Source organism: Alteromonas sp. CyTr2, from assembly GCF_947311905.1.
Lineage (GTDB): Bacteria > Pseudomonadota > Gammaproteobacteria > Enterobacterales > Alteromonadaceae > Alteromonas > Alteromonas macleodii.
Genome location: NZ_CAMZMZ010000007.1, coordinates 1 through 57671, shown reverse-complemented (window position 1 = coordinate 57671; position 57671 = coordinate 1). Strand labels below are relative to the sequence as shown.

Below are 57671 nucleotides of genomic sequence, written 5' to 3'. Positions count from 1 at the left end.
CTCAGTCTGAAAAATTCAATTATGATACCGTCATCGCAACGTGGCAGCCTAGGCAGCTATCCATAGCAAGTATCGACGAAGCGGAAAAAATTTTAACTTCAAGTAGATACCTTCAAGCAAAAGGTGATGAGAGAGAGCGTATTGTTAGGTTCACGAACATAATGCGACAAAAATTCGATTCGTTGAACGCAGGTCAAAAAGAGCGTTTAGTTGTTTTAGAAGCTCGACTACTTCAAGGCATTCATAAGTTCGAACAAGCCAAGCAACATCTCAATCAAATAGCCCGCTTTCGCTCTCCAGCTGCACAGTTATTGTTGGCAGATATAAACGTTCAGCAAGGTAACGCTAAAAAGGCGAAAGAAAACTGTGAAAAGCTGGTAGGGCAAACAAGTTTTTTAATCGCTTTCACGTGTATGGTTAACGCTGATTTTTCACAAAATAAAGACGTAAAATTTTTGAAAAAGCTTAGCGCTTTTGAGACCTACACGAGTACAGTGAGACCTGCGGAGCGCCAGTGGTTTTATGAAGTACTCGCAGACATGTCGCTTCAACTTGGTAACGCTGAAGCCGCGCTTGAGCATTTGTCACAAACAGAATTCAAAAAGCTACCTATAAGCGCAATGTTAGTTTGGGCCGACGCACATTTTGCGTTGAATAACTATAAGGCAGTGAGTTCTGGGTTTAGCAACTCCGTACCCGATATATTGACAGCCGACGATGGCTTGCTACTTAAATGGGCCATTGCGGAACGAGCGCAAGGTATTGTGCGCTCTGAAGTACAAACTCAACTTGCTAAGAACATGGAAATTCGAGTGTGGCGAGAAGACAGTTCTCACGCCGCACAGGTCGCCACTTACTTTTTAGAGATTGAGCCCAATTACCCACTGGCGCTTAAATTTGCCGAAATAAACTGGCAATACGCACAGTCATTAGATGACAAAAACCTCCTAGAGCGCGCTCGCCGTGCTAATGAAGTATCGACCAATGCTTAAAGTTCTCCCGCCCTTCAGTAAACGAGTCATGATTAGATTTATCACACTTTTCATCTTCGCCGCCTTCAGCGTTTTCACGCAATCCCACGAACTGAGCAACGGCTATTTAACGCTTACAAATGATTCAAATAACACTTTGTCTGGCGAGCTATTGCTAAAGCCTGAAGATATAGGGCAAACAGCAGGGCTAGATAGCAATAATGACGGTAACTTGACCTGGGGTGAAGTCAACAGAAACCACACTATGGCGAACGACTATATCCAAAACCACCTAGTGATTCGAGGTAGCGAAACGCGATGTACGGTTAGTATTGCTCCCCCTTCTATACGAGATATATCTGCAGAGTCATTACTGGTATACCCGCTGTCGGTAAATTGCGTATATGTAAACGAAGTATCGATACAATACACTGGCATAGTTAGCGATTTTCCCACCCACAAGCTACTCACAACGGTAACGTTAAACGATCACACAAGTGTTTATGTGCTAAGTGATGAACGCTCTCATGTTACTATTTCTGCTACAGGAAACAGCTGGACTTCGCAGTTTGGGGAGATGGTTTATCAGGGAATTTGGCACATTTTCATTGGGCTAGACCATATACTGTTTTTGGTTGCTACGTTGCTCACCGTTAATCTTTACAGGGAGAATAAGAGCTGGGTGAAAGAGCAAAGCAAAAGGCACATTATAAAAAGTACGGTGATATTAGTAAGCACGTTTACGTTAGCGCACTCGATTACATTAACTGCCACAGCACTGGATTTTATTACGCTAGATAGCCGTATTGTTGAGCTAGGCATTGCTATATCAGTGGCTATAACTGCGCTTAACAATGTGTACCCTATCATCATGCGTTTAGGATTTATTACCTTTGGGTTCGGCCTACTCCATGGAATGGGATTTGCGAGCGTGTTTGGCGACCTTAATGCCCAGTCGGGCAGCTTGGTAATGAATGTATTCGCTTTTAATATAGGGGTAGAGCTGGGTCAACTTGCCATAGTCACGCTGCTATTGCCCTTACTTATCTTACTTAGAAACGTAAGGTTATATTCAAAAGCCATAATGCCAATTGCATCGTCAGTAATCGCGGTAGTAGCGATTAATTGGACGCTTCAGCGTTGGTAGAAATGCTCGTTCTGTTGATTAATAAGAAATAGATAAAGCAAAATACGCTTTTGAACAATCTTTCGGCACTTAATCACAAAAAGCTTAAAAAGTTGTTGTATAGGCGCGCCGCATCGCTATAATGCCATGCATCAACACCACGTTGATAATCATACACAATGCCAGTGTGATGGAATTGGTAGACATGACGGATTCAAAACTGATAGTGTCTAACAATCAAACTAAGGCAAGTCATTGAAAGGTAAGCGCCTTTTGACTAAAACAAGCTAATATATGCTTGCAAAGATTTGCAAAGTTTTTACACTTCGCAAATAGTAAAATTTGATGCCAGAGTGATGAAATTGGTAGACATGACGGATTCAAAATCCGTTGCTAGAAATAGCGTGCCGGTTCAAGTCCGGCCTCTGGTACCATCCTTCAAATTCTTTGCAAGGCGATTAGCCTGAACACACCGACCTTTGAGTCGGTTTTTTGTGTCCCTACATAGCCCTCTTTCAGCAGTTAATTCAATAATCAACGCATGGCACTTCTCTTACTATTGTAGCGAGATAAACTGTTTAAGGAATATCCGAACCAGTTCAACATAAACCTAATACTCCTAAACCACCGTAGAGATTAATGCTCGAAGATTCCGACGCACACGAACGCTTTATTCGCTTAGACATAATTGCGAAAAATACTAGCTACATGCGGGAACGAGCTTGAACGTAATAGCACTTCAGTGCAGGAATATTCGATCAGCTTTTCATCCATGTTAAGCCTGGGATGTTTGTAGATGCTTAACCTGGTTTTAGTTTTGATAAAGAAAATCTCCAGCCTAAATTCAGGAGAAGACAAGCTATAGCTAACAACGTTGAACTCGCTTAGGAATGATTCAGGGAGTAGGCTTCCGGGTATGAGAAACGGGGATGTAGATAATAAAAAGCCTTTTTCAATTTTTTGATAAACAACAAACGTATTGATTTGAACATACGTTGATTAAGTATCTCTTCATCGTTATTGTAAACGGATAGGCCAGCTCGCTGGCACTATGAAAAAATCGGTAAATCTGAAACAATCAAGCAAGAAATTGAAAGGGAGTTTCATCGTGGTTGAGAAAGCAAGTATTAGGTTTCATAAAGTAAAACATTGTGGAATATATAGAGAGCGAGCAAGAACTCCTGAAATGGGCTCCTTTACGGAAGTAATAAACAATATTTTCAATTGGTCCAACTCAGATCAGCGGCTTATTCAGAATACATGCACGTATGAAGTAAGTCCCAATTTTGATATGGAGTTCTTAGAAACGTACCTAGTTAGCATCAAGCATGACAACGTAACTGGTGATTATTTTGGAGCGATGTGGAATAAAACTCATGAATCAGGCGATTCAGTCTATGCACTAGACCCATCCACTGCCGTCGACAATCTAAGTGCAAGAGCTCTACACAAAGGGAATTTACCAGCACAATCAATACCAGGGTATGCAACGTATTTTTGGTTTATTCCAAGCCAAAATTCATTAGCCACAATTACTTTTGGAACTCCACGCACAGGGATGAAACCCTTTTCATACTGGCTCGAGTCATTCCTTAAAACCGAAAGTCGCTACGTGAGGTTTGACCAAAATGATACGTTTCTGGGCTATGCACAGGGTACAAATAGTCCAAGCCCCAACCTTGTTCCCCGCTTTACTAGAACTCTTCATAAAAACCCAGCAAAGCGGGACTTAATTATACAAAATAGAGAACAAATAAGAGGCATTATAAGACGAATAAGTCTAGATAGATCGCAAGCTAGCCACGATGGCACTATCGATAAGCTACTAAATCTGGTGGGAATCACTAGTAAGGATAACACCATGCCACACGAGATTCCCTTATCATATGAGTTAAACTACAGACCTTCAGAATCTGAACTAGCGCGAATAATTTCGGATTACGAAAATGGTGTAGATAACGGCAGTTGGCAAGATGTCGGATTTAAATTTCCTCAGAACAATACTTTCGGTGCTGATGAAAAGGAATGGCTAAGTAAGTCATATGCGAAAAGTAAAATAAATATCGACGTTGAATGGGTAGTTCCGGGTCAGCTGTTAGATATGGAGAACCTTAAAGCTTCAATAAACTCTAGAAGAAGTGAGCTGATTTCTTTATTACCTGTTTTGAGAGAAGTAACCTCTTCATCACAGGTCGCTTAAAAGTGAATGCAATGACTAAGAAAATTGGGGTTATTGCAGGAGTACTAATTTCGATTGTATTCGCAGTGCTCTTATTTTTAGCTGGAAAGAGTATCGACTATTCAGTTCAAGAAAAATATTTTGAGAACATAAGAACTGTCGCATCTATAATTTTCGGCGTGACTGGAGCATGGTTAGCAATAACTTACCCAAGAGCATTAAGTTCAGCAATAGTTGCTAAGAATTCGGACTCATCAGGGCGAGAAGCTGCACTAAAAAAGGCTGTTGAAGACTCCAAAACCCTTACAGGGTTTATAAGTACTATGATTATTTCCATAATAATCATTGCCCTATCCTTGTGCATTCCATTCATAAAAGAAATTCTGGGACTATTTCAATGGTCATTGACCGCTATAAGTTATTTCAGAGGAACTCTATATGTTTTACTGGGTGCAATCACAGTGATCCAGTTAGGGCTTCTTGGTCTTACACTCAAGCACACGTATGGAGCCCTGACCGACTTATATGCTAATACAGCAAAAGCAAAAATTAAGAATCAAAGAGATAGAAATAAGGAATTTTGATGCCTTTAAGCGGCATTAAAACTGGTCTATTTCTACTTTTTGTGTTTGAGAAGCTAATAGTTGTTACGGTTATTAACAGTAGCTAATATTTAGTTTTTTACACTTTAAATGACGTTATGACGATATAGAAAAAGTCTTAAATCGCGAGGTTTCGCTTATTTTTAGGGTCAAAAAGGAGCACGAATGTATAAGCAAGTTTATGATGCAAGAGGCAATCACATAGGGACATTTGATGGGGAATACGTTTATAATTTTTCTAGCCAGATTTTATATCGTATTGATGAAGATGAAGTTTACAATACAACATTACCCTGTAAGTATCTCGGCAGCTATGAAAATGGTCAAGCGACCAAAATTGATGGTTCAAGCCTTTTTCGCGTAAGTGACTAAGTTTTAGTTAGTTTTTTAGATATTAATATTATTAGCATTTAGTCAGGCTTTTTTAGTCAACTTACGTTGAGATTATACCCTTAGGAATCGGATTCTCAGGGTAGTCTTCAACCGCAGCCAAGAGCTCATTGAAACGAGCGTACTTGAGCAGATTCGTTTTAGCCATTTTGTTGATATGCTTAGAATAGTAGTAGTCCTCCAAAATCTCTTCACAAAACCCAAGTAACTCACTTGCTCTCAATTTGGGGCATCCTAAACCTCTTACCTGGGTAAGTTTTTCAACTATGGTTTTTATACTTGCGTCAAGTAAATCTAATTTTTCTTTAAAATCCCTGGATGCTGTCACATTGTCACCAGTGGCTGATGCTCTAGAGGCTAAGTAACCTTTTTCCTTGGCAATATCCATAAGCCCATTATTGGAAATAATTTCAAATAGCGTAAAGTTTCCAATCTCGTAGATATTGCTATGGGAAATGTCTAGAGTTAGCTTTTCATCCAAATATTCCTTGAAATTTAAGGCTGACATTTTGGTGTCGGAACCTTCTTTTTGAAAATCTTCAAGTAAATGCTCATATAGACTCATGTTTACTGTAGACTGATGGACGCCTCTAGTAAGCTCCAACTCTTCAACTACTTTACCCAGTTCTTGCCTTTGCAAAAACAATGAGCCAATGAGTAGGACTATAGTCAGAAAGGAGAAAATCGGGTTTAGCAAGCCGCCAATGAAATCTCCGAACTGTGCAAACATCTCCTGAGTGCCGAGTTCGCCGGAAAAAGTAAAGAAATACAATCCAAAAACAATGATCATAAATATCAGCGCAATACCGAATACCAAGCCTAGTAACCAGTAAAACCCTTTACTTATCTCTCTACTCGTATTTTCCTTCGCCATAAAAATCCTTTAATTACCCAGTAATAGTGATGCAAGTCCACAACGAACAAGACTATACAAGTCTTACTATTTAGACCTGTCCCCTATTCTTCTTAAAATTCTCCGCTTGTTCGAAGATCTCCTTATACACTTCATCGCGGTCAACGGGTGGGTAGCCGTGCTTGGCTAGTAGAATGATTAAATCCACTTTCAACTCGGCTTTTATATCGTCGCGCTGGCTCCAGTCAGTGTACTTGGCTTTGTCGTCCACAACTTCTTTTACTGCCTTGGCTAGCTCCAATAATTTATCGTCTGGATAGTTGAAATCATATTTAGCCGCTAAGGCAAGCAGGATGTCGTAGAACGCTTTTTCCTCGAAGTTGATGCCCATGTCTTCAAAGGAGTTCATTTCGGTTTTGAGGTCGTTGTACATGTTGATGATTTCGTCTGAAAAATCTTCCAGTACATTGCTCACCAGCACATCTTCTTCTTTGCGTTCGTTGTATTTTTCGACCAGTGATTTAAACCGTTCTGAGAAATCAAACGCTTTAGTTTTATTGACCTTTTTGAACTCGCCCAAGGCTTTTGCCAACATCTGCTGAAGTAACTTTATTTTGGTATTGGGCAGCTTTATCTTTTCTATCTTAGCGAGGTAATCATCGTCGAAGATATCGATACCGTCCTGCCCCTGTCCAAGCTTAAAGATTTCTTCAACGCCATCAGCCTTTAATGCCTCGGTGATCATTTCGCGTACTTTGGCATTCATCTGCGCGGTATCTGGCGCATTGCCTTTGGTTAACTTGTACACGATGGAACGCACTGCAAGATAAAAGTGGATCAGGTCTCGTTCTTTCTGGTTTAGCTTTTCACTGCCACAGCAGACGTCGTAGGCTGCTTTTAACCGCTTAACCAACGCCATGAAGCGATGTTCGAGCTTTTTAGTTTGTAGTACGAATTCAGCGGCGTTATTTAAGCAGTTTAACTGCGCAATAGGTTTACCAGTGAAGTAATCGCTGGCATCAAAGCCGTGGGTTAGCTTAGCGAGCAAGTCTAGGTGGTCTTTCACCACCACGACAGACTGGGCTATATCTTCAAAATTGGTTTCATCTGTCTTGGCATATTGGGCCAAGGCTTTATTCATCTGGCTTTTTATACCGATGTAATCAACGACTAAGCCCTTGTCTTTGCCTTCGTATTTGCGGTTAACACGAGATATCGTCTGGATCAGGTTATGACGTTGTATGGGTTTGTCGATGTAAATCGTGTCTAGGAATGGCACATCGAAACCGGTTAACCACATATCCACCACAATGGCGATTTTGAAATTGGACTTTTCATTTTTGAATTGGCGATCAAGCTCTTTACGGTCGTCCTTGGTGCCGAGTAAATCCCACAGTACTTTAGGATCGTCCTTACCACGGGTCATTACCATTTTTACCCGTTCCATGGGCTTAACCTTTTTCTTCTCCTGTTCTGTGAGCGTAGCACCGGCTTCGCACTCCAATACTTCAAACCATTCGGGCTTTATGTCTCGCAGTGATTGATAGAACTGCCAAGCGATTTCACGGCTACCGCACACGAAAATAGCTTTGCCTTTAATGGTTGAGCCTTCTGAGAGTCGCTGCTCGTAATGCGCCACAAAGTCTTTCGCCAGAGCCTCAATACGGTCAGGATCACCCAGAATAGAGGTCATATTCGCTGAAGTCTTCTTACTTTCCTCTATCTGGTGTTCGTTACTGCCGTCTTCGGCGCATTGCTGATAATAGGCTTCAATCTCTTCTAATTTTGCGTTGTTCAATACCACTTTGGCGGCACGGCCTTCATACACAATGCGCACGGTGATTTCGTCTTTAACAGACTCTGTCATGGTGTAGCTGTCGACGACCTGACCAAATACATCCAAGGTGGCGTCGACCGGTGTGCCTGTAAAGCCCACATAAGTGGCATTAGGTAGGGAGTCATGCAAATACTTGGCAAAACCAAAAGTACGCTTCACGCCTGCATTAGGGCCTTTTTCCACGATACGTAGTTTCTGGTCGAGATTGGTTTGACTACGGTGCGCTTCGTCTGAGATACAAATCACATTGCTACGTTCGGTTAAGAGCTGTGTATCTTCAGTGAACTTGTGGATTGTGGTTAAAAATACACCGCCGCTGTTGCGGCCTTGCAGTTTGGCACGCAGATCAGAACGGCTTTCTACCGACTCTACAGACTGATCGCCAATATAACCTTTGGCATTGGTAAATTGTTGCGATAACTGGTCGTCCAAGTCTGTTCTGTCTGTAATTAACACAATGGTTGGACTTTCAAATTCAACACTTTTCATCAACAAGCGGGTTAGAAACTGCATGGTGAAGCTTTTTCCGCATCCCGTTGCCCCAAAGTAAGTACCGCCTTTACCGTCGCCTATTGGCTTACGGTGGTCTTTAATGTTTTGGTATAGCTTTCTGGCGGCGTAATACTGCGGATAGCGACAGACAATTTTCACTTCATGTTTGGAGGTGTCAGGAAAGAATACAAAGTTACGTATTACATCGCGAAGACGTGCTTTATCAAACAGCCCTTCCAACATGGTGTGCAGTGAACTAATACCGTCTTTTTCAATTGACTCGTTGCCTGTTACCTTACGCCACGCATAAAAGAAGTCGTATGGCGCAAACAAGCTACCCATTTTGTTATTTACACCGTCGCTGATGACGCAAAGCGCGTTATAAATAAACAACTGGGGGATGTCTCTGCGGTATCGGGTAGTAAGCTGAACATAAGCATCGTGGATACTTGCTTCCTCGCCACGAATCGCACTTTTAAACTCAAACACCACTACAGGTAAGCCGTTGATATAAAGAATACCGTCAGGTATGCGCAGTTCGCCTTCTGCACCTTCAATCTCAAGCTGGTTAACGATTTTATAGATATTACTGTCTTTGGTGGCTGAGGCTATCATTTCAAATTCAGGGTGTTGCTCGGCGACCTTTTGTTGACGGTTTTGTTCTATAATGCTCGTTTCGTGTTTGTCGTTTAGTAATGCAGGAAGCAGTGATTCGACCACGTTATCGTAATCAATAAGCTGAATATACAAGTCCTTCTGGGAGGCTTTGCCTGCTTCGCTGCTCGCTTCTCGTTTCAGTAAAAAACCATCACTTAACCATTTACAAAAGGTTTTATTGCTTTCGTATAAGTCACTAGCAGGCAGAAGCTCAATTTGGCGTATTATGCTGTCAATTTCACCGCTGGTAATATCATCATCGGCATACCGTTTAGCTAAAAACGCACGCAAGTCATCTCTGATAACAATGTCGGTAGGCGCACGCGAAATCTGGTTGCCGGGCACATAAGGATATCCGTGCCCTTCTAGCAACTCGATAATTGCCGCTTCCAGTTGCGCTTCGGTGAAATTCAGCATGGCTACACTCCTTGTACGTCAGCCTCTTGGTTGATACTACTTCCTGAAGAATCGAGTTGTATTTCGCCTGATATAAGTTTGGGTAATAGATAATTTCTTAGATTCTCTAGAGAAGAATTAGAGTTACTTAAAGAATGGAGTTTCATGTGCATTGGACCGACAATTTTGTCGAACGCATCAATAACATCTGACGTTGGCAGAGGTAATTTATGATTCTTCAAAATATCCGTTTTGAGATTCGTGAATACACTGCCATTTCCTTGCTGAATAAGTTGAGGTCGAATCTCTTGAAACAACTGAAACAAAAATAAGTCAGATAGTTGTTTTTTTTCGGGGAAATGTAACCATCCATCATGCACACAGGCATCTAAATCTAAAAACATAGGCAACCCCGGTGTTGCGCTATTTGATAATATTAAAGTGCCTTTTTGTAATAGAGTAGTTTTTGATAACCCTTCAGGCTTAATAAACTCTTTAGTCTTTTTTATAAATCGTGTATGACTGCCAGTAGCATCACTAATCTTTGTCCAGGGTAGGCCATCTGAAACAATATAGTCTTTTATTGGCCTTGGGGAACCTCCTCTTTTGACTGAAATGACACCACCAAGTCGCGCCATACTCCACCCTTTAGGCACCCATCCATTTATACCAACATTGGGCTCACCTGTTTGCTCAAACTCGCTTGGAAATAGGTTTCGGATATGTTCTGGCAAAGGCTGAAAGTCCGGTAATGCATGGGCTTTTTTACGAACTTCGACTCGATGGACCAACTCGTCGGGTATTGGGTTGCCTGCCGCTAATGCGTTATCCACTACTGGGTCAAAATCGACAAACCAGCTTTTAAACAGCGCCTGCGCCATTTGTTCTAGGGTTTGATTGGTTTGTTGGTTTACTTCAAGCTTTCGAGGGAAAGCCTTAATTACCTGCACTACCTTTTGCTGTTCTTCGATTGAAGGAACTCTAATCTCGAAGTCTGGCAACTCTTTTAATGAAATTCGTTCAACCGTTGCTCCATGATTTGTTCTACGTTTAATTTGCTTCTGAAACTCTGGAGATAAATAAGCATAAAGCAAGTATTCAGGTAAGACTCTATTTCTCTTGGGTCTCAACAACCCCATTCGTCGACCTAAACATGCTTTGATGCCGCCCGGCATCAGTGCGGCTTCTCCTAGTCGGGTCTCATAAGAAAACAAAACATCGCCTTCGCGAGGCGTAACTCTTCGAGTCCACTTTTCAAATTGTTCATCACTAATATGCGCTGACTTGGAAAGATCAAGTTGCCCATTCTCCAAGCTTGAAATACTTAAAAAGAAAGGTCCAACATCAATCTTTTTTGGGGTTGCGTGAGGCCCATCGAAAACTTCAGCAATATCTCCGATTCTTACAATATTGCTATTCCCCATAACCTAACTCCGCTAAATTTTGACGAATAGCATTATCTAGTCGCTCCGATTCATCCATTTGACTTAATAAGGTTTGGCTTAATTCACGCATCTTAACTTCAAACGGAACTCCATCATCTTCGATAGCTGCGGCACCAACATAACGACCAGGCGTTAACACATAATCGTTGGCTTTGATTTCGTCTAAGGTTGCCGATTTACAGAAACCTGCAACGTCTTCATAAGCATTAAGCTGCTTATGCTCTTGTAGAAGCTCTTGTGTCGGGGTGTCGTCTAGTTGTTCGGCAAGTGCCTGTTCGATGAATTGCTTATCCTGCCGCCATGCGTGGTAAGTGTTTGCGATTTTGGCGATATCGTCGGCAGTCAGTTCCTTGTGCACACGGCTGATCATACTGCCCATTTCCCGGGCATCGATAAACAGTGTTTCGCCTTGGCGGTTGCGGTAGCCTCGCGCTTTGTCTTCTCGTTTATTTTTGCTGATAAACCACAAGCAGACCGGAATTTGTGTGGTGTAAAACAACTGACCGGGAAGCGCAATCATACAATCGACCAAGTCGTTTTCGATAATTTTCTGGCGAATAGCGCCTTCACCACTAGTACTAGAACTCATTGAACCATTCGCTAACACGAAGCCTGCCGTGCCATGCTCACTCAGTTTGGAAATCATAAGCATGATCCACGCATAGTTAGCGTTACCTGTTGGCGGCACTTCGAAACCAGCCCAACGTGGGTCGTCGGTGAGCTCATTATCGGCACGCCACTGCTTTTGATTGAACGGCGGATTCGCCATAATGTAATCGGCTTTTAAGTCTGGGTGCTGGTCTTTGAAGAAAGTGTCAGCGGCAATGTCACCGAGGTTGGCAGAGATTCCCCGAACCGCGAGGTTCATCTTCGCCAGTTTATACGTGGTGTTGGTATATTCCTGACCGTAAATGGAGATATCTTTGCGATTGCCTTTGTGGCTATCGATAAACTTCAACGACTGCACAAACATACCGCCTGAGCCGCAACAGGGGTCGTAAATCTTACCTTTGTAAGGCTCTAACATATCACTGATTAGCGTAACCACAGACTTGGGCGTGTAGAACTCGCCACCGCCTTTTCCTTCGTTGGCGGCAAATTTCCCGAGGAAGTATTCGTATACCCGTCCAACAAGGTCTTCTTCACTCATGTCGCATTCATTGGCAACGGTTTTGATGTTGTTAATGGTGTCAATCAACGCAGCGAGTTTGCTTACGTCCAACGACAAGCGAGAAAAGTAGTTATCGGGCAATGCACCTTTCAACGATGGGTTAGTTTTCTCAACGGTATGCAAAGCAGTATCAATCTTTACTGCGATATCGTCTTGCTTGGCTTGCTTTTGAACTGTCGACCAGCGAGCTTCTTCAGGCAAATAGAACACATTATCCTTAGTGTAAAACTCGACCATGTCGACATAGTCACCCATGCTTTCCGCTTTAAGCTTTTCTCGCTGCGCTTCGAATTTGTCACTAATGAATTTGAGAAAAATAAGGCTGAGCACTATATGCTTGTATTCTGCTGATTCAACGCTTCCACGGAGCTTATTGGCCGCGTCCCATAATGCTTCTTCAAACACGATTTCTTTCTTATTCGCTGATGACTTTTTCGTTGTTTTACTCATTGTGTCCATATTCTTATTCCATTCGCCACTAATGCAGGTTCGTATTTGCTGCACTATCGGCTAGTTTCTTTGGTAATTTTTGTAGTAACTGAGCCATTTCTTTATCTGGCCAAATATATTCTTTCTGACCTTTTACGCCGCAAGGCCTGTGGCTTAAATTTGCGCTATATCGGTACGGGCTGATATCCGCTACCGAGGTATTCTTGTAATACAATCCATAATCAATTTCTTGAGCTACCTGATTCATCGTACCTTGTACCGAACGATTACAGTTTGTATCGAACGTAAGTGGTTGGTAGTTCGTCGCAGCGGCATTAACGAGCTCAGGCGGCATGTCGCTTTTCAACAAGGTGTTAATAAACACATCGTTTAAATGCCAATCGAGGTTTGCGAAGTCTTTCTTGGTCAGGCATGGAATAAACAACGTGAAACGTGTCGCATCATGCACCGCGATCACACATTGTCTTCTTTGGATGGTGATTAGATTTGCATGCCAGTTTAGCCACTGCGCCTGAATGCCTATAGCACTCGCAGTTTGTTCTGCCACTTTCACTTTTTCAGGCAACTTGGCGTAAAGCTTCTTGGTGCAATGGAGGATCACTGATCACCACCACTTCCGTTGTCTTTAGCTTCATACCCCGGCGCAATCGCTAAGTTTTGCACGTTGTTTAGCGTAAACCGGTTTTGTAACCAAAGTTGGTACTCCGCGCCTTTTAGCGTTCCGCTCTCGGTGCAGTCCACATTCCACCGTCTTAACAGGTAACCAGCCATTGCCGCTCGCACTTCGATAAGCAATTGCTTGTTCGCCATGCCATAATCCATTTCTATCGCGGTGGGGGTGCTCTACATTCTTTGGATGTGGCACGAGTTGAAGCGGAATAAGGCGCTGCCATTCGGTATCTGCTTGGGTGCTTTCATCTTCATTCGGCGTGTCTTTTAGTGTTACTTTGCTAATGCGCGTTAACACGAAGTCTCGGAAGCTTTGACTCTTTCGATCAAAGGCACGAACGTGCCAGCGTAGGCCATTGTCCACTATCGAGTGCGGAACGAGCTCTCTGGCATTGGAACCACTAGAAAGTGACGTGTAGATAACACTAACCGCTTTGTTATTCAGAATAGCCTGAACAAGACGAGCAACTATAAAAATATCTGGCACATTTAGACTAGACGGTGCTTCTACTGGGAAATGGATATCACCTATTGCATCAACCCCATCGGATATGTCATTTGCGAGTTTGGTTAAGGTACGTCTTGCATCATGCTCAAACACACTTTTAAACTGAGGTGTCTGGAAGTAACGCTTTTCTCGCGAATCGTAAGACAGGTTATCCGGCGCAAGCTCTTTGTAAATATTGAAATCGCGTGAACCTGCCGACAAACCGATCTGAAAACGATTAATTAAGTCCTGGCGATAAATCGCACCTTTGAACAACAGGCAAAAGTCGATGTAGGCAAGGCGCTGTTTTTGAGCAAAGCTGATTGAATCGAGCATCGTCCCTGTTTACGCTTCTATACTTTAGTACAGTGTGGTTCATTTTGAGACGGTTGTAAAGCAGATACATATTTAACTGCTCATGAATCGGCGCTTAAACTCCCTCTTCCTTTCTTCAAGTTCTACTTCTGTTGAGGCCAAGAAGGAGAGTAAATATCGTAGGGCGACTTATGAAACAACTAAAATTCAAAAGATAAAAACTGTACCGTAATTTTTTTACGGCACGATAAAGCTGTGCTATCTTGACACAGAATATTGGAGACTACGATGCTTACTTATTTTTCGGTGCAAGGATTTAGGAATTTTAAAGACAAACTAGAATTCGATCTGCGAAGCACTAACAAGTATGAATTTAATACACATGCTCTCAAAAACGGCACTGTAAACCATAGTGTCATCTATGGTGAGAACGGGAGTGGGAAATCAAATGTCGGTTTAGCGATATTAGATATCGTTTCACACGTCATACCTGATTCAACCGTGCAAATAAATACATTGAAAGATAACTTTCTCAATGCGGATACGGATGAGCAACACGCAAACTTTGAGTATGAGTTTGAGATCGAAGGACATGAGGTGGTATATCGCTATGGGAAAACTGACGATTTGAGCCTTGTGTATGAATCACTCCATATAGACAAGCAACTAGTTGCGGAAATAAACAGAGACGAAGGTCATAAAGCTTTCTTTGATTTAGATGGTAGTGAAAATCTGAAAACTGACATATCCAGAGCTGATATCTCCATCATTCGTTATCTCAGTATGTCTGTGCTAGATGAGACTAGACTTAACTATATTTTTGATAAGTTTATTGAATTTGTAGGCGGCATGGTGTTCTTTCGAAGCCTCAATCGAACTGAATATCAAGGGCAACGGATTAGCTCAAGTAAACTTTCAGACGAAATAATAGGAAAAGGAAAAGTCCAAGAATTCGAAAAATTTTTGAATGAAGTGGGTGTAAATTGCAATCTCGACGTACAGGGAGCATCAGACGACCAATATATTGTCTTTAAGTATCGGAACAAGACAATAGAATTTTCGAGAATAGCCAGTACGGGAACATTATCCTTGGGTATTTTTTATTATTGGTACTTGCAGTTGTGTGACAAAAAAATAAAGTTCGCGTTTATTGATGAGTTTGACGCTTTTTATCATTTTGAGCTGTCGAGAAAAATTGTAAACAAGCTCAGCGAACTAGAATGTCAGACTGTTTTAACAACTCATAACTTATCACTACTCGATAATGATCTTCTCAGGCCGGATTGTTATTTCGAGGTTAGCGACAACAAAATCGCTCCTTTCTCAAGCTTGGTTCATAAGGAACTACGGAAAGCTCATAATATAGAGAAAATATACAGAGGAATGAGGATTGAGTAGACACGTTTTACTGATTTTTGAGGGAGAAAAAACCGAGCTTAATTATTATCAAAGTCTGAAAAAAGCTTTTTTCGATCAAGACGAAACTGCGGTTTGCGTCTGTGTTTTTGGAAATGATGTTTACGAGCTTTCCGAAGAGCTTTTGGAGGACCCTGATCTAGACGTGGTTGAGTTATTACGGGAGTCGAAAACCCAACCAAAGAATCAGGAGGCCTTAGCTGGCATATCTCGACATAAATTCACAGAAATTTATTTGTTCTTCGATCTTGAATACAATGATGATAAATTTTCCTTTGAAACGCTAGAGACATTCATTAATCTTTATTCAGATGAGACTGATTTAGGATACGCTTTCATCAACTATCCTATGGTCGAAGCTACAAGGCATGTAAAAACTCCAGAATCATTTTTATCGAGCCAAATTAGCGTAAGTAGCTGTAGAGGCAAAATATACAAACGCCTTTCAGCTGAAGAGGGAACAAAAGAGTTAAGTGATGCGAGAAAGATAACTCATTCTGACTGGATACAATTAGCGTGTATAAATCATAAAAAAGCTTGTCTTATAACGAACGAAGAGCATGAAACACTTACCAGTCAACTGTCGATATTATTATCACAGAAAAGAAAGGTACAAACGTCAGAAATCATCTTCATTTTGGCAGGTTTACCTCTATTTCTCGTCCATCATTTTGGACTATCGCTCATAAACTCATTATCTACCGAATAACCGAGCGGTTGTAATATAGACGGCATGGAACGACAGAGGTTATCTGTACAGCTCCATGCACTTGACGTTCTAGCTAGTCCAAATTCCAAGGTGGAACGTCAACGCCGGTAATAACACCCGGCTTTGTCTTTTTAACTTTTTGGGGTTTGTTTTCTGATTCAGTCACTACCTTAGCCTCCTTGAGAAAGCATCTATAGGCACGCCTTGCCTCTAATAGTGACGGAAAACCTTTATAACGGTTTCCGCTGTAACCTTTGACTTGAGCTTCAGCTTCTTTCCACGTTTCGTACACTCCTGGCTCTCGACCCACAAAGACAGAATAGGCCGCTTTCTTACTGGTAACATTGAGATTGGAAACACATCTCGACACAATATTTATCCTCACTGTTTTTCAATGCTCCTTATCTGTTTACAGTTTTAAAAAAAGTGCCTAGTCTATTCTGAGATGTTTATCGAAAACGCTTCCAACTCAATCCAGTAATGCAGAAAATTACCCTCCCATATCTGATACAGATCGGTTGCCTGTTCGATAGGAAAAACGCCGAAAAGGTTTTGAAATACGCCTGCTTGGAAATCAAAGTCGAGGTCTTTTGCTAACTCTGCACAAGGGCCACTCCCGACGTAAACGAAGTCTGTGATATAGCACAGGTGCCAAGTGTTATTTTGCCGTTCCAGTCTAATTTCGACAGGATGAAAACCTCCACTCTCGGCTGAGTAAGTCGGGTCACGAAAGTTAATAGTTACACTATTACCCGAAATGCCCTTTTCGTTCAGCATAACCGTTATTGCGTTAGTAAACTTGTGGGTAACAGGCAAAGCTAGCCCTTCGCTGTGAATGCGCATAATTTGGTTCCTTGATGTTAATTTGAAATAGGTTGGCTTTTTTGTCGAAGCGAGCCGCATAAAAAGCTAATTTAGTTGTATGTGCAGCGTTAAGTTGCTTGTTGAAATAAGGGTTGATTGTTCGTTATTTGATTTATTACTGCCGCATTATTGAAAGAGAAAGGGCGACACTGATTATCACCCTTTCAACGGCTCTACTTTTATTGACTTTTTGGCCCCGCCTTTTTAGGAACAACTGGTTTGAGTAGAGCACTATCAAGCTCACCTTTTTCAATCGCCTGTATAACGGTATCTATAATCTCGGGCAGCTTGGCTTTATCGCCAACATCTATCGCAGGTTTACCTTTTTGAAGTTCAATAGGTTTATTACCTACTTTTATTTCAATATAGTAGTGTTCGTCGCTATCGTAATACCACGGTCGAACAGTGGTGGGTCTGCGCTGAGTGGTGATTTCACCTGTTTCAGGGTTCTTAACTTTCTTTTCCTTAAACGCCTCAAAACGTTTGTTGTCGATAAGGCATTGCGCCATCTCTTTTTGTTGCTCCAACCTTTCAATAAGTTTTAAACGCTTACCGATAACGGGAGGTTTAGGCTCAATTTTAGGGCGAGCGATGACCTTGAGCGAACTCAATACGGATGTAGACATAGTGTTTACCTCTATGGGTTAGTGAGGGCGAATAAAGCCCGGTTGGGGTTTTGCTTGTTTACGTTGGTTTTCATCTGCCAACAAGTTGATGGCAAAATCTCTTATTGATACGTTAGGGCGAAACTTGGTGCGGCGCGCCAAGATGGCAAAGTCACCTGGAGTAAGGTATTTCAGTTGAAGTAGCGTTTCACTCTCTGGCTCGCTTAGCCTTTTAACTCTTGTTATTTGTTTATACAGCGCCAGTACTTGCACTGAGGTTAAGTACTGACAATCAAGCTTGAAGTCGAAACGACGTAACACCGCTTTATCTAGTTTGGTGACAAAGTTTGTAGCGGCAAATAAAGGTTGAGTGAAACACTCTATTTGCGTTAGAAACTCATTAACGAACTGAAGCTCATGTTGAGCACTTAGCCCTTCCCGAGCACTGAGCAAGCTGTCGACTTCATCAAGAAGGATAACCTGCTCCTCTGCGTGTGCGCGTTGGAAGAGTTCGGCAATTTTCTGTTCGCTTTCACCCACCCATTTACTTAATACGTCCGAGCATTTAACCCGCAAGAGCTTTCTATTGTTTAACTCAGCAAGATAATGCGCATAGGCGGTTTTACCTGTACCTGGCGGACCTGAAATTAACGTTCGACTAGGTAGGTTGTGTTTCAGCGCATAAGTAATATCATCAAGGTAGGCTCGTGGTTGTTTGATATTAAGGTAGCTTACTTTAAATGGGATTTCGCCTTTGTAGTTAAGCTTGTCTTGCCATTGCTCTGTCGCTCGGAGAGAGTACTCAACGACATCGTTTACCACTGCTTCTGCATCGCCGCTCTTTGCTTCAACTGTGTGCGCAATGTGAGTAGCATTTGCCACTATCGCAGGCGTGATATTCTCCACCTGACTGATTCGCTTTCGAACAGCAAGAGACAAACCCAAACCGCGATAGTAAGAGCGCGTAACGCTTTCTATCTCTTCGGGTTTCAATGACGGTACATGAACGGCGAGTTTGAACCTTCTGATAAAGCTGACTTCAAGACTCTGCACATAATTAGTTATCCAAATACAAGGGATGTCGTTTTGCTCGATGAAACGCTGCAGGTGCTCTTTACTGTACTGGCTATCAACATTTTCAAATAAGCCCTCACACTCGTCGACTAACAACATAGCGTTAGATTTATTAGTGAGTAATGAGTTAAGTAACGAAAGATAACGAAGCCTGTCCTTGTTAGGGAAACGGCTGTTAAATTCATCATCAGCATATTTGCTTGCTAGTGCCGTAGAGCGGATTTCATAAAGCGTTCTGCCACAACGTTTCGCTAGTGCGCGAGATAATTCCGTTTTGCCAGTTCCAGAGTCACCGTACAGCAATACACTTGTACCCACTCTTCTAGCTTGCGTAGCAGCATTTAAGTATCGCGTTAAAAGCTCTGTATTGACATGCGGAAAATCCTTGAGCCCAAATGCAGCGTTAGGAGACGGGTGAAGCAGCGGCTCGACCAGCATCTCTCTAGAGGTTATTTTTTCAGTAAGTAACTTACGGATAAGCACCTTAGGCATTTCGCCAAAATCATACGATAAAAAATCCACATCCGGTAAGAAACCATATTGATTCAATCGCGCTGTAGCATGAGTAAACTGCTCGTCATTAACGCCTGTAATGTCTTTAATAATTTCATTCAGAGACAAATGGCTAGCTTGTAAATGCACGGATGAAGCTAACGCCCTCAACCACTGATTTACTTGAGAAAGTAAAGCGAACTGAACAAGCAAATCGGTTTGTTTCGGCAAATCCATTAGGCTTCTGATGAAGCTACAGTTGTCTAGAAACGTTTTGGTAACCTTAGGCTGTCTATCACTAATAGTTAAGCATGCTTTATAGTTAACGCTTTCATTTCTGTCTGTGAAAAACGGTACGCTTGAAACACTGCTTCCGCGCAGATTAGACGCAAGGCTTTTACTAAGTACATCGGTATCAACTGATGGCAAATATCGAAGTAACCGCTTGCCCCACTCACACGCAAGATAATGCAGCTCACCAGACTTTCTTAACACTTTATGAGACATATAGACCTCACAATTTGTAGGAAAGTAAGGAGGCAGCTTGTTGCATGACCTTTTCACTGCGTTTGTCATACATAATCGTCGTACTGATATCTGCATGCCCTGCCATCTGTCGAACGGTATTTAAATCGACATTCTGCTCGAGTAAACGTGTGATGAAAGTACGTCGAAGGTCGTGTGGTGACACTCTCTCAATGCCAATGGCAGACAATGATTTACGAATTAGAGAATAAACAGCACATGAAGATAAGTGAGTATCGTGTTGGATGTTCCCACCTCTCGCTACTCTGTGAAACAAATAACCTTTGTGTTTACCACGTAACGCTAGCCATTCGTTTAGCGCGTGCTGCGCCCACTCCGGTAAGTGAACGGTACGGCTCTTGTTCCCCTTCCCTTTCCTCACAATAAGTGCCGAGCCTGCTACATAGTCTTGAAGTAATAGCGCAACTAGCTCACTTCGCCGTAGCCCCGTTCCAAGGAGTGTTGCCAATACAGCATAATTACGGATACCGAGTACGGACGTATTTTGTTTCAAATATGCGAATAGCGTTTGAACCTGCTTGACCGAAAGCGGCTTACCGTCATGCGCGCCGTGGCTCACTTTGCTGATAGCGCGGAGCTGAACTAATTGTATTTCAGGCGCAAGACCTGACATAACAGCCACGCTTACAATACTGCGTATTGCTGTAATTGCTCTGTTTATAGACCGTGCAGACCAGCCATTAGCAATAAGCAATGCTTTGATATGACTAGCTTGCTGAAAGTCTATCTTGTGGTACATCATCTCACGCTTTTTTTCGGGCCAACGTAGCAAATCGGCGATACTATTGAGCTGTGAAGCAATAGAACGCTGACTATTAGGTGCAAGTCGACCTAAATACAGCGTATAGGGGCATGCAGCATTCATAAAATGCTCCTATATTTAGTTTAAAAGTATTGAAATAAAATAGGATTGCTGTGAAAAGCTAAATATATGATAGCGAGGGTTGGTGAAAGGTAATACGGCTGTTTTGTACCAGTTTAGTGAAGCTAAGGTACGCAGGCACCTTAGCTTTAATGGTTTGTTGTTATTGCTTCAAGAAGGTTTCAACGAACTCCTTTTGGGTACATCGCCCCCTATTACTAACCCACTTACGAAAAGGGCTGCAAAAGTGCTTGAGGTACTTGATAGAAGGTCCATAATCCCAGCTGAATTCCCCGGAATGAATATCTATTCGATGACGAGCCATCAACCTTCTCAGCTTTCTCCGCTCATTATCACTTTGCTGAGCAGCAATAACTTGATGAGCACCTAAGTTCTTAATACAGTTTAGTAATCTGAAGTCTAACTGAGTCGATGTACATAACTTATCGAGGTCGTAGATAAACAAATTGTCGAGAGCTATATGCTTATCAACTAGTGAAATCAGCTCCTCCCAACAGGTTGCATTCTTCAGTTTTACTTTCTTCTCGATGCGGGTGCAAGGCTTGTTTAGACTGGGTGCACTCGGTCTGCCAGACCTCAAGAGTTTTTCGTTTCGGCTGTACGCTGTGACTCTAACTGTGGACCGCAAACTTCCGATACCTACTCCTGTTAGTGATCCATTTTCAACATAAAACGCACTTTTTTTGCTTCCGCGTAGCTCAACGCCAATTGACCCAAGCGGGCGAAAGAAATCAGTCGCTAGATGAAACATTGATATACTGAACAAGGGAGTAAAGCCTTGCCTCTTATTACATTTTCGGGTGAGATATTTAAACCAGAAACGAGCAACGTCATAGTGATATCTGGTTAGCGGAAAACCTTTCAACTGAATTAGAAGCTTTTCATCGATAGAGTATCTGTAACCAGTGCTTATAACTAAACAAGGTGTTTCAGTGTTTATCTTTCCATATTGAAATTCTTTGCACAGCGGCAGAATTACACTCTGCTGGTAACTTCTAGAGCGCTTCATGATGGCGTATGGTGAACAATGGTTCTTGAACGAAAGCTTTTCCACACATTTGAACAAAGATTGCTCAAATTGGGCCAAGTTTTCATTTGATAGCCCGGTCACTAAGATGTTTAGGGCGTCTATGTCTACATTGATTGTATTTCCGCGCATATTAAAGTTCCTCCTCTGATTCTTCCAGTTCTATGAGGCAATTCTCGAGGTCTTCAATTAGCGCTTGCACTAGCTCTTCGTCGTCAATTAGCGTAAATATTATTTTTGCAATTGCTTTTTCATCTTTGACCGTTAGCGCTTCTTTCAACCGAGAGAAGTCAACATCCTTAGTTGGCCCACTTTTGGGGGCATCAACAGTTTCGCTAATACATTGTTCAACAAATTTCTTTGTGACGCTTTCCGGTGAGGGCTTAGATTTTATTTTCAGATTTTCACAGACCTTACGCCATACTCGATACCTTACATCAACATGAAGTTTGCGCATTGCTAGTAGTGATGAATTGGAATACTTACCAACAGGTAGAGATAAGCTTAAAGCTATCTCACCTGCTTTTGCGTGTTCAAACAGCATTGAGTAACTTATACTCGGAAAGGTTTCAGTACAGAAACTCTTGAAGTTTGGGAAGCCAATAACACTATAAGCCTGATTGATGTAAAGGGTTGTAACACTTTCTGCAAAATCGCAGTGTGAATCATTTATAAGATCGATTAGATCGTAAATTTTATCTTCATTTAATAAACTCATTTTAATCTCCGTAACAAATTGACTGACTATCAGCGACACGAAATTGCCGCTCACGGAGGAATTAGAAAAAACGACAGCGATCTGCATAAAAAACAAATAAAAAAGCAGAACAATTAGGAATAACAACCAACTCAAGTAATATAAGGCTATTAATCATACCCTTACACCATTATTTAGAAGTAAATCCTGAGCTCAGGATTAGTAAGCACCCTTATAAATTTGAATTACACAACTACGAATTAATGATAATCGACAAAAAGTGACCTAGAACATCAATTCCATTATCAAAATGTGCTCTATTAAGCACGCTGCACAGTCATATTAAGATTATTGTGGTTTATCACTCATAACGAAGCATTGGCTTGATTTACTTCTTTTAGGACAAAGTGATGTACCAAAGTATCTTAACTCTGATGCTCTGCCGTGCATGAACAGCCTTGCCTGGAATAGCAATTTTCTTTACTGGGGCACCACAGAAAGTCATATAAGGTATTAATTGGCCAAGTTAGATATATCTTTTCTCTTTAATTCAAATAGCGATAAAAACCGATGGTGATAAGCCATAGACTCGTAGGTCTCATTAGAGGAATTAGCACAAGTCCACTAATTGCGGCCTAGTTAAAACATCGACATCAACTCACCCATGGTTTATAATTTAGTGGAAATAATAAAATTTATAAACCACTTGGAGATTGACTATGTTTTCAGAACGTTTGATGCGAGCACGTAAAGCTGCAGGTATGTCTATGAACGCTCTGGGCATTGCAATTGGTGTATCTGCTAATGCTATTAAGAAATACGAACATGGCGAAGCAATGCCGTCATCAGGGAAGCTTTATAAACTCGCAAAGACTTTAGGAGTCCGCTCAGAATACTTTTTTCGACCAACAAAAGTGGAGTTGGGACATGTTGAGTACCGAAAACGTTCTAATACCCCACAGAAAACTCTCGACCGTATAAATGGCGATGTTCTAGATCAAGCTGAATTATGGACTGAATTGCTAGACCTTTTTCCAGATTCTGTCCGTCCGATAAGTAAATTTACTCTACCAGGTAATTTACCCGAGACAGTTGATTCTGAAGAAGCAATTGAATCTATTGCTGAACAAATGCGGAAAGAGTGGCAGTTAGGTCTTAACCCTATTCCTGATATGATCGATTGCCTTGAATCTCGAGGCATTATGGTTATCTGTACCGACGTCAATATAGGTAATAAGTTTGATGGATTAGCCGGACAGATCAACGAGTCACCAGTTATTGTTGTATCAACAACACAGCCTGGAGATCGACAGCGGTTTACACTAGCTCATGAGCTAGGTCATTTAGTATTGCACGGTCGGTTACCTGATACTATTGACGAAGAGAAAGCATGCAACCACTTTGCAGGTGCCTTTTTACTACCTTTGATAGCAATCAAACAACACCTTGGCACATATCGGCAGGCTCTTGAGCCGCGTGAGCTATTTATGCTTAAGCAAGAGTTTGGCATTAGTATGATGGGCATTTTGGTTCGTGCGGGTCAGGCAAACGTAATTTCATCATCTTTGCAAAAGCAATATTACATGAAATTCAATAAGCTCAAGTGGCGTACACGGGAACCAGGCACCGCCTACCCTCAAGAAACAACATTTCTTTACAAACAGCTCGTCTATCGAGCGTTAGCGGAAGATTACATCACAGAATCAAAAGCTGCTGAATTTTTAAAAATGCCACTTTCAGCATTCCACAAAGAACGTAAGCTAGGAATGGCTGATGCAATTACTAATTAGTGACGCAAACATCCTAATTGATATGGAAGAAGGGGAACTGCTGCCACAAATGTTCCAACTTCCTTATAACTTCTCCATCCCCGATATCTTGTTTTACGAAGAACTAGAACAAGAACACAACCATTTAATTGAGCTGGGTTTGAGACTTGATGAGCTTGAGGGAGAGTTAGTAAGTTATAGCGTAGCGCTTGTTGAGCAATATCGAAAACCTAGCCGCAATGATTGTTTTGCGCTTGCGTTGGCGAAACATCATCAGTGCCCACTTCTTACTGGAGACAAAGATTTACGAGCCGCAGCAGAAAATGAAGCTGTTGTTGTCATGGGCACAGTGTGGCTCTTAAAACAACTTGTAATACTACAGCTTATTACAGCGGACGAAGCGAGGACCTCATTAACTCTAATGAAAAATGCTGGCCGTAGGCTGCCATGGCGGAGAGCTGAAGAGTATATTTTAGAAGCAGAACAGCAAATATTGAAAGAACATACACTTGAGCCATGAGTATCAGGAACTATACCGTTGCTTTAAATACAACCACGCCTTCTGTACTCAGCCTCCCAAACCTTGAAGCGCTGTGTAAGTAACTCTTTGGTTTTTAAACCTCGTGCGAGCGCACGTTTGCTTTTTGCCCTTTCTTCTTTATTTTCGAACGTTACTCCGGATAGCTCCTGCTCAAACATACTAGGGACGACATGACTGTAGTGTTGCTCTATCATCGCAATGCTAGTACCGCATTGTCGAGCAAGTACATCAACTCTTAAAGTTCGGCTAAGTAATTGCCAAGTTATGTAAGTATGGCGCAGCGAATAGAGTGTTCTTGGTCCATCTGGGCTGGTCTTCAGCTCTGCTTCTTCTAATGCAGATACAAAGGTTCTACCCAGTTCATTGGTACTTGAACCGTCTGCTAAGAGAAATATCTTGTCGGACGGTCGGCGATTAGGAAAACGATCCATTAAATTCATTAGGGGAAAGACAAATTCATCTTTGCACACAACGGTTCTAGTGCCAGTATGTTTAGTGGTCTTGCCTTTTCGTACCTTGATTTTAAAAATAACTTGGTGCTCTTGTCTCGTCATTAAGATGTCAGCCCAAGTCAGTTCTTCCATTTCAGTGCCAGGACGAATACCTGTATTGACAACTACGTCAGCATAATCAAGTAAAAGTTCTCTTATTTGCCTTGTCTTTTCCTTACGGCTGTTGTCTCTCATACTTTCGAGAGTTTCAACGACCTTCTCATATTCAACTTCGCTGAAAGCAGCACGTCTAGCCCCCTGCTCTCCTTTGTTGCTTAATACTGGAACCTGAACTGGCAACATCCATTGGTTTTCAATCGCTGCTTTAAACACCATTTGTAGCGCAGCGTTATGATTTAGAAGAGTCGATTTGTTAAGAACCTTACCAGCCTTTTGTATTCGCCAAATGTCGAACTCTTTAAGCTTGTCTTGGTCAATAGAAGTGATATATGTACGGTCAAAAAATGGAATATGATATTTTTTCAAAGCCCCAATGTAGTCTTTGTAGCTAACTTTTCCACCGCCGTGAGCAAGCTCATGTTCCATAGCAAGAATGCTTTTTGCAGCTACATCGCGAAAACGCTTGCTCGTTGTGAGTGTTCCGGTTTCCGCTTTTATTTTCCACTCCATACGTAACAGTCTAGCCGCTGCTACAGCTTCTTCTTTATCAACTTGTTTAGTTGATTTGCAATGCCACTTCCCGAAAAGTTGAAAACGGGCGTACCACTTTTGCTGTTATCTTGCAGGAAAACGTAGAGCGTGTCGTCGATGTCATGTCTTGCTAACTGCTTAGCCATAAATACCCATTTGCAAAGAAAAAATAATGCGCTTACTTCGAGTATATATGGCTTAGTTACAATAGCTACCTGTTTTATATAGATATTTTTAGGTTATGTTAATACACATTAACGTGACCTATTAGTCTGAATCTAGAAACCTGGTGGCGGTTCAAGTCCGCCCACTGGTACCATCTCTTTTCTTACCAATGAAAGAGATAACAATAAGCCGACGCAAGTCGGTTTTTGTGTCTGAAATTCGTTGAACGCTTTATTAACGCATAACCTTCGAATCTTCAGCGTTCGCTGCGACCGACTAAGCCATAGTTTCACTGTGAAAGTAAATAGGACAGTCACTTTCCCTAGCTATATTTGATAATGGCAGCTGATTTTATAAATCCCCCACACAGCCGAAGTTCTTAGCCTTTTAATATGAACAAAGATCTAATTGAGAAATGGGCTAACAATTAAAATGAAGAGCAGTCGCTATATTGAAGCTGAGGATATTATACTGTCACAATACCAGTGAAAGGCGTTCCAAGCGTCTTTCACTGGCTCCTTGTTTTAAATGAAAGAAACTTTGCTCGTTTATGGGACTGATTTGAAACTTAGAACAACTTCTAATATTAAAACTCAAAATGAAAGTTAACTAATTCATAAAGTTGCGCTTGTAAACTATAAAAATGGAAGCACAGCAATACCAATTGCAAGCCATACATACGCGATTATCGAAAGCGTCAGCAATACCCAATCGCCAAGGCTTTTACTGCCTGAGGTCGATTTCTCTTTTTTGGAGTAATGCCAAAAGATGAATGCGCCGGTTAATGTAAGAAAGGCCACATTCAAGAAAAAAGCGTAATCAATGTTGAAGAACTCCCGATCGGTCATCGACTGAAACCCGGAGGCATCTGGTAAGTGCCCCAAGAGATCGAGTCCGTAGTGCATGACGAGCGAGACTCCTACAAGGGCACATAGAAATACAATCAGTATATAGATAGCCATTTTCCAGCCATAGTACTGCGCCTGAATCCGCAACACTGGAAATACCACCAAATCACTAAAAATAAACGCCATTACTCCGGCGAAACTGACCCCCTGCCCGAATAACACCGCCGCTAGCGGAATGTTGCCCATTGAACCAATAAACGTAAAAAAAGCCGCGACTGGGCCTACGATTGTCTGTGCGAGAATTTGTAAAAAGGAATTCGACTCCTGTCCGGCCCCTATGAAGAGAGATTGAAAAAATTCAGTGGGAACGAATACCGCGATGATACCGGCAACCGTAAATCCAATGGTTACATCTTTCCATACCATCTTCCATTCCATTGTGTAACGGCTGGCAACTTGGTGCCATCCTGCTTTACTCATTATTTTATCTTTCCAGCCTTTTTCCTTACTATTTGCCTGGCTGTCGCCTCCCTCTGCTTTTTTCGCGTGTGATTGCGCTTTTTCCTCAAGCTCTTTTTTACACGTCAGTTTGACCAAAAGCCACACGGCCAGGATAAGCAGAATACCACCGACATATTCTCCTACAACGAACTGCCACCCAAGAAAAATAGAAATGATTATGCCTAATTCCACCACCAGGTTGGTGGACGCCAACATGAAAGCAAGCGAAGGAACTAAGCCTGCACCTTTTACAAATAGGGCACGCGTCGTCGATAACGCAGCGAAGGAACATGAACTGGAAATAAAACCAAAGAAAGTGCCCAATGCCACACTTTTAGGGCCGGCTTTTCCCATGGACTTTTGCATGCGCTCTTTGGTCACAAAAACTTGGATCATTGAGCTTATTAGGTAACCAAGCGCGAAAGCCCAAAAAGCCATCCAAAACAGACCCAAGGTAGTGTGAGCCGCCTCTTGCCATTGCGTTAAAAACTCACTCATTGTTCTCTCCTTTAAGACAATGTTAATCAATCGCCGATTCAATTAATGGCTTTATGGATTGCTGCGTATTTGTATCTCAACCATCGGTGCATGGAACATTACATTCTGTGCTGTATCATGATGCCTGAGCCTGAAGCACTTGGTTGATACGTGACGAAACAAGTCAGTGCTAAGAGAATGAATTATTTAAGGTGATGCGGGTATTACTTCTCATCAATACTGATGTCTCTTGCTTTAGTGTAAGCTTCCCAACCTTCTTTTGCTGCATAAGGTACAATGAGCAATGCCGCCACAGGATCAGCCCACCACCAACCAAACCAATTTACCAATAACAAACCGGCAAGGACAACGATCGTTTGGTATAAGCAGATAAAGGTATCTTTAGCATCGGCGAGTAACGCCGGGCTATCCAGCTTGCGGCCATATTTTCTTTTGAAATGAATCAAAATCGGGTTGATAAGCAAGGAAGTAACTAAAATGATTAACCCCATAGTGCTCCAGCTTGACGTTTGCTGACTAAGAAGTTTTGTAACGGAATCATAAGATATAAATATGCAGACCAAAGTAAATGATACGGCAATCACGTAGAGAGTGATTTTCTTCCGTCTATTTACTTGTTTTTTATCAATTCCCTTAAGTTCGCCGTGTAGACGCCAGCCTAGCGTGGTAGCGCTTAACACCTCTATTGTACTGTCCAATGCCCACCCTATGAGCGCTGAACTATTAGCAATTATTCCTGCGATTAAAGCTACTATGACTTCAATTGCATCATAGATGACATTTAATATTTGAAGCGTTCTGGCCTTTTTTAAATCACTTTTTCTTGTTGGTTCCATGTTTTACCTTTTATATATTCCATCCAATAAAATCTTCATATTTTTTCGCACTCGTTCTATACTTGTTTCTTTAGAAGTCAAGTAAGCTAATTACGCCATTTCCAAAACTTGCCTGAGTACAGATAAGCACTGCGTACATGGGGTCCATTGTGACCAGGTTTTATAAAAGGGGCCTACCACATTTTCCAGACAACATTTACTAAAAAGGAAAAGAAATGACATTTGCTTGCGGGCTTGCAGACAAATGTTTAATTCTATTCATCACGCGCTTTATCTGAACGTAAGTATTTCCACAACGCAGCCACTGCCCCGATTAGGACCATCACTACCAGTAGCCAGATCAAACCCATACCTATCATCATTTCAACCCCCATCGTCTCTCCCATACAATTCATCATGATTTATGTACTCCCTAATTGAACCACCCGCATTTATGTAAACCGGCAAAGCCATAATGACGTCAAATTGAACCATCATAGGCCTTAGAGTGCAGTACCCTTAGACTAGAGGTAGGCGGGCACTCTTGGCTCCAATTTTTCCATAGGTTTTTGCGTTCGCTTTTTGTTGACAAAGACTTGGCTCATTGAGCTTATTAGGTAGCCAAGCACGAAAACCTAAAAAGCCATATAAACAGTGCCAAGGTAGTATGAGCAGTCTCTTGCCATTGCGTTAAAAACTCACTCATTGTTCCCACGTTTTTGGCGATGTTAATCCATCCCTGATTCAATTAATGGCTTTATGGATTGTTGCGTATTTGTACTTTAACTATTGGTGCGGGGATCATTTGGCAAGGCCTGACTTTCCTAGACACTTTCTATGTCCTTAAAATACTGCCTGTCATATTCTGTTGGTGACGTGCTTCCGTTGGCAGGATGAGGTGTTCCGGAAGACTATTACATTTGATGATTTTTACTATTACAACCTGATAAGTAAGCGGAAGAGATTTCTTGACATTGTTCGTAGGAATGAGGCCTGACTTTGCAAAGAATTTGCAAAGCTTCTCAATGTAAACATATACCCATGATTTCAATAAAGTAATGTATGCGCATTTATTTCAAAATCCGTTGCTAGCGATAGCGTGGCGGTTCAAGTCCGCCCACTGGTACCATCTATTCTTTTTGAAGTAGATACTGAAACCGACCTTTGAGTCGGTTTTTATTTTTTGGGCTCTACGCAGCATCCGGGCGAAAGTGGAGCATCCGTTTCCGATCACCAAATGTCAGTTTGGCTTTATCAAAGCACGCTATAAAGGACTGATGAAAAATGACTCACAGTTAGCCATGTTATTCACCTTGGCAAACCTGTTTAAAGTAGACCAGATGTTAAGGCGACAGCCAAGATCTATCTGAAATCTGGAAATCACCCGGAATAAGGCCGAAATCAGGCCTAAAAATGTAGTATATTGGCCTGAATTGAGAATTTAGCGTTCAAAAGTTAGACGGCGAATGCAAAGGCTGGATCAAGAACTAAATTGCAGGACTTATTCGCAGTTTCTTTAGCTAGCGGTGGGTTTACTTTTAATTGCCTTTCCACAGGCACATAGTGCAATCTTACAAACTTTATATCTGCCCGCCACTTTTATGCTAATGGGGCTTATTTTAAGGGGAGTGTCTTTCGACTTCCGCGCGAAAGTTGCTCAAACGGAAAAGAAAAAGTGGGACACCTGTTTTAAATACGGTTCGCTGTTTACGACGCTCTCTCAGAGATACATGTTAGGAATATGGGTAACCGGCCTGCGTACCGATCTGTATGCGCAGGGTTTTGCTTTGCTATCCGATTTCGGCGTTACCGCAGCTTTTGCGTTTATCGGTGCTTGCTGGCTTATTCTCAAAACAGAGGGTGACTTACAACGAAAAGCCTTCTACTGGGCAAAGCGATGCCTGATGATCCTGGCTGGGGGCATTATTGCCGTAAATTTTTTAAATTTAACGCTGCACGCAGAAGTGAGGGCACTCTGGTTAGAAAGCCCCCTGGGCTTTTTGTTGATGGCTATACCTGTAACGTGTTTTGGTTTACTGGCTTTAAGTAGTGTCGTGCTACAAGGGCTGCCGTAGGCGGACAGGAAAGGTGAACGGCTGCCTTTTGCGTTAGCTCTGCTTGTATTTCTGCTATGTTTTGCTGCGTTTGGGATAAGTTACTATCCCTATATTGTACCGGGTCAGCTCACCATCATGGATGCGCTGGCAGACGCGAATTCTCTTCGCTTTTTGTTGGTAGGTACCGTGATTGTTGTCCCTTGTATTCTCGCTTACACTGTCATGGTATACCGAATATTAGCCGGTAAATCGGAAAAACTTTCTTATTATTAAGAACAGTAAACAGGCTGTAGATTTGCCTCATCTGTATTTAATAGTAATTAAAGTGATGTTTATAAAAGTCAGCTGCAGTCCCGTCACCGTGACTAGATGATGATGAGGTTCTGATATTTATTTGTTTCTTGCATTCAGACTAGATTTGACATGAATTTCGAGGCGATCTGAATTCACTTTAAGCGTTTTTTAAACTACACCTTGCTCAATCATTGCGTCTGCAACCCGACGAAAGGCAGCAATATTAGCTCCTAATACAAGGTTACCGGGCGCACCGAATTCTCTTGCAGTCTCACTGGCTCGTAGATAAATATCCTTCGTTATTTGTAGTAATTGACAATCGACTTGCTCGAAAGTCCATTTTTGCATACTGGCGTTTTGCGCCATTTCTAACTGACTTGTCGCTACTCCCCCGGCGTTAGCGGCCTTACCCGGACCATAAGAAATACCGGCTTTAAGAAAGTACTCTACCGCTCCTTGTGAAGAAGCCATATTTGCACCTTCACTCACCAATTTGCATCCATTAGAAACCAGTGCTTCGGCATCACGAGTTGTTAACTCATTTTGTGTGGCACATGGAAACGCTAAGTCTGCCTTGTATCGCCAAATAGTATGTCCTCCTGAAGGATATTCACTGATCGGAATGAACTGTGCCCTGGGGTGAGACTTTAAGTAACGTAAAAGCGAAGTACGTTCTTTTTCTTTGAGTTCCTTAATAAGAGACAGATCCAACCCTTGCGCATGATATAGCGTACCGGTTGAGTCACTACAGGCAATAGGAGTAGCACCAAGTTGATAAAGCTTCTCCATTGCATAAATAGCGACATTTCCAGCACCGGACACGAGGCAACGTTGTCCTTGTAAGTTTTCGCCTCGTGCATTAAGCATGTGATCTGCGAAATATACTGTTCCATATCCTGTTGCCTCCTTTCGCGCGTACGACCCCCCCCAAAGCAAACCTTTTCCGGTAAGTACGCCCTCATATTTCCCGGTCAGTCTTTTGTATTGACCGAACATGTAGCCTATTTCTCTGGCGCCTACACCAATATCACCGGCAGGCACATCAGTATTGGGTCCAATATGACGATAGAGTTCGTTCATGAATGACTGACAAAAACGCATTATTTCGGCATCGCTTCGTCCTTTTGGATCGAAATTTGCGCCTCCTTTGCCCCCCCCAATTGGCAGGCCAGTTAACGCATTTTTAAATATTTGTTCAAATCCTAAGAATTTTATAATACTGGCATTGACCGAAGGATGAAAACGAAGTCCTCCTTTGTACGGACCAAGTGCCGAATTAAATTCAATGCGGTATCCCTTATTAATCTGTATATTTCCGCTGTCATCTTGCCAGGGCACCCGAAACATAATTTGTCTTTCGGGTTCAACTAATCGCTGTATAATTGAATGCTTCGCATAATAGTTGTTTTTTTCCAGAACAGGTTCCAGAGTTCGCAGGACTTCCTCAACAGCCTGATAAAATTCAGTTTGTGCCGGACTGCTTTGTTTTAGCTGAGAAATAGTAGTACTTAAATAATTCATAAATCAACCTGTTAATGATTACCTTCTAATCACAGACGAGATAACGGACTTTTCTTTTTACTTCTAATATATCAATTTGTTGTTCGCCACTTTTAGTATTCCAGCTAATTTTTTGACCAGCTCTTAAACCTATTAATGCCGAGCCAATTGGTGCGAAAATTGAAATGCCGTCTTCGTATTTATGCATATCCAATGGAAGGCAGAGTGTTTTAGTCAAGTATTTATCAAACTTACTTATTTTAAATGTAACCTGAGAACCTATTGCCACGACGTCTGGAGCAAGATCTTTAATGTTAACGACTTTGGCGCGAACTAATTCTTTTTCTAATTCGTCAAACCTTTCAGCCGGTAATTTAATTTTTCTTAGCTGTTCTTCAATATCACTCAAGTCTTCATATGAAATTGTGATGTTAGGTTTTCTTGACATGATAATCCTTCCTCTTTGAATTAAAAATCACCCGCAGGAAAGCCTTCCCTGTGAGGAAATAGAAATTTAATCTATAGCTTTAATTTATTCCGGTACGGAATTTCTGGTTTTAGATAAATAAGAGGCGGCCGAATGCAGAACTGCATCCGGCTTAATTGGGTAAGGTGAGTAAAATGCTCTTGTTGAGATTACAGTGCTTAGTCATGATTTCCTCATTGCTGTCACTGATACTAATACTTAATAAAAAAATAACAAGAACTTTTAAGATTATATCGCTCCGTATTTAAGGAATTAGCAGTGAAAAATTCTGAGCTTTTCATCATGAGCAATATTTTATTCTTTAAGGTATTTTTCTTGCTGATTTATCAAAGAGTTTATTGGCGTCAATCATCGTTGAAACTTGATTAAACTTCTTGATGCGGCCCGAATAATTCATAATTGATTCGCGATTGACTGACGCCCAAGGCTAATAATTCATGCTTGATAGCAAGCATAAATTGCAAAGGTCCACAGAGATAAAACTCGCCCTCTTTCAGTGGTAAAGAACCTTTAACGTCTTCTATTTTCATTCTTCCGGTAGTTTCATTTTGACTACTGCTAACGTCATTTTCATACCACGTGTGCGACTGCAGGTTCAGAGTACTCTTAACACTCTCAACATGATCTTTGAAAGAATGCTGATTTCGATTTTTACATGCGTGAAGATAGGTCACCGGATGTGCGAAGTTCTCTTTTACTAAAGAATCTAACATCGCTTGCATAGGCGTCAGACCCACACCTGCAGAAATCAATATAACCGGAGTATCAAGTTGTTTTAGATAAAAGTCCCCGGCAGGGGGCATGACCAAGACTTCATCGCCAACATTTATTTTTAAATGAAGATAATTAGACATTACACCACACATTTCACCCAGGCCTTCCCGTTTAACACTAATGCGATAGGATTTTCCATTCGCGGCAGTTGATAGTGAATACTGCCTTATTTCATCATGCTCACTACCATGAGGATGCACCTTTATTCCTAAATACTGGCCCGGTTTATAATCGATAACACTACCGCCATCGACGGGCATTAAGGTAAAACTGGTTACGAGTTCGGATTCGGTCTCTTTTGAGACGACAGAAAAGGCTCTGAAGCCAGACCAGCCCCCCTTTACAGCAGCTCTTTGTTGATACAATTCACTTTCAACTTTAATGAAAATGTCTGCTAATTGACCATATGCAGCTGTCCATGCCTCTTCAACATCAGGAGTAAACGCGTCCGGAGCCAATTCTCTCAATGTCTCAATCAGATGATGTCCCACTATTGCGTACTGTTCGGGCTGGATATTAAAACTGGTATGCTTGTGTGCAATACGCATAACGGCATCTGTCAGTAGCTCTAACTGATCTATGTTGGCAGCGTATGCAGCTATCGCATTAAATAGAGCCGCTGGCTGACGACCTGTTTTTTGATGCGTCATGTTAAATATATTTTTAAGCTCAGGATTATGTAAGAACATTCGGGCGTAAAAATGTTCGGTAATTGCGGTTCCTCCCGAAGCAAGTAGTGGAATGGTCGCTTTGACAGTATCTATATGAGTTTGAGTAAGCATTAACATACCTTTAATGACGTTAAGTATTTGGTAGCTATGAGTAATGCGACTCGTGTGCCAAATTTTATTTCACTTAGTATCAATGTGTTACGAATAACTCTTTAAACTATGTGTCAAAATGACTCATCACTTAATGAGCTAATTAGGATCGTTTGTGTCATAATGACCTATGCTTCGTGTTAATATAAAATGGTCTCATGAGTAAAATATCTCAATTTAGTTTGGTTAACTTTGCCCTTGATCTGTCCGCTGCAGTTTCGATGAATTGTTTTTATGAAAGTTTGATTTCTGCGGTTTGTGCAACTATTAAAGCAGATGCTGTAGCACTATTGATTTTTCGACACGAGACACTTGTTCCCGTTGCGCAGAGAGGGTTGTCCGATGACGTCATGGGGCGACGGTTTATTCCAGAGCAACATCCACGTTTAAAAGCAATCTGTAGCACGAGGGCGGTCACTCGCTTTTCAGCTGATTCGCCGTTACCAGACCCCTATGATGGAATGATTGCAAGTCATACCCATAATATGAACGTACATTCCTGTATGGGAATTCCTTTATATAAAGATGAAACGTTGCTAGGTGTACTTACTCTCGATAGCCTGGAACCTAATGAGTATGATGCGCTTGATGCCGCTTCAGTTGACACACTGTCCAGGCTGGCAGCCCGGCTTTTATATGCTGCGTTATATATCAGAGAGTTAAATAAACAGAAGACTCATACTCAGCATGTATTACGGACAATGAATGAGAATAGCTCTGAGCATCATCAGGGTGAAGAAATGATAGGAAATAGTGTTACGACAAAAAAATTAAAGCAGACCATTCGACTGGCAGCTTCGTCCGACCTCACAATTTTGGTGCAAGGTGAAACTGGTGTGGGCAAAGAACTTGTTGCCCGTGAGCTACATTATCAATCAAACCGGCGGAATAAACCGCTCGTATATGTAAATTGCGCTGCTATTCCTGTTCATCTGATAGAGAGTGAACTCTTCGGCCACGTGAAAGGTGCGTTTACCAGTGCCGTAAACGACCGCGATGGTAAGTTCTTACTTGCTGATGGCGGAACATTATTTCTGGACGAAATTGGAGAGCTTCCGCTTGAAATTCAGGGTACATTGTTGAGAGTAATACAGAATCAGGAAATCCAGGTGGTCGGTCAGGATAAGAGTCGAAAAGTGGACGTTAGAATTATTGCTGCTACGAATAGAGAGTTAGGGCATGAAGTTCAAAATAAACGCTTCCGGGCCGATCTTTATCATCGTCTCATAGTGTTTCCGATATATGTCCCGCCTCTCAGAGACAGACAAAGCGATGTTCCGCTTCTGGCAGGCTATTTTGCAGAGAAAATGCGGCGAAGTCTGGGACTGCAAAAGTTGATACTGGCTAAAGAAGCAATTTATAAACTGACAGTTTATCACTGGCCGGGAAATGTAAGAGAGTTAGAGCACGTAATATCACGCGCAGCACTTTATGCTCGAGAGAAGAATCCAACCGGAAATACAATAATTGAGCCATCTGACATTACCGGTTTAACCGTGTCTTCAGACTCTTTAACAAGTAAAGACACAGATTCGTCCACCGTATGTTTCGAGACCGATAGCCATACCGACTTACGGGAAGCAACAGATAAATTTCAACGTCAACTCATTATCAAGGCATTGCATAACGCAGAAAACAACTGGTCTAAGGCAGCCAGATCTCTGTCAATGGACCGTGCAAATCTTGTCAGACTGGCGAAGCGCCTTAATATCACCCTAGTGAAAAAGATAAGAACGTAGCTTTTCGTTCACAGAAATTATAGATATTGTCTATACGTTTCCTATATCTGACCTTACAAAGGAATATATGTTAAATACACTAAAACGGTTTTGGGGTTTTCAAAACAACGTAGTTGTATCAGAAAAAGTCGTTGCCACTATCGGTGGAATGCTAGCTATATTTTTATGCTTTTTTCTTACAACATGGTTGCTAGGCACGGAGGGAGCAGCGGCAATTTTACCATCCATGGGAGCGTCAACGGTCCTTCTTTTTGCTGTTCCTCATGGTCAGCTATCGACGCCATGGGCATTCTTCGCTGGCAATGTTCTTTCTGCTATTGTCGGCGTTACAAGTGCACAATACATTGAAAATCTCTTTATTGCCGCTCCGGTAGCAGTGTCGCTTTCGATATTTATTATGCACCTATCTCGCTCATTACATCCTCCAGGTGGTGCTACCGCTTTGGCAGCTGTAATTGGTGGGTCTGCGATAACGGATTTAAGTTATTGGTACGTGCTCACTCCAACTATTATCAACTGCATGATTCTGTTTGCTGTTGCGATACTGTTCAACAATCTTTTTCACTGGCGGCGTTACCCGCAAAGTCTTATGCGATATAAGGGGATAGGCTATAACCCTGACACGAGACGTATAAAAATGCGACATATCCATGAGGCAATCAACCGGTCAGAATTGGTTATTGATGCCAGTGACGAGCAAATTAAACATATCATTGACTTAGCTGATACGATTTTACACGAAGAATTAATAGCCGGTTTTGAGCTCGAAATGGGCGCATTCTACACAAATAACCAACCTGGGCGTTTATGGTCTGTTCGTCAGGTTGTAGACGAAAGAAAACATAATTGTAAGCATAAGTATTTGCTTATATATAGAGTGGTTGAAGGTGATGGGAAGGGACTCTCCGATTGCTGTACCTATCAAGAATTTGCCGAATGGGCAAAAATGAAAATGACGCCATCGCAAGTTTAGCATACTGGTTAATAGTCAAACTGATACTTAGCTTGTAGTGGTCAAGTCATTTTGGCCACATCGTTGTAGCTATTCCAATAACGTTTCTCCGATTCATTCGGTGTTAGACCACCGTTGTATGAATGCGGTCTCAGTCGGCTGTAATAGCCATGGATGTAATCACCAATCTTCTGCTTTGCTTCAGCAAAATTCCGGTAACCAGTAGTTGGAACCCATTCGGTTTTGAGACTTCTGAAAAAGCGTTCCATCGGGCTATATCCCAACAATTTCCCCTGCGACTCATACTTTGTGTTAAGCGATACCGCCAAATTAGCTGACGGAATTTTCGGCTCGTGTAATGACATCCCTAGTCGCTATGGAACATCACGTTTTTAGGCTTTCCCCGATACCCCCCTGTGTCAGGATAGTTGTCGCCTCAGTTTTTCATAAAAATATAACAGGGAGCGGTAAGTTAGTTATTAGTGAAGCATTATCCTGAAGACCATAAGAAAACCGTCATTAGAAAGCTGGTTGAAAGTGGCTTATCATTACGCCAATTCGCAAAGCTAGAGAGTATCAACTTATCTACTTTGTATTGATGGCGAGATAAGTATTTACAAGCAGATTCTAGTTTGGCAGGTAGCAATAGTTCAGAGGTTGGTCACCAGAGCAAAAGTTCGCAATTGTTTTAGAAACAGCAGCATTGAGCGAAATTGAGTTAAGTGAGTATTGCCGTGAAAAGGGGCTTTACTCTGAGCAAGTTAAAGAAAAATGACGCGCCCCGTCATAACACTGAAATAAACTCCCTGTAGCGTGAAGTATTCAGTGAAAGAGTCTTCAACGGCTCAGCTTCAAAAACGCTAAATGCTCCAATACGAGTTTTCATGAAGAAATTGAAACGCTATCAATATGAAAGATATGCCATTCTCTGCCAACTCGCCTACCCTGATGCCGACGAGCAATACCAAAAAATCTTAGATCCTTTTTATGAACGCCAGCTAGTCGATAAGTACGGCAGAATGAGCGTAAGAATCTTGTGGGTCGAGAATAAAAAAGAGGTCATTATCGTTTTTCGCGGTTCATTGGGGGTAAGAGATTGGCTAGCGAATTTATTCTTCATCCCTAACAAACTCAATCAGTTAAACAGAAAATTCTGGGTCCACTGGGGGTTTGCGCGGCTACTGGCTCAACCTATGTATTCCAGCACTAAGACATCCAATGAAGCATTACCACTTAGAGAGCTACTTGTAAAAGTGCTTGAACCACTTAGGCAGCAAGGCAAGCGCTTTACATTCATTGGCCATTCGTCCGGCGGCGCAGTAGCGGTATTAATGGCTGATTACTTTGAGCGTTTATACGCAAAGTCAGTAAAAAGGGTAGTGACTTTCGGACAGCCCGCAGTGGGTACGCGCTCTTGGTATAAGCACTACACGCTACACCATAGAACGTATCGCATTTGCTGCGATTTAGATGTAATAACCTTTATGCCGCCCTTCCCTTTTTACTTCTGGCACGTTGGCAAGATGCTGTGGCTGCACGATGATAAAATTTACGAAAACACGCCTACCCATAAACGCTTTTTGATGTCGCTTCACAGCTGGTTGTTACGCCCAATTACCTATCACTACATGCGAAAATATATCCGCAACAAGTCGCTTTTCGATGAGCATTAGAACGATCATTTTCGACCTACAGTGCGTAATTTAAAGGTACTTGATTATTCAATCCCGCACAGTACTGCGTAAGAGGTAGGCTTAAAGAAATGTCTTCACTGTCAATCAAACGAGCAAAAGCGGCACTCAAGAACGCGTTTATCGGCGACGCATTGGCTATGCCGGTACATTGGTATTACAACCCAGCAGATATTTATAAGGCATTTCCGTTAGGGATAGAGCAATTTGAGGATGCGCCATCATTTCATCCGTCTTCAATAATGTCGCTACATTCCACGCAGCAAGGTGGGCGCGCGAATAAGGCATCTGCAAATCAAAAAGAGATAGTGGGCGACGTTATTCTCAAAGGTAAAAGGCAGTATTGGGGTAAGAACAACATTCATTACCATCATGGTATGAAAGCGGGAGAAAATACACTCAATGCGAATTGCGCGCGTATCGTTTTATCACGCGCACTTAAAGGGTATAACGAAAACGAGTTTTTAACTCAATATATTAGCTTTATGCGCGCTGATTAACCTTCTTGATGAACGGTAGCTGAGACAAAAAAGCCTGCTAGACCCAGTCGTAATGTGAGCAAATGGCATTTACTGTCCGGTAGCGTATTCGCGTAAAAACGCCTTATAGCGCTACCGTTTCCCCTGTTTTCGCCGCCTTGAATATAGCGTTCACAATGCGGATATCGGCCAGACCTTCATTGCCAGTCACCATAGGCTGTCGTCCAGTTAATATGGCCAGTGCATCGTTATCCATTTGCAGCGTTTGCTGCATACCGTTTATAGGAACCAGCGTTTTTCCATCAGACGTGGTGCCCGTTACCCCGCTGTAGCTCTGCATGGGTTTAAGTTGATACCAGCCCTTCTCACAATCAGCTTTAAAATGGTTAAACCCTTCCACTACACTGGTACCGCAATCGGCCACTAGTCCGTCGCCAAAATCCATCGTAAACAAGGTCGTTTCATCAACCTCAGTAAACGTCTCTGGAAAGCGCTGTGGTGGATGACTTCCCGTTACCGCTAATGGCTCACGGCCCGTTAAAAAGCGCGCGCCGTTTATCGCGTAAACGCCCATATCATAGAGTGCACCGCCGCCCATGTGCTTTTTCATTCGCCAGTTGTCAGGCGCTCTTCCTTGTCCTGCATAACCAGCGAAGCTCGATACCGCGGTCAAGTTTCCATACGGCTTAGTTTCAAGATACTGATGAAAAGTGCGGGTATTGGGTTCGTGCTGCATACGATAGCCTATCGACAACTGCACGCCATTTTTGTCACACGCATCTATGATAGCTTGGCATTCTTCGCTATCCATGGCCATTGGCTTTTCACACCACACATGCTTTCCGGTATTTGCGGCTTGTACCGCAAAGTCCTCGTGTGTGCCAGTAGGCGTTACAACGTAAATAACGTCAATATCGTCATTATTCGCAATATCTGCCATGGTGCTGTACGTGTACACATTACTGTCTTTAATGCCGTACTTTTGCTGCCATTGCGGGATCTTATTCTCGCTCCCCGTAATTATCCCCCGTAATTCACAGTGTTTAGTGTCCTGTAAGGCAGGGGCGAGTAAATTTGTGCTGTAATTGCCCAACCCTAACAGCGCCACCCCTATTTTCTTTTTCGAAGGCTTTGCCATTAAATAAGGACTTTGCGCAACCAGCAAACCTGAACCTGCTAGTTGAAGGAAGTGACGACGAGTAATGCGGGGCATTAGTACTCTCCATTAAGAAATTAATCCGTGCATGGTTTTAGTAGTACCTTTCTTACTCAGAAAGATCACAACACCGTTGCGATATTATCGAATGTGTTACCTGTAACACCATCGAAGGTTTATAGCTGACAACCAATACAGCTTTAAAGCCCTATGGCGCATCGTGCCGTTTGGTAACGCACGATTTTGGCGAAGTGCCGTACATAATTCGTAACCATTCATACCCGGCATGCCGATTTCCAACAACACTAAATCGGGCGTGAAAGACGCGACAGCCTTTAATGCGGATGGCCCATCTTCCACTACTTGAACCTGACACCCTTTTGCCTCCAATATCCATCCCATGGTAATAGCGGCATCTTGATTATCATCGGCAAATATCACCGCACCAGTTATGTTTTCTATAAGAGCTTGAAAGGGGATGTCGTCGGTAAAAGAAGATGAGCCCTACTTATTGGCTCAGACATAATTCGCTCAAATAATGCAGAAAAAATTATACTAAAGTAGAAATCACTATTTAGCTAACGATTTACGTAAAGCAGTACAAAGCGACTTCTATAGCGGTGCGGTAATTGAACTTAAATGATTAAATTTTCGTAACACTTACGCTATCACTAGTAAAAGTTCTACCAAGATCACTTTCTACCAAGGCTAAGACATGGACAACGCTGGCTCGAATCAAGATAAAGGGAACGCAAAGTATGCTGGTAAGTTCCCCAAAATAGCCCAACAAACCAGACTGCTAAATATTCTTGTGATTTTTGCTGTCATTTATACATTGTACCTTGCCAAATCTTTACTTGTTCCTCTTTTCTTTTCCGCCTTTGTTGCTCTGCTTTTGAGCCCTCTTGTTGCATTCGCACGCAAGTTATTGATACCTCGCACACTTTCAGCAGGAGCCCTGATTGCTTTGCTGGTCGCGCCGTTTACATTTTTAGGTATAGAGCTTGCTGAACCGGCAGAACGCTGGATGCAATCTCTCCCCAAAATTGCTGCCGAGATATCCAAAGAAATTGAAGAGATAAGCAGCAACATCGACGCTTATGCAACGCCTCCAGCTGAACCCGTTGAAAAAGAACGTTCATTCTTTAGCTGGTTTGGTGACGATGAGAAGTCACCTGAAATTTCTCCACCGCAAGACAACACAAACTCTGTGACGGACAAAATTAAACAAAGCGGAATAGATATTGGGCTCACACTCTTCGGTAACGCGCCATTTTTACTGGCACAGGTGCTCGCCTGTATTGTTTTAATTTTCTTCTTGTTGGTTTTTGGCCCCAACCTATTCAATGTTTTTGTAAGAGACTTCCCCATAGTTACTAACAAGCGACGAACGCTGGTATTGGTCGATCAAATTCAAAGGGAGCTGTCTTCGTATATCGTCACCATCAGCATCATAAACTCATGCTTAGGATTATCTACAGCAGGCGTGTTTTACTATTTAGGAATAGACGATGCGTTACTTTGGGGAGCGCTGGTTGCGCTGATGAACTTTGTCCCCTACTTGGGTGGTGTGGCGAGCTGTGTGGTATTGCTGGTAGTTGGGCTTGTTCAGTTTGGGCTTACCAACAGTGCGTTTCTGCCTGCGGGTCTGTTTTTAATATTGAATATTATTGAATCACAACTCATCACGCCTGCGGTGCTAGGAAGAAGTATGCAGCTTAACCCATTAATAATCATAATTTGGATAGCAATAACGGGTTGGCTATGGGGTGTGGTAGGCGTTTTACTTGCCGTGCCTATACTAATGTGTTTTAAGATCATTCTCGAAAATCTGGGCGTATTTGATCACTGGATTAAACTTCTCGAGTCAAAATAATTTTACTCTCTTCGTCCCTTCAACCACGTTGCATGGATAGAAGCGTGTGCGGACTTTTACCTAAAATCTAGGCACAAAGCACGATAGTCCTCTTCAAATAAAAGACGAAATTCATATTTTAACGGAACATACCCTGCCTTTTTAAAATAAAAATAGTTATCATATTCGTTGTCTTTTGATTTTTGGAGCTCCCATGAATTTGCTTAAAAGTGCCTTAGCCGTGATGATCGGCCTGTCGTCTGCAGGCGCGCCTGTATATGCACAAACAGAAAAAAATAATAATGATGACATTGAGCATATTACTGTTGATGCATCTCAGGTTGAATTACGAGATAGCTTTGCAGGAGGCCAAGTATCTCGCGGTGGTCGTGCGGGTATTTTAGGTAATCTCGACATGATGGACTCTCCATTCGCAAGCACCAACTTTACCGCAGACATCATAAGGGAGCAGCAAGCAAGAAGTATCGCCGATGTGTTGCAAAACGATCCGGTGGTTCGTGTGGCAAAAGGCTTTGGTAATTTTCAAGAACTATACGTAATGCGCGGGTTTCCCGTTTATTCTGACGATATGACTTACAACGGATTGTATGGTGTTTTACCTCGCCAATATGTTGCTGCAGAGTTGTCAGAACGCGTTGAGGTTTTCCGTGGCGCCAGTGCATTTCTGAACGGCGCAGCACCGGGCGGGAGCGGCTTAGGTGGTTCGGTGAATATAGTGCCTAAGCGCGCGGGCGACGACCCATTAAACCGTGTTACGCTTGGATACGAGTCTCAAGGACATTGGTATGGCGCAGCAGATGTAAGCCGCAGATTTGGCGACGACAGCCAAAGTACCGGCGTAAGAGCTAATTTTGTACAACGAGGCGGCGAAACAAGCATCGATAACCAAGATCGTGAATTGAGCGTTGCTGCTATCGGCATTGATCACGATAGCGATAACTTCCGTCTTTCTTTGGATTTGGGCTACCAAGACCATCAGGTTGACTCACCACGCCCTGCAGTCACGCCAGGCAGTACAATTCCAGAAGCGCCTGACAGCGACACCAATTTTGCCCAAGAGTGGACTTACACTAACGAGCGTCAATTTTTCGGTGCGGTTCGAGGAGAATACGATTTTACCGACAACATCACTGCATGGGCGGCGTATGGTTTCAGATCGGGTGAAGAAGATAATGTGTTTGCTAACCCTAGACAGGCAGAAGCAAATGGCGACTTTTCCGCTTACCGTTTTGATAACGTTAGAAATGATGAAATTCGCTCAGGTGAAGTGGGTCTCAATATCGAATTCAAAACCGCAAGCGTGGGACACACGATCATTACGTCTGCATCAACGTTTTTTCTAGAATCTGAAAATGCCTATGCGTTTTCAGATTTTAGCGGCTTTGCTGGAAATATTTATAACCCGGTAACGGCAACCGTGCCCGATGCTGACTTCTTTATTGGTGGCGACCTTAGCAACCCACTAATCACAGAAAAAACAGACCTTTCTAGTTTTGCTCTTGCAGACATGATTTCGTTTAACGATGGAAAAATTCTCTTAACCCTTGGTGGCCGTGTTCAAAACATTGAAACCCGCACCTTTGATTACAATACAGGTGATGAGTTGTCAGGGTACGACGAATCTCAATTCACGCCGGTTGTGGGCATTGTTTATAAATCGTCAGAACAGGTGTCTTATTACGCCAACTATATCGAGGGGCTGCTTCCTGGTGAGGTAGCGCCTGCATCAAGCGGTGGTGAACCAATTGAAAACGCGGGTGAAGCTTTTGACCCATACAGCGCCGAGCAAATAGAAGTAGGTGTGAAATATGATGCTGGCCAATACGGTGGTTCATTGAGTGTTTTCAACACCTCAAAGCAAAGCTCAATTATTAAAGACAATGTTTTCAGTACCGATGGTGAACAGCAAAACCAAGGGCTTGAGTTAAGCGTATTTGGCATGCCAACTTCAAATTTACGTGTTTTGGGCGGATTCACTTGGCTCGATGCGGAAATGACTAAAACTCAAGACGGTACGCTAGATGGCAAAACGGCCATTGGTGTTCCTGATTTACAAGCAAACATTAATCTTGAGTGGGATGTTGATGCCCTTCCAGGGCTTACTGTCGATGCACGTGCGGCCTATACGTCGAAACAATATGCCAGTGCCGACAATAGCCTTGAAGTCGATGCATCTAATCGTTTCGATCTAGGCGTTCGTTACAGCTTCTTTGCAGGAATGACCGACATCACACTTCGCGCTCGTGTAGATAACGTCTTTGACAATAATTACTGGGCGTCGGTAGGAGGCTTCCCTGGCTCAAACTACCTTGTATTAAGTGAACCTCGGACATTCAGACTGTCTGCTTCATTCAATTTTTAACGGATTAAGTTATGCTGCTGTCAATCGCTGCCTTTTTAGGCAGCGCATTGGCGATAGGTTTGTTTTACCGCGCTTGGCAAAGCACACAGATCGCCTTTAAACGTATATCTAAACTCTCGGCATTGTTGTTAATGCTGGCGAGTTTAAGCCTTTGGGTTACAGAGTACGGCCCTGAATTAGGTACCTGTTACGCAGTGGTCGCTTTCTCGTTACAAGCATGGAGTTGGATTTATCTCGCCCGACAACGAATAAGTAAAGATGTAAAACGCGTCAATTTACCGTTCGCATCTGGATTGACTACCCCGTCTACCTCTATTGCTTTTAACGCCCTTGTAAAACTACTTGGCAGTGTGTTTTTAAGTGCTATTTGCGCCATGTTAGTTACTGTAGTGTGGACAACAGCACTTAGCATGAGCAAAGTGAATCAGATTGCACTTGGAATTTACACCATGCCTCTTTTATGGGGATGTGGCGCATACTGGCTGTGTGCAGACAGTAAACTATGGCGCCCGGTTGGGGTGTTGAGTGTACTTAGCGCGTTAAGTTACTTCTACTTGTATAGTATATAAAATGAGTATTTCTATTTCTCCCAGCGCAAATAAAAGCGCCTTAAAAAGTCACGCTTGGTTAGGACTAGCCGTTAGTGTATTGATGTATTGGGTGTGCTTTTCAGGCACTTTATCTGTTTTCTCTCAAGAACTTCTGCGGTGGGAACAACCCCATATTGCAGATAATCTAGATTACACCCCTGGCAGCATTCAAAATGCTTATGAACGCTTTCTCACAATGAAAGAGGGTCAAACACAGGGAAACATTGTCATTCGCTTGCCTACGCACGATTTGCCACGCGCACGCATTAGTGCAGACGGTGAGTATTGGAATATTTCTCCAACCGGCGAATTAAGTGAACCATCCACAACACCTATTACTGATTTAATCGTTGATTTACACACCGCTCTTCATTTGCCAGAAGACATCGGAATGATGGCCGTCAGTGTATTGGGTGCTATTTTGAGTGCATTGATTATCTCTGGCATTGTTGCTCACAGACGTATTTTTAAAGATGCCTTTCGCTTGCGAACAGGTAACAACGAGCAACTTACACAAGGCGACTTACACAATAGAATGAGCGTGTGGGGCTTGCCTTTTCACTTGATGATTGCACTAACCGGCGTTTATTTTGGTTTAGCATCGTTTTTAACGTCCATTTATGCCGATACCTTATATGAAGGAAACAAGCTTGATCTGTTTGCCGACATTTATGGTTCATCAATTCAGCTTGAACATCAGCCAGCCATTGCGAATATAGAAAAAGCGCTGACCGACATAATGAAAATGGAGCCCAATACCCAGCCCATTTTTGTTACTTTGGAAAACGCGACCAAAGACAATCAGTATATTTTGCTCGGCTCTCAGCACTTGGATAAGCTCATTTATTCAGAACAATACCGCTTTGATGCCAGTGGACAATACATCGATAAAGTCGGTTATTCAGATGGTGATGCTGGCCAACAAGCGATATTTTCTGTATATCGCATACACTTCGGCCACTTTGGTCCAGAAGCAATGAAGATATTCTTCGGATTAATGGGGTTCGCGTTAACCATTATCTCTGTTACCGGCATAAATTTGTGGCTGGCAAAACGCGCTAAGCAAGATGCCTTAAACCAGCTTTGGCTCGGTTTTGTGTGGGGCACGCCTATCGCATTTATTTGGGCTGCATTGTTAGAGTTAACGCTGGCGCTGCCCACAAAACCTGTTTTCTGGGTAACATTGACAGCTATTCTTATCGCTTCACTAATGCAAAAAGTGCTTATGAAAACTCACTTGGTGCTGTTGAATTGTCTCGCCGCCTTGTTAGTTGTATTGGCCATTACTCACTTTGCTGTTCACTACCCTAGTTCGTTAGTCATGAACTCGCTCATTATAGACAGCGCGTTTATCGTTTTTGCCCTGTGCGTATGGCGCTACCTATATTCTAGGTTGAAGAAAGGCTGGAACATTTAGCTCAACCAGATGAAGGTTAAGTTTGAGTAAAAATTAGCATTTTTACATAGTCTAAGTCTGAGCATAATTGATATTAAAAAGCCTTCCGTGTGGAAGGCTTTTTGCTTTTGAAGTCTGTTGCGAAACACCGCTGGCACACTTAATCCATCATCATCATTTAATTCAAGTGGCTCCCTAACTGCCAATGATCCAGCTTTGACAAAGAAGTCTTGTTATCAATGCATCACTTGATTTGCAAACCATTAACTTTGATAGCGTCACAAACAATGCCAGAACTCTTAGATATCAATACAAATCTTGCCGAAGTGTTTGCCATTAACCTCATATTCAAACGCTTTAGCGAGTTCATCGAGTGAAAAACTTGTATCAATTACAGGCTTTATTCCGCTCGCCTCTAGGGCATTTACGAAGTCATTTTGATGCTCCCTGCTCCCAACAATAATCCCTTTAAGATTGATCTGCTTTGCCATCAGCGCTGCTGTTGGAACATCTCCTTTCACGCCGGTCAATACGCCAATAAGGACAATATTTCCATTCACACGACACGCATTGATTGACTGTGCTAAGGTAGCAGGCCCTCCCACTTCCACAACGTGGTCTACACCTTTCTCTCCGCTCCACGCGTTAACCGCACTCCCCCACTCGGGTTCTGCTTTATAGTTCACGATGAAATCAGCGCCAAGGGCTTTAGCCTTTTCAAGCTTTTCATCCGAGGAGGAAGTGATAGCAACGTATGCCCCCATCGCTTTGGCTATTTGAAGTGCGTATATTGAGACACCGCCAGTACCTAGCAACAGCACCTTGTCGCCAGCTTTAAGCTTACCCTCAACAACTAATGCTCTCCACGCTGTTAACCCTGCCGTTGTAATTGTGGCGGCCTCTGCATGGCTCCATCCTTGTGGAGCTTTAGTAAACCATGTGGCTGGTCGAACGACATATTCTGTTGCGTATCCGTCAAGGCCATCACCAGGCGTTCGACTGAAATCGCTACACCTAGGTTCACCGTTCAGCCAATCCGGAAAAAATGTCGACACAACATGATCGCCCTCCTCGAACTCATCAACGTCCTCACCAACTTGAGTAATGATGCCAGAGCAATCAGACAGGGGTACACGATTCTGCGCCGTAGGAATAGTGCCATTAGCAACACTAAGGTCATGGTAATTCAATGAACTCGCATGAACACGTACTTTAATTTCTTTACTTCCAACTGTTTGAGGCTCGTCAACGTCTGTCGTCTTTAATCTTTTAAGCCCTTCATCATGGGTTCCAATAACAACTTTTCTCATGTACGGATATCTCTTTAATTTTGATTAGTAATATACGTAAACGATTCAAATGAGATTACTGAAGGTTTTTATCTGAGATAAATAGTAAATGTAGCTCCTGACTTAAGGGAACATTTTGTACTCATTGTTAATTCCGTCTCTCCCTTTATCTTTAATTGTCTAGCACTGTTTCTAATTGAGCTGTGGTCGGAAGCCCCATTTGTAATTTCACAGCACCAGACTCATCCCTAAAATAAATGGCAGGCGTAGCGGAAAGGCTCAGTCGTCGCATAAGCCTGTGGTTGTCATCAAGCTCCTTTTTCACCTCTGGTGTCGGGTTATTCAAAGGCTTAAGCAGCGCTAATTGACCAGCTTCATGGTTGTGAAGAATCTCACTAGGGTTTTCTGCGCTAAGAATGGCTGCAGATTTTCCATAACTATCAGCCTTCAATATACCGACCAGGATATGCCGAATTTGAACATTACCGGCGTCAACCCACGGTCGGGCCTGCTGCCAAAACTTTTGACAATAAGGGCAGTTCGGATCGGTAAAGGCATAGACAACTCTACTAGCATTAGGGTTACCATCTAAAACCCAACTCGACTCACTCAACTGCTGCCATATTTTTTCGCTTTGCGCACCGTTTATGTAGTTATTTAATTCGTTAGCTCCAACATCTTGTCCGTTTGCGTCGAACATTTTTCCAGCCAACATATACTGACCATCTTCCGTGACATAAACCGTGATTGCATTACCTTTGAAGTCAATGACATAGCCTGTCATTTGGGATGGCGCATCAAAGCGACTTATCACCTCTCCGCCTTGCTTTTCAACGATGCTGAGAGGCTTTGGAAGCTCACTATCAGTGGCGAATGATGAGCTAGAGAAAGCTAACATCCAAGAGACTACTTTTAGCATTCTTATTCCTTGAGGTACTTAATTTACTTGAGAAGAGGACGGAGGTAATGCTGAAGGCTAGCCTCAGACAGCTCCCCCATGTGGCGGTCAACTAACTCGCCTTTTGCATTGAAAAATAACGTAGTTGGCAGGCCATATGCGCCAAAGCTTTTTGAGATATTGCCTGCAAAATCAAAGTAAGTATTTTCAAGGTCAACACCTTGGCTCATTAAGAAGCGCTCTGCTTTCGTGGGCGCTTCGCTTTGATTGATAAAAATAAATTTTACGTCTGACTGCGTTTGTTGTGCCCGCGCTAAAACGGGCATTTCGCGGCGACACGGAGGGCACCATGAAGCCCAAAAGTTGATGACGACAGGTTTACCGATATTTAGCTCTAGTGATTGATACTCGCCACTTGAAGTCTGAGCATTGATATTTAGCGGACTAGGAGAGGTATTATATAAGGTTTGAATTACAACTAGTGGAAACAACGCAGCCGCGGTGATAGCCCCAGATTTAAGATAAAACGACATAAGCTGACGATGCTTTTTTGCTCTAACCAAAAGAACCGTTAGGCCCGCAAACCATCCAGAATAGCTATTGAAACCACCATCTCTAATATTGAGTACGGAAAGCCAGTCTTTTTGATAAATCTCCCACAAATCTATGACGAAGATTAAACGTGCCACAACTAGCCCTGCTGCGATAGACCAGAATATAGTGTCAGTAACTTCGTTCTTCTGCTTACTGGCTCTTGCCAAATAGCCGACAAGGCTCCAGAAAATAATTACACCCGCAATAATTAATGCGGTGCTGGTCATCATAGCGAAAGGGCCTAAATTGATCGTATTCACGTTAAATGCACTTAGTAAGTTTGAGCTGGTAAACTAATTACCAAAGATTAATTTAATATTAATGTTCACCCATTAGCTTCTACGCATCAAACCGCTTTGTGAAAAACTATGAATATTCTTCTCGTTGAAGACGACCTCGTTATTGCAGACGCAGTATGTGTTTACCTTCAAAGCAAACTCATGCAAGTCACCCACGCCGTCACGTTAAGTGAGGCTAAGCACTATGTATCAATCAACCAGTTTGACGTGTGCTTGTTAGATATCGCACTACCCGATGGAAGCGGACTGGAATTGTTATCGTTAGTCAGGAAGAAAAAGCTGCCAATGGCAATCATTCTTTTAACGGCAAGAGATGCCATTGAAGATAAGGTGACGGGGCTCAACAAAGGCGCAGATGACTACGTGACAAAGCCTTTTGACTTTGAAGAGTTAATTGCGAGAATTTACAGCGTAACGAGAAGACAAGATCAGCATTTACACGAGATATTGAAGTTTGAAGAGCTTACGTTTGATGCTAAAGCCAAACGCGTAGAAGTGCGCGGCGAACAGTTATCCTTATCTGCATGTGAACTGAAACTTCTGTATTTATTCTTATCAAACCCAGGCAGAATTTTAAGTGAAGCACAGCTTAAAGACTACTTATATGGCGTCAACGATGATGTGAATAGCAACGCCTTAAACGTGCATTTATTTAATCTTAGAAAAAAAGTGGGTAAACATATCATTATCACGGAACGTGGTCTGGGCTACCGCCTCGCTCATCAGCAGGAATAAGAAACATGAGTCTTCGACTAAAGCTCATCGCAATTATTGCTCCTGTATTTTTTGTCTTGTGGCTAACAGCCAGTTATTTCTCTATTACCCAGCTGAAAAGCGAGATAAACCAAGCCATGGATAGCCGCCTTGCCTCCACAGCAAGAATGATGAATAACCTTATGCTGTCCGACCAAAATTCAGTGGGCAACTTGGGGCTTTCCCCAAACGGTACGTTCAACGATGCGGGCACCTTAAAAGGCCTTGCCTGTAAGATAAGCGCGTTAAATGGTGAAATTATTGCTAATAGCCACCCTCAAGAGCTAACACTACCTGATACGCTACCATCGGGACTTGATACCGTTATTGTTGAAAACATCGAGTGGCGGGTATTTTCTTTAAAAACAGAAAAGCACACCATTTCTATCGCTGAAAAGCTTTCTGAGCGACATGCAATATTTGTCCAGATGGTAATCGTCAGCGCCCTTCCAACACTCATTTCCCTCGTGGTTTCGCTGCTTGTGATCTGGTTTGCCTTAGGAAGAGAGTTGAGGCCGCTTCAGCGACTAAAAGACGCCATCACCAATCGCTCACCAAACGATTTAAATCCAATTCGGTTAAGGCATAACCTGCAAGAAATTACTCCCCTAATTGATAGCCAGAATCAGTTGTTCACCAAGCTTGAAAACGCTATTGAAAGGGAAAAAGCGTTTACCGATAACGCTGCTCATGAATTAAGAACACCTTTGACGGGCATTATTAGTCAACTACAGGTAGCAAAAGTCACGCAAGGAGAAACGCAACAGCGTGCCATTGAGAAGAGTTTATTTAGTGCACGTCGCTTGCAAAGCTTATTAGAAAACTTGCTGTTGCTGGCAAGAGTAGACAAAGCGCCAATTGAGCAGCATGTGCAACCGTGGGAACTGTCTAAAGAACTTAGCAACCTGCTGACAGAGTTAGGCTGTGAAAACAACGACATTCAGGTTCATACCAATGTTTCAAAACGACTATCACACATCCCCGTATTCGCATTCACTATTGTCATGAAAAATCTAATAGATAACGCCCGTCAACATGGTGTTAAAGGAATGCCGATTTCAATAGTCATTGAAGAAGACGACAACGAGTTTGTTATTCGCGTTTCCAATCATGCAACGCTTAATACTGAAACGCTAGCGTACATGACAAGACGATTTTGGCGTGAAAGTCATTCACAAGGAAACGGGCTTGGATTAGCGATTGTGAACGCACTGGTAGAAGCGCTGAATGGAACATTTAACGTCAATTACGAAGGTGACCAGCTACACGTAATGATCACCTTCCCAACTTCGCCAAATACCGAGTAAGGCACACCGAATCTGTGATTGAGCGAAAGCTTCTTTTTAGCTCAACGAGCCCGTCTAGCCCAAACACGGTTCGGCTACATTTTGCTGCTGGGCATGTATTGTAAGCTAGTCGGCGCCAAGGATAGTCACTACCGCCGCGCCCCCCAGACCTATGTTATGCGCCAGAGCAAGCTTTGCATTTTCTACCTGTCTCTGCCCTGCTCTGTTAGTTAAATGCCACGATAGTTCAACACACTGCGCTATACCCGTCGCCCCGATGGGATGGCCTTTTGACATCAAACCACCTGACGGTCCAACAACGTATTTACCACCATAGGTATTGTCTCGGTCAATGACGAGCTTTTCAGCTTCACCTTCAAGGCACAACCCAAGTGCTTCATAAGTGATAATCTCATTCGTTGTGAAGCAATCGTGCAGCTCTATTACATCTATATCGTTTGGAGAGACCGCTGCAGCCTCGTATGCCTTGTGAGATGCTATTTTTGTCATCTCACTCCCCACCGCTGAAATGGGGTCACGCCAAGAATCAATAGTGTCCGTAGCCATTCCTTGTCCAAGAATAGACACCGCATTTGTTATGCCGTGTTTCTTGGTAAATGTTTCACTACACAACACAACTGCTGCAGCGCCACAGGTAGGTGGACAAGCCATTGTTCGCGTTAAATAGCTATCGAAAATCACCTTGTCTGTTAGCACTTCTTGCACGCTAAGTGAAGAAGTAAACAAAGAAAAAGGGTTGTTGATAGCGTGCTGTCGAGACTTAACCGAAACTTCAGCAAAAAGGTTTGGGCTTACACCGAATTTTTCCATGTAGTGCTTGCCAGCTGAACCGAACGCTCTCAACGCGATAGGAGCTGGAGGCACATCAAACTCATCATAAACAGGCGTGAAACGGTCAAACGGACTTTCTCTATCCTGCCAATGACTGCCCAAAGCTCCCGGCTGCATCTCCTCAAAACCAAAAGCTACAGCGCAGTCGACCTCTCCGGAAAGAATTGCTTGTCGGGCAAGATAAATAGCACTGGCTCCACTTGCACAATTATTATTTACATTGACAACTGGCACGCCAAGCTGTGCCACGTCGTAAAAAGCGTGTTGGCCACAGGTGCTGTCACCATAGATATAAGATGCGAAAACTTGCTGAATATGCTTTTTATCAATATCTGCATCTTTAAGGGCTGATTCCACGGCATTCGAAGCCATAATGCGATAGGGTAACTGGCTACCTGGCTTAACAAACTTCGTCATGCCGGCACCTATAATTTTAACGTTGTTCATGTCTGTCTCTGTCAAATTTGTCTCGGGCGACACTGATAATAAGACTTGAACAATTTAAAGCGTATTATTTCGTTCAACCTACTACCAGAGGCCTTTGCTCAACACGTTAAGTATTGAGCACACGCCCTAAAAGTGCTCGCGATTCTCGTAATAATCTTTGCCGTTTAGGTCTTCAAAAAGTACGGTAATGTCCGTATGTTTTCCTACGAACGGACGAAGCGCTTCATCGATAAGGTTAGCTACCGCAGTTTTGGAATCTTGCCCGCGATCAAACCACAACACTTCTATGAAAGGATAGCCTGATGAGGCTCCACCAGCCGCAACAAACTGACTCGCAATATGCTCTACCGTGAAGTGATCGTTGGGGGTATCAGTGAGCTTCGCAAACTGCTCAACAATATCCACTGCGACTTTCTCTAATACAGTTTGCTGAATACCTCTTGCGCGTATATGTGGCATTTTCTTGGTCCTTCTTAAAGCGCTCAAATTGTTGTTTATCATGTCTTTACTGACATCATATCACGCATTTTAAATCGCGAAACTAAGGGCTTGTTTCAGCACGCTTAAAGACTCCGTATAACATCGACAGATATATTATTTTGGGAATTACGGATAGTTAAACCGATATGGAATCGCGTACCACTACCTCGCGCCATAAGTGAGCGCAGTCTTCTATGAATTTTTTATGGATAGGATGAAGCTGATACTCATCTTGTGCTTCAACGCTTTCAAAAAACATAAGCTCAGAGACGTCAAAGGAATTATCGATAACATCCCGCTTGAGTGTATTCGCAGGCACGCCAATGTGGAGCGAGTGAACCTGTGGAATGGCGCGCAACGATTGTAAACCGTCAATAAGCTTTTGCTTATCTTCTGTCGACGCTGGGTCTTTTAGCCAGAAGTAAACCATGTGAAGGATAGGTGGTAACTCAGCGCTAGCACGGGGGTTTGCCTGTGCAGAAGCCGGCAATGCAGATAGTGAAGCTAGCGCTCCTGCGGTTGCTAAAAATTGTCTTCTTTTTGTATCTGTCATTGCCTTCATCCTTTTTTTATAACGGGTAAAAAAACTGAATTTCTACAATGACACTGGACGCGCATTGAAGCAATAAGAATCCGTTGATGAGTCATCTGTCACCTAACATTGCGCAGCGACATAAATTGCCATCTATTAACAAGGTTTTTGAACGCAATAATTCGCATCTTGGCAAGCAACTTGAAAGACATTTAAAAGAAACGAAATTTAAACACGTAAACAACGAGATTTTGACGCTATGCGCTTACCTACTAAACAGCTTATTAATAAGATCGAGCACTTATCTAACGGCCTAACGCCAGAACAACTGTCGAGTTTCCTAGATATTATTGATGCCATGACGGCATTAGTTGAAGAGGCGGGTGAGTTAAAAGGTGATTGCGACGCCAAAAGCAACAATGGTAATTCGGAGATATCTATACTCCACTAAGAAGTGTATTTATACGCCCCTACCTTTACGCAATAACATATACAAAAAGCCACTAATATTCGATTTTGATCATTTGCAGTTCGTTTATGTTCGTTTTATGATGATTTTCTCTTAATTGTACATTGGAAGCAGTTTAGAAAAACGACTTACGACAAATGAGTTATTTAGCGTAATGATATAATCGCGCTCATTAGAAGCGGTATTCGCCTACATTTGCTAGCACGTAACTTTGTCCTCTTTTTTCTACTCATGCACTGTACGGGTTATAATAAAAAGGAAATCATATGTTACCTCTCTCGGAACCAACACTTGTCCGGCAGTGTATTGCTGAATTTGTAGGCACAGGCATTCTAATATTCTTCGGCGTTGGCGCAGTGGCAGCATTGGTATTAACAGGTGCTTCCTTCGGCCAGTGGGAAATGAGTATTCTTTGGGGCGTGGGCGTGTCCATTGCCATCTATTGTACTGCTGGCGTTTCGGGTGCCCACATCAACCCCGCGGTGACCATAGCACTCGCAATGTTCCACGGTTTTGAAAAACACAAAGTCGCGCCCTACATAGCGTCCCAGTTTTTGGGAGCATTTTGTTCTGCAGCTCTTATCTACAGCCTATATTATCAACTTTTTGTTGACTATGAACTTGCGCACAACCTATCAAGAGAAAGCATAGGGGCACTCGCTACTGCGGGCATTTTCGCAACGTATCCTCACGAAGCACTTTCATTCTGGGGTGCCTTCAGTGTTGAATTCGTTATCACAGCAGTTTTAATGTTCGCAATATTGGCGTTAGGGGACGAAAAAAACGGCGCTCCGCGAGGAGCTATGAATCCACTCCTCGTGGGTCTTCTAATCGCCGTTATCGGCGCTTCTTTAGGGCCATTGACCGGATTTGCTATGAATCCCGCAAGGGATTTTGGACCGCGACTCTTTACCTATTTCGCAGGATGGGAGTATTCACTTTCCGGTGCAAAGGATATCCCGTACTTCATTATTCCTATTTTTGCACCAATATTTGGCGCTTGCTTTGGTGCGTGGCTGTATCCAACATTAATAGGCCATTCTCTTTCTCAAGAAAGTCATGGCTGCACTATTCCTAACGATTGCGAAGCTCCCGTGATAAGAAATACGTCTGAAACACGTATTGAGAGGGGCTAGGTTTATGTTAACAGGGTGAAGGTATGGCAGAAGAAAAGGTAATGAGAACACCGTTGGAATAATAAACTCCGGGCATCCTTCTATTCACTAAAATTATCGGCAATGAAGAAGCTAACTGTTGATATAAAAGCGGCGATAACCTATTTTACGGCGCGGTTAATCTTTCAAAGAAGTGCAGCGTGTGATTTATTTAATAGCCGTTACTGTCCTATGGGCATTTTCCTTTTCGCTCATAGGCGAGTTCTTGGCAGGTTCGGTCGATAGTTATTTTGCAGTGTTAACACGGATCGTGCTCGCCACCGTAGTTTTCCTTCCTTTTCTAAAGCCGGCTCTATTGAGCACTAAACTAAAAGCGATTCTGGCAAGCTTAGGCGCTGTGCAGTTAGGGTTGATGTACATCTTCTTTTACCACGCGTTTTTGTTTTTAACTGTACCAGAAGTGCTACTTTTCACCATATTCACGCCGCTTTATGTAGCCATTTTAAATGACGCCCTGTTTAAGCGGTTTACCCCGTTTTATTTATTGTGTGCACTTATCGCCACCGCAGGTGCAGCAATAATTCGCTTCAATGGTGTTAGTGAAAATTTCTGGTTTGGTTTTGCTATTGTTCAAGGTGCTAACCTTTGTTTTGCTTTGGGACAAGTGGGTTATAAAAAGCTGACTTCAACGTTTGAAACCCAAATGCCCTATCACAACGTATTCGCGTGGTTTTATTTAGGTGCATTGGCCGTTGCTCTACCTGCGTTCTCCCTATTCGGCAACACGAGTCAGCTGCCACAAAACCCTGAACAATGGGGCGTGTTGCTATGGTTGGGTATTGTGGCGTCAGGGCTTGGGTATTATTTTTGGAATCAAGGTGCACTAAAAGTGTCTGGTGGTACGTTAGCCATTATGAATAACGCGCTTATTCCAGCAGGTCTTGTGGTTAATTTACTGCTTTGGCAAAAAGACACAGACTTCTCTCGGTTGTTTCTTGGCGGCGCCATCATCGCTTTAGCGCTTTGGATGTCTCATCAATACTCCAAAAAACAGGAACGCCCCTAAGCCTTAAGAGAGCGTCCACTACGCAGGGCTATACTTACTTATCATGGTGTAGTCTTTGCGAGGTCCAATGACCTTCCATGTTGAGCGCCATACAGGCCACGTACTGAAGTCATAACGCACCACATAGTTATCGTCACCACATAAGTGCTCAGCGTTTGGGTTAGTAGCGCTAAATGAGTGAAAATAGCGCTTATCGTCGAATAACACCTCAAATAAACCCGTTTGAAGCTGCTGCCAGAAATAGCGACGCTCGGCAGGCATTACGTGGCCGTTTGGCGCAGTAACCTCACCATTTTCAAAATACGCTAACGCGCGACTTTCTTCGTGCTCACTGCCTTCCAGCCAGCTAAATTCAGCCTCGCCCATAAAGGCGAACACATCGCCATTTCGCTGGATGATTTTGCGCGTCAGCGTCCAACGTCCAGCAAAATCGTCCAAAGTATGAGGAGAATTAGCTATCATTGCGCCGTCCTTACCAAAAATAGGTTACGGTGGCAGAATATTGATCGCCACGGCCCGGTGTCCCGGGGATTTCTTCAAAGCGTTCATCCCACAAATTATCGACTGCCAACACCAGATTTAACCCTTCAATCTGCGCCGGTGAATACGTGAGGGCGACATGAGAAAAGAATGCAGAGTCACTCCCTTTTCTAAGGGCATTGTTTTCTTGTTTTCTCCATTCATTATCCACGCGAATTTCAATCGTATTGACGTGGTCAACCAAAATTGACCAACCCAGTTAAGCTACTTTTTTCAATTTCTTCATGTCCGCCTCATATTGATTT

At 42.7% G+C, this 57671-nt stretch carries 47 protein-coding genes, 1 tRNA gene and 7 pseudogenes (1 of these 55 running past the window's edge); 26 read left to right on the top strand and 29 right to left on the bottom strand.

Annotated features, from left to right (window positions below; all coding sequences use genetic code 11):
• The 6 genes from QME20_RS06185 to QME20_RS06160 form a co-directional block, all read left to right on the top strand.
• On the top strand, window positions 1–992 hold the 3' portion of the coding sequence (locus tag QME20_RS06185) for a hypothetical protein (protein WP_239241161.1). The gene continues 79 nt to the left of window position 1, outside the view; 992 of the gene's 1071 nt are visible here — the last part of the coding sequence; its start codon lies off the left edge, out of view; its stop codon occupies window positions 990–992.
• A gap of 28 nt (window positions 993–1020) precedes the next feature.
• Entirely contained in the window at window positions 1021–2118 is a 1098-nt protein-coding gene (locus QME20_RS06180) for a HupE/UreJ family protein (RefSeq protein WP_239241160.1), read from the top strand.
• Between the two features lie 326 nt (window positions 2119–2444).
• Window positions 2445–2531 (top strand) — tRNA-Leu (locus QME20_RS06175).
• 617 nt (window positions 2532–3148) lie between these two features.
• Complete coding sequence (locus tag QME20_RS06170; protein ID WP_239241159.1) at window positions 3149–4297, top strand: hypothetical protein; 1149 nt, start codon at window positions 3149–3151, stop codon at window positions 4295–4297.
• A gap of 11 nt (window positions 4298–4308) precedes the next feature.
• Window positions 4309–4860 (top strand): hypothetical protein, encoded by a 552-nt coding sequence (locus QME20_RS06165; RefSeq protein WP_239241158.1) that lies wholly within the window; start codon window positions 4309–4311, stop codon window positions 4858–4860.
• Window positions 4861–5043: 183 nt separating this feature from the next.
• Complete coding sequence (locus QME20_RS06160) at window positions 5044–5250, top strand: hypothetical protein (RefSeq protein ID WP_239241156.1); 207 nt, start codon at window positions 5044–5046, stop codon at window positions 5248–5250.
• Window positions 5251–5311: 61 nt separating this feature from the next.
• Here the strand turns inward: QME20_RS06160 and QME20_RS06155 are convergent, their stop codons facing one another.
• The 6 genes and pseudogenes from QME20_RS06155 to QME20_RS06130 all read right to left on the bottom strand — a co-directional run bounded on the left by QME20_RS06155 (window position 5312) and on the right by QME20_RS06130 (window position 14061).
• Window positions 5312–6142 carry a hypothetical protein gene (locus QME20_RS06155; RefSeq protein ID WP_239241154.1) on the bottom strand — a complete coding sequence of 277 codons (831 nt, stop codon included), beginning with the start codon at window positions 6140–6142 and terminating at the stop codon, window positions 5312–5314.
• Window positions 6143–6212: 70 nt separating this feature from the next.
• Window positions 6213–9521, bottom strand: a complete 3309-nt coding sequence (locus QME20_RS06150) for an HsdR family type I site-specific deoxyribonuclease (RefSeq protein WP_281715656.1) — start codon at window positions 9519–9521, stop codon at window positions 6213–6215.
• A gap of 5 nt (window positions 9522–9526) precedes the next feature.
• Window positions 9527–10927, bottom strand: a complete 1401-nt coding sequence (locus QME20_RS06145; protein ID WP_281715635.1) for a restriction endonuclease subunit S — start codon at window positions 10925–10927, stop codon at window positions 9527–9529.
• On the bottom strand, window positions 10917–12569 hold the full coding sequence (locus QME20_RS06140; RefSeq protein ID WP_239241173.1) for a class I SAM-dependent DNA methyltransferase: 1653 nt from the start codon (window positions 12567–12569) through the stop codon (window positions 10917–10919). Before QME20_RS06140 ends, QME20_RS06145 begins: the two co-directional genes overlap by 11 nt.
• A gap of 28 nt (window positions 12570–12597) precedes the next feature.
• Window positions 12598–13170: a hypothetical protein gene (locus QME20_RS06135; protein ID WP_239241150.1), complete on the bottom strand. Its 573-nt coding sequence runs from the start codon at window positions 13168–13170 to the stop codon at window positions 12598–12600.
• Window positions 13167–14061: pseudogene (locus QME20_RS06130) on the bottom strand (WYL domain-containing protein). The gene QME20_RS06135 and the pseudogene QME20_RS06130 overlap by 4 nt, the downstream one beginning before the upstream one ends.
• A 267-nt stretch (window positions 14062–14328) precedes the next feature.
• Between QME20_RS06130 and QME20_RS06125 the strand changes: the two are divergent.
• On the top strand, window positions 14329–15438 hold the full coding sequence (locus tag QME20_RS06125) for an ATP-binding protein (RefSeq protein WP_049588282.1): 1110 nt from the start codon (window positions 14329–14331) through the stop codon (window positions 15436–15438).
• A complete protein-coding gene (locus tag QME20_RS06120) occupies window positions 15431–16165 on the top strand; it encodes a hypothetical protein (RefSeq protein ID WP_049588284.1) in 735 nt (244 codons plus the stop codon). Before QME20_RS06125 ends, QME20_RS06120 begins: the two co-directional genes overlap by 8 nt.
• A 73-nt stretch (window positions 16166–16238) precedes the next feature.
• On the opposite strand, the gene QME20_RS06115 is transcribed toward QME20_RS06120, so the two are convergent.
• The 5 genes from QME20_RS06115 to QME20_RS06095 form a co-directional block, all read right to left on the bottom strand.
• Window positions 16239–16535 carry an RNase H1/viroplasmin domain-containing protein gene (locus tag QME20_RS06115; RefSeq protein ID WP_080986439.1) on the bottom strand — a complete coding sequence of 99 codons (297 nt, stop codon included), beginning with the start codon at window positions 16533–16535 and terminating at the stop codon, window positions 16239–16241.
• Window positions 16536–16600: 65 nt separating this feature from the next.
• Window positions 16601–17008 carry a DUF2787 family protein gene (locus tag QME20_RS06110; RefSeq protein ID WP_281715634.1) on the bottom strand — a complete coding sequence of 136 codons (408 nt, stop codon included), beginning with the start codon at window positions 17006–17008 and terminating at the stop codon, window positions 16601–16603.
• Between the two features lie 200 nt (window positions 17009–17208).
• Complete coding sequence (locus QME20_RS06105) at window positions 17209–17655, bottom strand: DUF6641 family protein (protein WP_061095828.1); 447 nt, start codon at window positions 17653–17655, stop codon at window positions 17209–17211.
• Between the two features lie 18 nt (window positions 17656–17673).
• Window positions 17674–19707, bottom strand: coding sequence for an AAA family ATPase (locus QME20_RS06100; RefSeq protein WP_281715633.1), 2034 nt, complete (start codon window positions 19705–19707; stop codon window positions 17674–17676).
• A 7-nt stretch (window positions 19708–19714) separates the two neighbouring features.
• Entirely contained in the window at window positions 19715–20611 is an 897-nt protein-coding gene (locus QME20_RS06095; RefSeq protein ID WP_049588295.1) for a tyrosine-type recombinase/integrase, read from the bottom strand.
• An 82-nt stretch (window positions 20612–20693) separates the two neighbouring features.
• On the opposite strand from QME20_RS06095, the gene QME20_RS06090 reads away from it, so the two are divergent.
• Window positions 20694–20999 (top strand): hypothetical protein, encoded by a 306-nt coding sequence (locus QME20_RS06090; protein WP_139125438.1) that lies wholly within the window; start codon window positions 20694–20696, stop codon window positions 20997–20999.
• A gap of 790 nt (window positions 21000–21789) precedes the next feature.
• On the opposite strand, the gene QME20_RS06085 is transcribed toward QME20_RS06090, so the two are convergent.
• Window positions 21790–22374 (bottom strand): hypothetical protein, encoded by a 585-nt coding sequence (locus tag QME20_RS06085; protein WP_015067949.1) that lies wholly within the window; start codon window positions 22372–22374, stop codon window positions 21790–21792.
• Window positions 22375–23072: 698 nt separating this feature from the next.
• Between QME20_RS06085 and QME20_RS06080 the strand changes: the two genes are divergently transcribed.
• Both QME20_RS06080 and QME20_RS06075 read left to right on the top strand, forming a co-directional pair.
• Window positions 23073–24143, top strand: coding sequence for an XRE family transcriptional regulator (locus tag QME20_RS06080; protein ID WP_015067950.1), 1071 nt, complete (start codon window positions 23073–23075; stop codon window positions 24141–24143).
• Window positions 24127–24642 carry a PIN domain-containing protein gene (locus QME20_RS06075; RefSeq protein ID WP_015067951.1) on the top strand — a complete coding sequence of 172 codons (516 nt, stop codon included), beginning with the start codon at window positions 24127–24129 and terminating at the stop codon, window positions 24640–24642. The genes QME20_RS06080 and QME20_RS06075 overlap by 17 nt, the downstream gene beginning before the upstream one ends.
• A 23-nt stretch (window positions 24643–24665) precedes the next feature.
• Here QME20_RS06075 and QME20_RS06070 read toward each other — a convergent pair.
• The 3 genes and pseudogenes from QME20_RS06070 to QME20_RS06060 all read right to left on the bottom strand — a co-directional run bounded on the left by QME20_RS06070 (window position 24666) and on the right by QME20_RS06060 (window position 28653).
• Window positions 24666–25951: pseudogene (locus tag QME20_RS06070) on the bottom strand (site-specific integrase).
• A gap of 654 nt (window positions 25952–26605) precedes the next feature.
• Entirely contained in the window at window positions 26606–27817 is a 1212-nt protein-coding gene (locus tag QME20_RS06065) for a permease (RefSeq protein ID WP_061095220.1), read from the bottom strand.
• 203 nt (window positions 27818–28020) lie between these two features.
• The gene (locus tag QME20_RS06060; RefSeq protein ID WP_015067954.1) at window positions 28021–28653 is read right to left on the bottom strand and encodes a cation transporter; all 633 of its coding nucleotides are present in this window, start codon (window positions 28651–28653) and stop codon (window positions 28021–28023) included.
• 1175 nt (window positions 28654–29828) lie between these two features.
• Here QME20_RS06060 and QME20_RS06055 point away from each other — a divergent pair.
• Window positions 29829–30002 (top strand): annotated as a pseudogene (locus tag QME20_RS06055) (IS5/IS1182 family transposase); the annotation flags it as partial.
• A 156-nt stretch (window positions 30003–30158) separates the two neighbouring features.
• Window positions 30159–30962, top strand: a pseudogene (locus QME20_RS06050) (cytochrome d ubiquinol oxidase subunit II).
• A gap of 189 nt (window positions 30963–31151) precedes the next feature.
• On the opposite strand, the gene gdhA reads toward QME20_RS06050, so the two are convergent.
• The 3 genes from gdhA to hmpA all read right to left on the bottom strand — a co-directional run bounded on the left by gdhA (window position 31152) and on the right by hmpA (window position 34526).
• Window positions 31152–32504, bottom strand: coding sequence for an NADP-specific glutamate dehydrogenase (gdhA, locus tag QME20_RS06045; protein ID WP_049588184.1), 1353 nt, complete (start codon window positions 32502–32504; stop codon window positions 31152–31154).
• Between the two features lie 25 nt (window positions 32505–32529).
• Window positions 32530–32931 (bottom strand): GreA/GreB family elongation factor, encoded by a 402-nt coding sequence (locus QME20_RS06040; RefSeq protein ID WP_239241824.1) that lies wholly within the window; start codon window positions 32929–32931, stop codon window positions 32530–32532.
• 404 nt (window positions 32932–33335) lie between these two features.
• Complete coding sequence (gene hmpA, locus QME20_RS06035; protein ID WP_281715632.1) at window positions 33336–34526, bottom strand: NO-inducible flavohemoprotein; 1191 nt, start codon at window positions 34524–34526, stop codon at window positions 33336–33338.
• Window positions 34527–34723: 197 nt separating this feature from the next.
• Here hmpA and norR point away from each other — a divergent pair, with 197 nt between their 5' ends.
• Both norR and QME20_RS06025 read left to right on the top strand, forming a co-directional pair.
• Entirely contained in the window at window positions 34724–36304 is a 1581-nt protein-coding gene (gene norR / locus QME20_RS06030) for a nitric oxide reductase transcriptional regulator NorR (protein ID WP_281715631.1), read from the top strand.
• A gap of 67 nt (window positions 36305–36371) precedes the next feature.
• Complete coding sequence (locus tag QME20_RS06025) at window positions 36372–37277, top strand: HPP family protein (RefSeq protein WP_281715630.1); 906 nt, start codon at window positions 36372–36374, stop codon at window positions 37275–37277.
• A 41-nt stretch (window positions 37278–37318) separates the two neighbouring features.
• On the opposite strand, the pseudogene QME20_RS06020 reads toward QME20_RS06025, so the two are convergent.
• Window positions 37319–37662, bottom strand: a pseudogene (locus QME20_RS06020) (integrase core domain-containing protein); the annotation flags it as partial.
• Window positions 37663–38140: 478 nt separating this feature from the next.
• Between QME20_RS06020 and QME20_RS06015 the strand changes: the two are divergent.
• Window positions 38141–38929: a lipase gene (locus QME20_RS06015; protein WP_014950619.1), complete on the top strand. Its 789-nt coding sequence runs from the start codon at window positions 38141–38143 to the stop codon at window positions 38927–38929.
• An 89-nt stretch (window positions 38930–39018) separates the two neighbouring features.
• A pseudogene (locus QME20_RS06010) lies at window positions 39019–39444 on the top strand (ADP-ribosylglycohydrolase family protein); the annotation flags it as partial.
• A 106-nt stretch (window positions 39445–39550) separates the two neighbouring features.
• Here QME20_RS06010 and QME20_RS06005 read toward each other — a convergent pair.
• A complete protein-coding gene (locus QME20_RS06005; RefSeq protein ID WP_281715628.1) occupies window positions 39551–40639 on the bottom strand; it encodes a Gfo/Idh/MocA family oxidoreductase in 1089 nt (362 codons plus the stop codon).
• 96 nt (window positions 40640–40735) lie between these two features.
• Entirely contained in the window at window positions 40736–41023 is a 288-nt protein-coding gene (locus QME20_RS06000) for a response regulator (RefSeq protein WP_049588173.1), read from the bottom strand.
• 274 nt (window positions 41024–41297) lie between these two features.
• On the opposite strand from QME20_RS06000, the gene QME20_RS05995 reads away from it, so the two are divergent.
• The 4 genes from QME20_RS05995 to QME20_RS05980 all read left to right on the top strand — a co-directional run bounded on the left by QME20_RS05995 (window position 41298) and on the right by QME20_RS05980 (window position 46827).
• Window positions 41298–42458, top strand: coding sequence for an AI-2E family transporter (locus tag QME20_RS05995; protein WP_049588171.1), 1161 nt, complete (start codon window positions 41298–41300; stop codon window positions 42456–42458).
• A 193-nt stretch (window positions 42459–42651) separates the two neighbouring features.
• Window positions 42652–44820 (top strand): TonB-dependent siderophore receptor, encoded by a 2169-nt coding sequence (locus QME20_RS05990; protein WP_049588170.1) that lies wholly within the window; start codon window positions 42652–42654, stop codon window positions 44818–44820.
• Between the two features lie 11 nt (window positions 44821–44831).
• Window positions 44832–45389 (top strand): hypothetical protein, encoded by a 558-nt coding sequence (locus tag QME20_RS05985; protein WP_049588169.1) that lies wholly within the window; start codon window positions 44832–44834, stop codon window positions 45387–45389.
• Window position 45390: 1 nt separating this feature from the next.
• A complete protein-coding gene (locus QME20_RS05980) occupies window positions 45391–46827 on the top strand; it encodes a PepSY-associated TM helix domain-containing protein (RefSeq protein WP_049588167.1) in 1437 nt (478 codons plus the stop codon).
• A gap of 278 nt (window positions 46828–47105) precedes the next feature.
• Here the strand turns inward: QME20_RS05980 and QME20_RS05975 are convergent, their stop codons facing one another.
• The 3 genes from QME20_RS05975 to QME20_RS05965 form a co-directional block, all read right to left on the bottom strand.
• Window positions 47106–48116 (bottom strand): NAD(P)-dependent alcohol dehydrogenase, encoded by a 1011-nt coding sequence (locus tag QME20_RS05975; protein WP_014977336.1) that lies wholly within the window; start codon window positions 48114–48116, stop codon window positions 47106–47108.
• 151 nt (window positions 48117–48267) lie between these two features.
• Entirely contained in the window at window positions 48268–49014 is a 747-nt protein-coding gene (dsbG, locus tag QME20_RS05970; RefSeq protein ID WP_014977337.1) for a thiol:disulfide interchange protein DsbG, read from the bottom strand.
• Window positions 49015–49037: 23 nt separating this feature from the next.
• Window positions 49038–49847 carry a TlpA disulfide reductase family protein gene (locus QME20_RS05965; RefSeq protein ID WP_231506568.1) on the bottom strand — a complete coding sequence of 270 codons (810 nt, stop codon included), beginning with the start codon at window positions 49845–49847 and terminating at the stop codon, window positions 49038–49040.
• Between the two features lie 108 nt (window positions 49848–49955).
• Here QME20_RS05965 and QME20_RS05960 point away from each other — a divergent pair, with 108 nt between their 5' ends.
• Together QME20_RS05960 and QME20_RS05955 are read left to right on the top strand one after the other, a co-directional pair.
• Window positions 49956–50621 carry a response regulator transcription factor gene (locus QME20_RS05960; protein WP_014977339.1) on the top strand — a complete coding sequence of 222 codons (666 nt, stop codon included), beginning with the start codon at window positions 49956–49958 and terminating at the stop codon, window positions 50619–50621.
• A 5-nt stretch (window positions 50622–50626) separates the two neighbouring features.
• Window positions 50627–51946 carry a histidine kinase dimerization/phospho-acceptor domain-containing protein gene (locus QME20_RS05955; RefSeq protein ID WP_014977340.1) on the top strand — a complete coding sequence of 440 codons (1320 nt, stop codon included), beginning with the start codon at window positions 50627–50629 and terminating at the stop codon, window positions 51944–51946.
• Between the two features lie 105 nt (window positions 51947–52051).
• Here the strand turns inward: QME20_RS05955 and QME20_RS05950 are convergent, their stop codons facing one another.
• From QME20_RS05950 to QME20_RS05940, 3 genes are all read right to left on the bottom strand, one after another.
• The gene (locus QME20_RS05950; protein WP_168534358.1) at window positions 52052–53224 is read right to left on the bottom strand and encodes a beta-ketoacyl synthase N-terminal-like domain-containing protein; all 1173 of its coding nucleotides are present in this window, start codon (window positions 53222–53224) and stop codon (window positions 52052–52054) included.
• A 126-nt stretch (window positions 53225–53350) separates the two neighbouring features.
• Window positions 53351–53683, bottom strand: coding sequence for a DUF1904 family protein (locus QME20_RS05945; RefSeq protein WP_014977342.1), 333 nt, complete (start codon window positions 53681–53683; stop codon window positions 53351–53353).
• Between the two features lie 157 nt (window positions 53684–53840).
• Window positions 53841–54257 carry a Dabb family protein gene (locus tag QME20_RS05940; protein ID WP_014977343.1) on the bottom strand — a complete coding sequence of 139 codons (417 nt, stop codon included), beginning with the start codon at window positions 54255–54257 and terminating at the stop codon, window positions 53841–53843.
• 238 nt (window positions 54258–54495) lie between these two features.
• On the opposite strand from QME20_RS05940, the gene QME20_RS05935 reads away from it, so the two are divergent.
• The 3 genes from QME20_RS05935 to QME20_RS05925 all read left to right on the top strand — a co-directional run bounded on the left by QME20_RS05935 (window position 54496) and on the right by QME20_RS05925 (window position 56886).
• Window positions 54496–54687, top strand: coding sequence for a hypothetical protein (locus QME20_RS05935; RefSeq protein WP_014977344.1), 192 nt, complete (start codon window positions 54496–54498; stop codon window positions 54685–54687).
• 284 nt (window positions 54688–54971) lie between these two features.
• On the top strand, window positions 54972–55841 hold the full coding sequence (locus QME20_RS05930; protein ID WP_049588165.1) for an MIP/aquaporin family protein: 870 nt from the start codon (window positions 54972–54974) through the stop codon (window positions 55839–55841).
• A gap of 181 nt (window positions 55842–56022) precedes the next feature.
• Complete coding sequence (locus QME20_RS05925; RefSeq protein WP_049588161.1) at window positions 56023–56886, top strand: DMT family transporter; 864 nt, start codon at window positions 56023–56025, stop codon at window positions 56884–56886.
• 18 nt (window positions 56887–56904) lie between these two features.
• Here QME20_RS05925 and QME20_RS05920 read toward each other — a convergent pair whose 3' ends face one another.
• On the bottom strand, window positions 56905–57348 hold the full coding sequence (locus tag QME20_RS05920; RefSeq protein WP_049588160.1) for a DUF6314 family protein: 444 nt from the start codon (window positions 57346–57348) through the stop codon (window positions 56905–56907).
• 10 nt (window positions 57349–57358) lie between these two features.
• Window positions 57359–57595: pseudogene (locus tag QME20_RS05915) on the bottom strand (TonB-dependent receptor); the annotation flags it as partial.
• Between the last annotated feature and the right edge of the window lie 76 nt (window positions 57596–57671).

Bases quoted from the DNA above. Each gene is read 5' to 3' on its own strand.
- QME20_RS06180 (WP_239241160.1), top strand. From the start codon at position 1,021: ATGATTAGATTTATCACACTTTTCATCTTCGCCGCCTTCAGCGTTTTC.
- QME20_RS06170 (WP_239241159.1), top strand. From the start codon at position 3,149: ATGAAAAAATCGGTAAATCTGAAACAATCAAGCAAGAAATTGAAAGGG.
- QME20_RS06165 (WP_239241158.1), top strand. From the start codon at position 4,309: ATGACTAAGAAAATTGGGGTTATTGCAGGAGTACTAATTTCGATTGTA.
- QME20_RS06160 (WP_239241156.1), top strand. From the start codon at position 5,044: ATGTATAAGCAAGTTTATGATGCAAGAGGCAATCACATAGGGACATTT.
- QME20_RS06155 (WP_239241154.1), bottom strand. From the start codon at position 6,142: ATGGCGAAGGAAAATACGAGTAGAGAGATAAGTAAAGGGTTTTACTGG.
- QME20_RS06145 (WP_281715635.1), bottom strand. From the start codon at position 10,927: ATGGGGAATAGCAATATTGTAAGAATCGGAGATATTGCTGAAGTTTTC.
- QME20_RS06140 (WP_239241173.1), bottom strand. From the start codon at position 12,569: ATGAGTAAAACAACGAAAAAGTCATCAGCGAATAAGAAAGAAATCGTG.
- QME20_RS06125 (WP_049588282.1), top strand. From the start codon at position 14,329: ATGCTTACTTATTTTTCGGTGCAAGGATTTAGGAATTTTAAAGACAAA.
- QME20_RS06110 (WP_281715634.1), bottom strand. From the start codon at position 17,008: ATGCGCATTCACAGCGAAGGGCTAGCTTTGCCTGTTACCCACAAGTTT.
- QME20_RS06105 (WP_061095828.1), bottom strand. From the start codon at position 17,655: ATGTCTACATCCGTATTGAGTTCGCTCAAGGTCATCGCTCGCCCTAAA.
- QME20_RS06100 (WP_281715633.1), bottom strand. From the start codon at position 19,707: ATGTCTCATAAAGTGTTAAGAAAGTCTGGTGAGCTGCATTATCTTGCG.
- QME20_RS06095 (WP_049588295.1), bottom strand. From the start codon at position 20,611: ATGAATGCTGCATGCCCCTATACGCTGTATTTAGGTCGACTTGCACCT.
- QME20_RS06085 (WP_015067949.1), bottom strand. From the start codon at position 22,374: ATGAGTTTATTAAATGAAGATAAAATTTACGATCTAATCGATCTTATA.
- QME20_RS06080 (WP_015067950.1), top strand. From the start codon at position 23,073: ATGTTTTCAGAACGTTTGATGCGAGCACGTAAAGCTGCAGGTATGTCT.
- QME20_RS06075 (WP_015067951.1), top strand. From the start codon at position 24,127: ATGCAATTACTAATTAGTGACGCAAACATCCTAATTGATATGGAAGAA.
- QME20_RS06065 (WP_061095220.1), bottom strand. From the start codon at position 27,817: ATGAGTGAGTTTTTAACGCAATGGCAAGAGGCGGCTCACACTACCTTG.
- QME20_RS06060 (WP_015067954.1), bottom strand. From the start codon at position 28,653: ATGGAACCAACAAGAAAAAGTGATTTAAAAAAGGCCAGAACGCTTCAA.
- gdhA (WP_049588184.1), bottom strand. From the start codon at position 32,504: ATGAATTATTTAAGTACTACTATTTCTCAGCTAAAACAAAGCAGTCCG.
- QME20_RS06040 (WP_239241824.1), bottom strand. From the start codon at position 32,931: ATGTCAAGAAAACCTAACATCACAATTTCATATGAAGACTTGAGTGAT.
- hmpA (WP_281715632.1), bottom strand. From the start codon at position 34,526: ATGCTTACTCAAACTCATATAGATACTGTCAAAGCGACCATTCCACTA.
- norR (WP_281715631.1), top strand. From the start codon at position 34,724: ATGAGTAAAATATCTCAATTTAGTTTGGTTAACTTTGCCCTTGATCTG.
- QME20_RS06025 (WP_281715630.1), top strand. From the start codon at position 36,372: ATGTTAAATACACTAAAACGGTTTTGGGGTTTTCAAAACAACGTAGTT.
- QME20_RS06015 (WP_014950619.1), top strand. From the start codon at position 38,141: ATGAAGAAATTGAAACGCTATCAATATGAAAGATATGCCATTCTCTGC.
- QME20_RS06005 (WP_281715628.1), bottom strand. From the start codon at position 40,639: ATGCCCCGCATTACTCGTCGTCACTTCCTTCAACTAGCAGGTTCAGGT.
- QME20_RS05995 (WP_049588171.1), top strand. From the start codon at position 41,298: ATGGACAACGCTGGCTCGAATCAAGATAAAGGGAACGCAAAGTATGCT.
- QME20_RS05990 (WP_049588170.1), top strand. From the start codon at position 42,652: ATGAATTTGCTTAAAAGTGCCTTAGCCGTGATGATCGGCCTGTCGTCT.
- QME20_RS05985 (WP_049588169.1), top strand. From the start codon at position 44,832: ATGCTGCTGTCAATCGCTGCCTTTTTAGGCAGCGCATTGGCGATAGGT.
- QME20_RS05980 (WP_049588167.1), top strand. From the start codon at position 45,391: ATGAGTATTTCTATTTCTCCCAGCGCAAATAAAAGCGCCTTAAAAAGT.
- QME20_RS05975 (WP_014977336.1), bottom strand. From the start codon at position 48,116: ATGAGAAAAGTTGTTATTGGAACCCATGATGAAGGGCTTAAAAGATTA.
- dsbG (WP_014977337.1), bottom strand. From the start codon at position 49,014: ATGCTAAAAGTAGTCTCTTGGATGTTAGCTTTCTCTAGCTCATCATTC.
- QME20_RS05960 (WP_014977339.1), top strand. From the start codon at position 49,956: ATGAATATTCTTCTCGTTGAAGACGACCTCGTTATTGCAGACGCAGTA.
- QME20_RS05955 (WP_014977340.1), top strand. From the start codon at position 50,627: ATGAGTCTTCGACTAAAGCTCATCGCAATTATTGCTCCTGTATTTTTT.
- QME20_RS05950 (WP_168534358.1), bottom strand. From the start codon at position 53,224: ATGAACAACGTTAAAATTATAGGTGCCGGCATGACGAAGTTTGTTAAG.
- QME20_RS05945 (WP_014977342.1), bottom strand. From the start codon at position 53,683: ATGCCACATATACGCGCAAGAGGTATTCAGCAAACTGTATTAGAGAAA.
- QME20_RS05940 (WP_014977343.1), bottom strand. From the start codon at position 54,257: ATGACAGATACAAAAAGAAGACAATTTTTAGCAACCGCAGGAGCGCTA.
- QME20_RS05935 (WP_014977344.1), top strand. From the start codon at position 54,496: ATGCGCTTACCTACTAAACAGCTTATTAATAAGATCGAGCACTTATCT.
- QME20_RS05930 (WP_049588165.1), top strand. From the start codon at position 54,972: ATGTTACCTCTCTCGGAACCAACACTTGTCCGGCAGTGTATTGCTGAA.
- QME20_RS05920 (WP_049588160.1), bottom strand. From the start codon at position 57,348: ATGATAGCTAATTCTCCTCATACTTTGGACGATTTTGCTGGACGTTGG.